Here is a 56401-nt window from a genome sequence, read left to right on the forward strand (position 1 = left end):
AAACGCCCGGTTACATTCCGAACCCGGAAGCTAAGCCTTACAGCGCCGATGGTACTGCAGGGGGGACCCTGTGGGAGAGTAGGACACCGCCGAACAATCATTGGGAAAGGCCCACACCGTATGGTGTGGGCCTTTCCGCGTTTCCGGGGTCCTGCTGCATTTATGCTCGATGTCATGCGCTACGACCTGGTCATCTTCGACAACGACGGCGTCCTCGTGGACAGCGAACCGATCTCCAACCGGCTTCTCGCCGCCTATCTGACCGAGTTGGGGCATCCGACCTCCTACGAGGACTCCATACGGGACTACATGGGGTCCGCGATGCACCGCGTTCACGACCTCGTCGAGGCGCGCACCGGGCAGCGGCTGCCCGATGACTTCGACGACGTCTTCCACGCACGGGTGTTCGCCGCCTTCGAAAGGGAGTTGAAGCCCGTCGCCGGCGTCGCGGAGGTCCTGGAGCGGCTGACGGCGGACGGAGTGCCGTACTGCGTGGCATCGTCCGGGAGCCATGAACGGATCCGGGTGGGCCACCGCGCTACCGGGCTGGACCGCTGGTTCGACGCGTCACGGGTGTTCAGTTCGCAGGACGTGGGCCGCGGGAAGCCCGCGCCGGACCTCTTCCTCTACGCGGCCGAGCGGATGGGCGTCGCGCCGGGGCGGTGTGCCGTCGTCGAGGACAGTCCGCTCGGGGTCCAGGCCGCCGTGGCCGCCGGGATGGACGTGTACGGCTTCACCGCCATGACACCCGCCGACCGACTCCAGGGCGCCACCCGACTCTTCACCGACCCGGGGCAGTTGGCCGACCTGCTGGAATGACCGCCGACATCGCGGCGACGCTGACAATTGTCATGCCGAGCTCCGGACGATCGTTTCTACTGGGAGACCCCGTCCGGACGCGAAGCTGAGGGCATGACGAGGACGACGAACACCGGGTCCCAGAGCAAGCAGCAGGCCGGCATGCTGGAGAACCTCCGGCCGCTGATCGTGGATGTGGCGGTACCCCTCGGGTCGTACTACTTCTTCAAGGGGGCCTTCGGGATGAGCACCTTCGCGGCGCTCGCCTGGAGCAGCGTGGTGCCGGCCGCGCGCACCGTCTGGAGCGTGGCGAAGGAACGCCGGGTCAACGGGTTCGCGGCGCTCATCCTGGTCGTGAACGTGGTCGGGCTGGGGCTCAGCTTCGTCGCCGGTGACCCGCGGCTGATGCTCGCCAAGGACGGCGCGGTCAGCAGCACCATCGGCATCGGGATCCTGGTGTCGGTGGCGATGGGCCGGCCGATGATGACGGCCGGCCTCAAGCCCTTCCTGGTCAAGGGCGACGCGGCCAGGGAAGCCGCCTGGGAGCGGCTGGCCGCCGGAGGCGCGGCGGGGTCGGCCGAGTTCCAGCGCAAGGAGCGGCTGTTCTCGGTGATCTGGGGCACGGTGCTCCTGGTGGAGTGCGTCGTCCGGGTCGTCGGCGCCTACACGGTCCCCGTGGACACCATGGTCTGGCTGAGCACGGTCCTCCTGGTCGCGGCGATCACCCTCGGGATGATGGTCTGCGGCGGGGCGGCGGCCGAGCCGATGGCCCACCTGGTCACCGACGAGGTGCGGCGCCAGGACGCCGAGCAGGTGCGGCGGCTCGCGGTCGCCGTCTGAGCGCCACCGAAGTAAAGCTGAAGGAGATTCATCTTTGGCTGGATCTACCCACGAGTACGCCGGGGCCCTACGCTCGCCGCCATGACAGATGTGCTGCGGCGCGGTAGGGCCTCGCTGGCGTTCAGCTTCTTCACGCAGGGTGCCACCTTTGCGCTGCTCGTGACGCGCATCCCCGCCATCCAGGACCGGTACGGCGTCTCCGACGCGCTGTTGCCGGTCTTCCTCGCCGCCGTGCCGATCCTGGCCGGTGTCGGCAGCGTCACCACCGAGCAGCTGGTGAAGCGCGTACGGCCCAGTAGGCTGCTGCGCTGGTCCCAGCCGGTGGTGATGCTGGCGCTGCTCGGGGTCGGGGCCGGCGGGCAGGTGGCCGAGCTGGCGGTGGCGCTGGCCGCGTTCGGCCTGGCGGTCGGGGCGCTGGACGCCTCGATGAACATGCTCGGGGTGAGTCTGCAGCGGACGTACGGGCGCAGCATCATGCTCAGTTTCCACGCGGCCTACAGTCTGGGCGGGATCCTGGGGGCGTCGCTGGCATGGGTGGGCGCGCACTGGCATCTGGCGCTGTGGGTGTCGTACCTGCCGGTCGTGGCGGTTCTGCTGCCGGCGGCGCTGGTGGGGAGCCGGTGGTACGTGGACAGCGAACCGGCGCCGGCGGAGGACACCGAGGGCGCGGCGGGTGCGGGCGGCGGTGTGGTGTTCAAGCTGCTGCTGCCGCTGTGCCTGGTGATGACGTTCGCGTACATCGGCGACTCGACCGTCTCCAACTGGAGCGCGAAGTACCTGAAGGACGTGCTGGGCAGCAGTGAGCAGCTGGCCACGGTGCCGTACAACGTGTACATGGTGACCACGCTGGTCGGGCGGGCCATCGGGGACTTCGGGGTGCGGCGGTTCGGGGCCGCGGCGGTCGTCCGGCTGGGTGCGCTGGTGGCGGCCGCCGGGTTCGCGGTGGTGGCGGGGGCGTCCGGGGCGTGGGTGGGGATGGCCGGGTTCACGCTGCTGGGGCTCGGGTTGTGCGTGCTGGTGCCGCAGACCTTCGCGGCGGCGGGCCGGCTGTTCCCGGGGGCCTCGGACGCGGCCATCGCGCGGCTGAACATCTTCAACTACGTCGGCTTCCTGATCGGTTCGCCGCTGGTGGGTGCGCTGGGCGACGCGTGGAGCTATCGCGGGGCGATGCTGGTGCCGATGGTGTTGGTGCTGGTGACGTTGGTGTACGCCCGTTCGTTCGCGGTGCGGACGGACCGATACGGTGGCGGGCATGAGCGGCCGCGCACAGCTGATGTGGGACGAGGCAGTAACGGGCTATGACTTCGGTCCGGACCATCCGATGGATCCGGTCCGGCTGGCGCTGACCCGGAAGCTCGTCGACGCCTTCGAGCTCGACCGGGCGGTGAAGGTCGTCGCGGCGAAGCCGGCCGGGGAGTCGACGCTGCGGCTGGTGCACCGGGAGGACTACGTCGAGGCGGTCAAGGCGGCTTCGGCGGATCCCGCGGCGGCCGACGCGTCGTACGGGCTCGGGACCCTGGACGATCCGGCGTTCGCCGGGATGCACGAGGTGTCCGCGCTGATCGCCGGGCAGTCGGTGGGCGCGGCCGAGGCGGTGTGGCGCGGGGACGTCGAGCACGCGGTGAACTTCGCGGGCGGGCTGCACCACGCGATGCCGGGGGCGGCCTCCGGGTTCTGCGTGTACAACGACGCCTCGCTCGCCATCGCACGGCTGCTCGAACTGGGCGCCGAGCGGGTCGCCTACGTGGACGTCGACGTGCACCACGGGGACGGCGTGCAGGCGGCGTTCTGGGAGGACCCGCGGGTTCTGACGATCTCGCTGCACGAGCATCCCGCCACGCTGTTCCCGCAGACCGGCTGGCCGCAGGAGGTCGGCGCGGGCGCCGGGGAGGGTGCCGCGGTGAACGTGGCGCTGCCGGCGGGGACCGGGGACGCGGGGTGGCTGCGGGCGTTCCACGCGGTCGTGCCCGAACTGGTCGCGGACTTCCGGCCGCAGGTGCTGGTGACCCAGCACGGCGCCGACACGCATTTCGAGGACCCGCTGGCGCATCTCGCCGTCTCGCTGGACGCGCAGCGGGCCGTGCAGGTGGCCTGCCACGGACTGGCGCACGAGCACGCGGGCGGGAAGTGGGTCGCGCTCGGCGGCGGGGGGTACGAGGTGGTGGACGTCGTACCGCGGTCCTGGACGCATCTGGTGGCGATCGCCGCGGGCCGGGAGATCGCGCCGGAGACGCTGGTTCCCGAGGTGTGGCGGCAGGAGGTGTACGCCCGGACGCGGCAGCTGGGGCCGGGGAGGATGACGGACGGGCGCTGGCCGGTGGGCTGGGCGGACTGGGAGGCGGGTTACGACCCCGCCGACCGCCTGGACCAAGCGGTGCTGGCCACCCGGCGGGCCGTTTTCCCGCTCCGCGGGCTGCTGGCGTAGGGACGGTCTCGGGTGCCTCGGGCCGTGGTCCGGGGCGGGGCGGCCGTTAGGCCAACCGTGGGGTGTTCGTCTGTTTCCGGAGTCTTCGGCGGCTTGGTCCGTCACCATCTCTGAGGTGTCGAGTGGTGCTGCGCTTCGGGATTACCTGGTGTCCGTGGGGCTGGCGGGGGTGGTGGCTTCCGCCCGGGAGCGGAGTCTTGGGCGGTACCGGCTGTTCGCGGCCCGGGATCCACGGGTGTTGATCGGTATTGACCCGCAAGGAGCCTGGAGCGAGCGGGATTTGGTTCGCTTGATGGCGGGCAAGTGTGGGGTTTCGGACGATCCCCGATGCGTTTCAGGGCATGATGTGATCGATCCCGAGCTGACGGTGGCCGCGCTGGATGCCTTCGCGGCCCGGGTGCGGGACGTCGCCCGGCGGCGGGCGCCCGTGCTGTTCGGGACCGGCCACCCGCACCGGCTGATCGGCTTCTACGCCGGTCTCGCGCACGCGTTGTCGGCGGCGGGATGTGAGGTTCTCACCCCCGCGCAGGGTCGCTGTGTCGACATAACGACCCGGTTCGGTCTACGCACGCGCAGCCTCGATTACGTACAAGGTGTCGGGTTGGTGCGGGAATCGGGAGGTGAACGCCCCGGTTGTGCGCCGGGTGCCCACACGCACTCACCCCTGCCGGTTCGGCTGGCCCTGGACGCGGCGGCGGGCGGCGGCGGCCCGTTGCCCGAGCTGGTGGTGGGGGACCACGGGTGGGTCTGCGGCGCTGGTCAGCTCGGGTTTGAGGCCATTGGTCTGGCGGATACGGATGACCCCGCGCTCTTCGTGGGTGAGGCCGAGGGGGTCGTGTCCGTCGCCGTTCCGGTTGATGACGGCGTGCGGTCCGATTACTACACGCCGCTTACCCGCTACGTACTCAATCGAGCGTGTCTGTCACAGTAGCCGCCGATGGGTGCACCTCTTCCCCACTCGCATCACCCGCCCCTACATTGGGGAGTGAGCACGCAACGACGAAGAGTCACCGGAAGGGGAAGCCGGTGGCCCGTCGAGTGCGGAAGGTTCAGGTGTGTCATGGCAGCTGGCGAGAGGCCTCTCAACGAGGTCGTGTTCCTTACCGTGGCGGAGGTCGCCGCGGTGATGCGAGTGTCGAAGATGACCGTGTACCGGCTGGTGCACAGCGGTCATCTGCCCGCGATCCGGGTGGGGCGGTCCTTCCGCGTCCCCGAACAAGCGGTACACGAGTACCTTCGCGAGAGCTATGTGGGGGTGGAGACCGCCTGACGGCCGTTCCGGGAATCGTCCCGGAGCACCTCGATTACGACCTCAGCGCTCGGGCGGGTAGGCTAGCCCCTCGTAGGTCGTATGGGCCCATGGCGCCCAGCACCGAGTGATGAGAAGTGAGCGAGGGTAGTCGTGGGCTCTGTTATCAAGAAGCGGCGCAAGCGGATGGCCAAGAAGAAGCACCGCAAGCTGCTCAAGCGCACGCGCGTTCAGCGCCGTAACAAGAAGTAATTACGGCGCCGAGCCGCGAGAGCTTGTGTGTGGCCCCCCACCAGTACGGTGGGGGGCCACACGCATTTCCGGCCGCTACGGCGCACCCCGGCCCGCTCGGGGTCATGCCTGCGCGACGTCAACCCGCTAAGTTGGCCCGCATACGGGAACACGGAAGAAAGGCGCTGATCTTGGCGAAGGTCGTGCTCGTGACCGGAGTGGCCCGTCAACTCGGCGGCCGATTCGTACGACGGATCCAGCGTGACCCCGAAGTGGAGCGGGTCGTCGCCGTGGACGCGGTCCAGCCCGAGCACCCTCTCGGCGGCGCCGACTTCATCCGGACCGACATCCGGCAGCCGACCATCGCCCGCATCCTCGCCGAGAGCGGCGCCGACACCATCGTCCACATGGACGTGACCGGTACACCGCTCGGCAGCGGGAGCCGGACCACCGTCAAAGAGACGAACGTCATCGGGACCATGCAGCTGCTCGGCGCCTGCCAGAAGTCGCCGCACGTCAAGCGGCTGGTGATCAAGTCCAGTACGAACGTGTACGGGTCCGCGCCGAAGGATCCCGCCGTCTTCACCGAGACCACCCCGCCGAAGTCCCTGCCGAGCGGAGGGTTCGCCAAGGACACGGTGGAGGTCGAGGGATACGTGCGGGGGTTCGCCCGCAGGCGGCCCGACGTGGCGGTGTGCGTCCTGCGGTTCGCGAACATCCTCGGGCCCACCGCCGACACCCCGCTCGCCTCCTACTTCTCCCTGCCCGTGCTGCCCACGGTCCTCGGGTACGACCCGCGGCTGCAGTTCGTGCACGAGGACGACGTGATCGAGGTCCTGCGGATCGCCTCGCGGGAGCCGGCGCGGGGAACGCTGAACAGCGGCACCTTCAACATCGCGGGCGACGGTGTGCTGTTGCTCTCGCAGTGTTCGCGGCGGCTGGGCCGGCCCACCGTGCCGCTGCTGCTGCCGGCGGTCACCTGGGCCGGGTCCCTGGTGCGGACGCTCGGCATGAGCGACTTCTCGCCCGAGCAGATCAGGCTGCTCACGCACGGCCGGGTGGTCGCCACCGGGCAGATGCGCGAGACGCTGGGATTCCAGCCGAAGTACACGACGGCGGAGACGTTCGCGGACTTCGTGCGCGCCCAGGCCACGGGGCTGCTGCCGCCGCAGGCGGTGGCCGCCGCCGTCGACCGGCTCGCCGCCCTGCCCGTCCTGAGCGGCGGGAAGACACCGACGCAGAGCGCCAACTGAGGAGCGCAACACGATGGCGGACGCCAAGGTCATTCCGTTCGACGACGACCGGTCCCGCGGGGCTGCCGTGCAGCGGCCGGCCCGGCGCCGGGGTCCGGGGAGCCGGCGCAAGGGCGGCGGCGAACAGGCGGCGGTGCGCGAGTCCGGCGCGGTGCGCGAGGTGGGGCCTCTCGCCCGGCGGATCCCCGCGCAGGATGATGTGCACGTGAACCGGGAGAACGCTGAGACGGACGTGACGGCGCCGGGTGACGACGCGAGCCTGGAGCGGCGCGTCGCACGCGGTCTGGCGTTCCTGCGCCGCCGGCTGACCGGGGACTACGAGGTCGACGACTTCGGGTACGACGAGGAGCTGACCGACCAGGTCCTGATGTCGATGCTCCGGCCGGTGTACGAGAAGTACTTCCGTGTCGAGGTGAAGGGCATCGAGAACATCCCGGCCGAGGGCGGTGCGCTGATCGTCGCCAACCACTCCGGGACGCTGCCGATGGACGGCCTGATGATGCAGGTCGCCGTGCACGACCATCATCAGGCGAATCGTCACCTCAGGCTGCTGGCGGCCGATCTGGTCTTCGTGCTGCCGGTCGTGAACGAGCTGGCGCGCAAGCTCGGCCACACCCTGGCGTGCGCGGAGGACGCCGAGCGGCTGCTGGAGCAGGGCGAGCTGGTCGGGGTGATGCCGGAGGGGTTCAAGGGCATCGGGAAGCCGTTCAGCGAGCGGTACAAGCTCCAGCGGTTCGGGCGGGGCGGGTTCGTGTCGACCGCGCTGCGGCAGGGCGTGCCGATCATTCCCTGCTCGGTCGTGGGGGCCGAGGAGATCTACCCGATGCTCGGCAACGCGAAGACGCTGGCCCGGGTGCTGGGGATCCCGTACTTCCCGCTGACGCCGACGTTTCCGTGGCTCGGGCCGCTCGGCGCGGTTCCGCTGCCGACGAAGTGGACGATCCAGTTCGGGGAGCCGATCCCCACGGACGGCTATCCGCCGGAGGCGGCCGAGGACCCGATGCTGATGTTCAACCTGACCGATCAGGTGCGGGAGCAGATCCAGCACACGCTGTACAAGCTGCTGGTGCAGCGGCGGTCGGTGTTCTTCTAGCCGTACGGCCGTACGGCCGAACGGCCGTACCGCAGTTCCGCCGTGCGGCCGTGCGGTGCTGCGGGCCGGTGGGGGCCGGTCGCGCCCATCGGCCCGCAGCACGGCCGGATACAGCGCCGCGCCCCCAGGAGGCGGCTGTGCCGCCCTGGGAGCGCGGGGAAGGGACGGTCTAGCCGTTCGCGTCCTCGCTGTCGATGCCCAGGCCCGGGAGCAGGCCGGGCAGGAGCGGGGGCAGGGTGACGTTCGGTTCGCTGGTCGGGCTCTTGGACGGCGCGGTGCTGCCGCCCGAACTCCCGCTCTTCGGCGGGTCCAGGAGGCCGCCCGTGGTGCCGCCGATCAGGTCGTCGGTGGCACTGCCGGAGGCCGATCCGCTGGGGCTGCCGGTGCCGGACTCGTGGCCCGAGGCCGAACTGCCCGAGGACGACGGAGCCGTCGACCGGTGGCCGCCGGAGGATCCGGTGGACGCCGTGCCGCTGCCCTGCCTGCCGGTGCCGCCCGTGTTCTGGGACGGCTGGGGGAGCCGGGACTGCAGCGGCGCGACCTCTTGGTCTATGGCGTCGAAGACCGACGACACCTGCTGGCTGACGTCTCCGAGCTGGACCGGGAGCTTGTCGCGCAGCGCGCCCCAGGCCTCGCGGTGGGATCTGGCGAAGGCGGACAGCGCCTGCATGGGGCCCAGCGAGTTCGGATCGCGCTCGTAGGCCTCGTGCAGCAGTCGGTGGCCCTCGGTGACGTCGTGCTGCATCCCGGACAGGGTGCGGCGGATCTCGCCGATGGACTCGTGGTCGAGGTGGCCGCCGCGGTCCCGGTCCATCAGCCGGCGGGCCTCCATCAGCCGGGTGGAGGCCTGGTCGAGGTAGGTCTGGCCGCGCTGGTCGTCGCCGTCGGACAGATAGTTGAGCTTGAAGTCCTCGATGCCGCGCTTGAGGCCGTAGAGCGAGTCGCCGGGCAGCGCGTCGGAACTCGCGGCGGCGACCCCGCCGAAGGCTCCGGCGGCCACGCCGACGCTCAGCCCGCCCGCGGCCAGCCCCTTGGTGAGCCGGGAACGCGGTCGTAGTTTGCCCAGCGGGCCGGCCCGGTGTGCGCCCTTGGACCGGTGGGAGCGCTGCTCGGGAACCGACGTGTCCGCCGCCCCGCCCAGGGTGCCCTCCGCCAGCATGGCCTCCATCGCGGCCACCAGCTGGGCCCGTTGGACGACCTTGACCTCGGGGTCGAGCACTGGCCTGGGCAGCGCGGCGAGCTCGGTCGCCAGGGCCAACAGCTCGCCCTGCTCGGTCCGTTCGGCCCGATCCGCGGTCTCCAGCGGATCGCCCGCCGGTCCCTCGGGCCGCTCGGCCGCCGGGTCCCGGTCGGGCTGCTCCTCCAGGGCCTGGGCGAAGGCGTTCGCCCGCCGGTGTGCCGATACGTTCGCGATCACTGGCGGCACCTCCTCTCGTCATGACGGTCGACTCCCCAGGGGGTCCTGAGGGGTGCACGCCCGCGACCGGACCACACGATCGTGTGATCGGGGTCTTGCTGGACGTGACCACAGGGAGCCTGTATCCCGCACAACGAGCGGCTCGGCACTTGGGTTACGGACGTTCGACGATCGGCTGAGAAAGACAACGGGCCTTCACCAAGCGTGAGTTGACTGTCGCCGAGCGTGCCCGGCTCAGCGCGCGTCGTCCGGGAGGAGCCGGGCGAGGGTGCGCACGGCCCGGTACTGCAGGGTCTTGATGGCCCCCTCGTTCTTGCCCATCACCCGGGCGGTCTCGGCGACCGAGAGACCCTGGAGGAAGCGGAGCGTCACGCACTCCTGCTGCTGGGGGTTGAGCCGCCGTACGGCGTCCAGCAGGGCGGCGTTCGACAGGGACTCCAGGACGGAGTCCTCCGGGGAGCGCTCGACCTCGTTGGCGTCGAGCATCTCACCCGTGGTGACCTCCAGCCGGAACCGGCTCGACTTGAAGTGGTCGGCGACCAGGTTGCGGGCGATGGTGACCAGCCAGGCGCCGAAGTCGCGGCCCTGCCAGGTGAAGGTGCCGATCCTTCTCAGGGCGCGCAGGAACGTCTCACTGGTGAGGTCCTCGGCGGTCGCCTTGCCGCCCACCCGGTAGTAGATGTAGCGGTACACGGTGTCGCTGTACTGGTCGTAGAGGCGTCCGAAGGCGTCGGACTCGCCCGCCTGGGCGCGCTCCACGAGATCCATCATCCGGGCGCTGTCGCTGTCCGCGGCCGGACGGCGGGCGGTGGTCGCGGCGGTGCCGGCGCCACGGCCGCGTCTGCCCACGGCCGCGCTGCCGTCGGCCAGCGCGTAACACGGACCGATCGGTGCGGTGGTGGCGAGGGCGGGGACGGCGTACGCGGTCGGGACAAGGCCGCGCAGCGTCTCTTTGACCGTTGCGACAGTTGCGCGCAGCGTAGCCAGGCCCGAGGCGTCAACCCCGACGTGTGGGTACACGGGACTCCCAGAGGCAGAGCTTCCATCACGTGCAGTACGGAACCTTTCACCCGTCGTAGCGACGGAGGGGTACCGGTGTGCGTCTGAGGAGAATAACGCTTCGTGCAGGCACTGCTACACCGAGTTGCTCAAATCATCGATTGCGTCGCTTCTGTAACCGTTTTGGGGTGGTTCAAGTGCCGCAGCGTGATCGCTTCGTGATCAGAAAGGTGCGTGTTGAGGCGGACTCGGGGCCATGTCGGGAAGGCGCCGCGATAATTCGGGCGCGCGAGGTTTGGGCCGCCGCCGGGGATCGCCGGGGATCGCCGGAGTGCCCCCGGCCGAGGGCCGGGGGCGGGATCGCGCGTGGGGTCGCAGGTAAACCGCGGCCGGCCCGTGGCCGTCGCCCGCGGTGGTGCGGTGCCTGTCCCGCGCTAGCGGCGCCGTCGGCTCAGCGCGATCGCCGCCGCCGTACCGCCGGCGACCGCTCCGACTCCGGCGGCGGCCGGGATGCCCACCTTCGCCGCCTTGCGTCCGGTGCGGTAGTCGCGCAGCCGCCAGTCCATCTCGCGGGCGTGCTTGCGCAGCTTGGTGTCCGGGTTGATGGCGTACGGGTGGCCGACCAGGGACAGCATCGGGATGTCGTTGTGGGAGTCGCTGTAGGCCGCACAGCGGGACAGGTCCAGGCCCTCGGCGGCGGCGAGGGCGCGCACCGCCTCGGCCTTCGCCGGGCCGTGCAGGGGCTCGCCGACCAGCTTGCCCGTGTAGATGCCGCCCACCGACTCGGCGACCGTGCCGAGCGCCCCGGTCAGGCCCAGGCGCCGGGCGATCACGCCGGCGATCTCCACCGGCGCCGCCGTGACGAGCCACACCTTCTGGCCCGCGTCCAGGTGGGCCTGGGCGAGGGCGCGGGTGCCGGGCCAGATCCGCTCGGCCATGTACTCGTCGTAGATCTCCTCGCCGATGGTCTGCAGCTCGGCGACCCGGTGGCCCTTGACGATGGACAGGGCGGAGTCCCGCGCGTCCTGGATGTGCTGCGGGTCCTCGACGCCGGCCAGCCGGAACCACGCCTGCTGCCAGGCGAACCTGGCCAGGTCGCGGGTCTCGAAGAACTTCCGCTTGTACAGGCCCCGCCCGAAGTGGAAGATCGCGGCGCCCTGCATGACCGTGTTGTCGAGGTCGAAGAACGCGGCGGCCTTGGTGTCGCCGAGCACCGGGAAGTCCGGTTCGGCGGCGTCCTTGGGGGCGGCGGACGCAGCGTCGTCTGCCAGGAGGACTTCCTGGCTCTTGCGGGCGGCCTCCGCCGAGGCCTCGCCTGCCAACACGCTCCGCGCCGTGGCGGAGCGCCTACGGGGAGTGAGCCATCCGAGAGCGGCCATGTCGTGAGCATAGCCAGTTTGTTCGGTGGTCCCGGGGTCGCGGGAGTTGGGCGGGCGTGAACTCTCTGCGACCGGTCCGTTAAACAAGGCGGCGAGCAGGGCGTGGCGGGGCGGGAGAATGGACCGCATGAGTCCTCTCTTCGGCCGCAAGGCACCTGCGTCTCGTGCGCGTTTGGTCACTCTGATCCGTAAGCCGGGTTGTCATCTGTGCGATGACGCACAGGTCGTGGTCGAGAAGGTCTGCGGCGAGCTGGGGGTGCCCTTCGAGGAGAGGGACATCACCCGGGATTCGCATCTGCACGATCTGTACTGGGAGCAGATTCCGGTCGTACTCGTCGACGGTGAACAGCACACCTTCTGGCGTGTGAACGAAGAGCGCCTCCGCAAGGCACTGACCGACTAGTCCAAACGGGCCGGAAAGTCGCCTAGGATCGACGGCGGCTTGGTCTCGGGGGCGGGATGAGTGAGGAGTGTGTACTGTTTTGCCCCCATCCGAGATGGAGCGCGAGCGCCTGTACGCCGGTTCCCCGCGACCGCGCCGAAGGTGCGTGACCCCGGTCACGTTGGCCGGACAAATCGGACACCATCTTTGTGCACGCGTTCACAAAGACATAGCCTGCTGTCGACGGGGCGGTCTGGGAACGTGTGACCGTCCGCAGCCCCGCTCTACCCGCAGGAGCACCGTGGCAACTGGCCGAACTCACCGACCGGCGACCCGCAGCCGAGGGATCCCCGAGGCCACCGTCGCCAGGCTTCCGCTGTACCTCCGGGCGCTGACCGCACTGTCGGAGCGCTCGGTCCCCACGGTCTCCTCCGAAGAACTGGCGGCCGCCGCGGGGGTCAACTCCGCGAAGCTGCGCAAGGACTTCTCCTACCTGGGCTCGTACGGAACGCGCGGTGTCGGCTACGACGTCGAGTATCTCGTCTACCAGATCTCCCGCGAACTGGGCCTGACCCAGGACTGGCCGGTCGTGATCGTCGGTATCGGCAACCTCGGCGCGGCCCTGGCCAACTACGGCGGCTTCGCCTCCCGCGGCTTCCGGGTCGCGGCGCTCATCGACGCCGACCCGGCGATGGCCGGAAAGCCCGTCGCGGGCATCCCGGTGCAGCACACCGACGAGCTCGAGAAGATCATCAGCGACAACGGTGTGTCGATCGGGGTCATCGCCACGCCCGCAGGCGCCGCCCAGCAGGTCTGCGACCGGCTGGTGGCCGCCGGGGTCACCTCCATCCTCAACTTCGCGCCGACCGTGCTGACCGTCCCGGACGGCGTCGACGTGCGCAAGGTCGACCTCTCCATCGAGCTGCAGATCCTCGCCTTCCACGAGCAGCGCAAGGCCGGCGAGGAGCACGAGGGCACGGCCGCGCCGGCCCCCGCCGCCCACCAGGAGTCCACCGATCAGGGACCCGACGGGGACGTACCCGCCGTGATGCCGGCATGAGTCTCCTCGTCGTCGGGCTGAGCCACCGCAGCGCCCCGGTCAGCGTCCTGGAACGGGCCGCGCTCACCACGGACGCCCAGGTCAAGCTGGTCCAGGACACGGTCGCCGCGGAACCGGCCACGGAGGCCGCGGTCCTCGCCACCTGCAACCGCATCGAGCTCTACGCCGACGTGGACAAGTTCCACGCCGGGGTCGCCGAGCTGTCCACGCTGCTCGCCCAGCACAGCGGGGTCGGCCTGGAGGAGCTCACTCCTTATCTCTACGTGCACTACGAGGACCGGGCCGTCCACCACCTGTTCTCGGTGGCCTGCGGGCTGGACTCGATGGTCGTCGGCGAGGGACAGATCCTCGGCCAGCTCAAGGACTCGCTGGCCCTGGCGCAGGACCTGCACAGCGCCGGCCGGCTCATGAACGACCTCTTCCAGCAGGGACTGCGGGTCGGCAAGCGGGCCCACTCCGAGACCGGGATCGACCGGGCCGGACAGTCCCTGGTCACCTTCGGCCTGGCCCAGCTCGCCGCCGGCACCGACGTCGAGACCTGGGCCAAGGGCCGCAAGGCGCTGGTCATCGGCGCCGGCTCGATGTCCTCGCTGGCCGCCGCCACGCTGGCCCGGGCCGGCGTCGCCGAGATCGTCGTGGCGAACCGGACGTACGACCGCGCCGCGCGCCTGGCGCAGATCCTGAACGAGAGCGACGACACGGACGTGGTGGCCCGCGCGGTACCGATGGACTCGGTGCCGGGCGAGCTGACACGTGCCGACATCGCCGTCTCGTGCACGGGCGCGACCGGACTGGTGCTGACGGCCGACGTGATCGCCGACGCGGTCGAGGGCCGGACCGGCGCGCCGGTCGCCGAGATCTCCGACGACCGGCCCGCGCACGGCACCCCGAAGCCCGCCGTCGGCACCGTCGGCAACGACGAGAACTGCCCGCTCGACCTCACGGCCGAGCAGAGCGGTTTCTCCGTCATGGGCGAGGCCGCCGTCGCCGGGATGGGCGCCGCCGAGCTGGAGCAGCACGCGGCCTGGGTGGACAACGGCACCGTGGACATCCGCGAGGCCGGGCGCCGTACGCCCGAGGCCGACGCGGAGCTGATCGACGCGCTCGCCGCGACCGCCGCCCGGATCGGACGCATCCCCGAACTGCGCAGGCCCGAGCCGGTCGCCGGCCTCGTGCGGCCCGCGCCCGAACTCTTCCTGCTCGACCTCGCCATGCCCCGCGACATCGACGCGGCCGCGCACCGGCTCTCCGGGGTCCGGCTGGTGGACATCGAGTCGCTCGCCGAGGCGTCCGCGGACGCCCCGATGGCGGCCGACGTGGACCAGGTACGGCGGATCGTCGCCGACGAGGTGACGGCCTTCGGGGCGGCGCAGCGGGCCGCGCACATCACGCCGACCGTGGTCGCGCTGCGCACCATGGCCGCCGACGTGATGGCCGGGGAGATCGCACGGCTCGACGGGCGCCTGCCCGACCTGGACGAACGCCAGCGCGGGGAGATCCGCCAGGCCGTGCACCGGGTCGTCGACAAGCTCCTGCACGCGCCGACCGTACGGGTCAAGCAGCTGGCGGCGGAGCCCGGCGGCGCCGGGTACGCGGACGCGCTGCGGACCCTGTTCGACCTCGACCCCGAGACGGTCGCCTCCGTCTCCCGGGCCGTGGACAGCACAGACACGAAGGACCGACCGGAATGAGTGACAACCCACTGCGACTGGGGACCAGGCGGTCCAGACTCGCCATGGCCCAGTCCGGGCAAGTGGCGGAAGCCGTGAGCCGGGTGACCGGACGGCCCGTCGAGCTCGTCGAGATCACCACCTACGGCGACACCTCCCGCGAGCACCTCGCGCAGATCGGCGGCACGGGCGTCTTCGTGACCGCGCTGCGGGACGCGCTGCTGCGCGGTGAGGTCGACTTCGCCGTTCACTCGCTCAAGGACCTGCCGACCACGCAGCCCGAGGACCTGGTCCTGGCCGCCGTACCGGTACGCGAGGACCCGCGTGACGTGATCGTCGCCCGGGACGCGCGGAAGCTCACCGACCTGCCGCGCGGAGCGCGCGTGGGCACCGGTTCGCCGCGCCGCATGGCGCAGCTGAACGCGTACGCCCGCGGCCACGGGCTCGACATCGAGACCGTGCCGATCCGGGGCAACGTCGACACCCGGATCGGATACGTGCACGACGGCGAGCTGGATGCCGTCGTACTGGCCGCGGCCGGACTCAGCCGCATAGGCCGGCTCGACGAGGTGACCGACTTCCTGTCGGTCGACACGGTTCTGCCCGCCCCCGGCCAGGGGGCACTGGCGGTCGAATGCGCCGCGGACAACGCGTCGCTGATCGCCGCGCTCGGGGAACTCGACGACCCGTTCACCCGGGCCGCCGCGACCGCCGAGCGGTCACTGCTCGCCGCCCTGGAGGCCGGCTGCTCCGCCCCTGTGGGCGCGCTGGCCGACCTTCTGGCCGACGGGCAGATTGTCAAGGAAATGCGCCTGCGCGGCGTCGTCGGCACGACCGACGGCTCGCGGATGGTGCAGTTGTCCACCACCGGTCCCGTGCCCGAGACAAACGACCAGGCGACGGCGCTCGGTCGCGAACTCGCCACCGAGATGCTTGCCCAGGGCGCGGCCGGTCTGATGGGGGAGCGAGCACAATGAGCCCCACCAACCTTCCCGCCGGTCTTGAACACGGGCACGTCACCTTCCTGGGTGCCGGACCCGGGGATCCGGGACTGCTGACCTTGCGTGCCGTGGAGGCACTGTCCAGCGCGGACGTTCTGGTCGCCGAGCACGAGGTGCTCGACGTGATCAGAGCCCACGCCAGGCAGGGCGTCTCCGTCGTGCCGATGAATCCGGGTTCTTCCTCGGACCCGTATCAGGGCACAGGCACGCCTCAACTGACGGTTGTTGACGGAGCGTCAACAACCGCTGCGCTCCCGCCCGCGCGGGATGCCGCTCATCTTGTCATGGAGGCCGCACGGGGCGGCAGGCGGGTCGTCCGTGCGGTGTCCGGGGACCCGGGCCTTGATACGTACGCGACCGAGGAAATGCTCGCCTGCGTCGCCGCCGGTGTGCCGTTCGAGGTCGTGCCCGGTGTCGCGGCCGTGGTCGGAGTGCCGGCGTACGCCGGTGTGCCGCTGCGGGACGCGCAGGGCGCGGACGTCCGTTTCGTGGACGCCCGGACCGCCTCCGACCGGTGCTGGACCGAGGTCGGCGCCTCCGACGGCACGGTCGTGGTCTCGACGACCCTCGACTCGGTGGCCGCGGCCGCCGGGGAACTGGTCGCCGCCGGCCGCAAGCCGGACACCCCGATGACGGTCACCGTCGCCGGTACCACCACCCGGCAGCGGACCTGGACCGCCACCCTCGGCACGGTCGCCCAGACCCTGAAGCAGGCGAAGGTGCTGCCCTCCCCGGAGGGCGGCCGCCCCGTGATAGCCGTGGTCGGTGAGCGGTCCGCCGCCGCCCAGCGCGACCAGCTGTCGTGGTTCGAGTCCAAGCCGCTGTTCGGCTGGAAGGTGCTCGTGCCGCGCACGAAGGAGCAGGCGGCGTCCCTCTCCGACCAGCTGCGCTCGTACGGCGCCGTGCCGCACGAGGTGCCGACGATCGCCGTCGAGCCGCCGCGCACGCCCCAGCAGATGGAGCGCGCGGTCAAGGGCCTGGTCACCGGGCGGTACGAGTGGATCGCCTTCACCTCGGTGAACGCGGTCAAGGCCGTGCGGGAGAAGTTCGAGGAGTACGGGCTCGACGCGCGCGCCTTCGCGGGCATCAAGGTCGCGGCGGTCGGCGAGCAGACCGCGAAGGCGCTCGTCGCCTTCGGTGTGAAGCCGGACCTGGTGCCGAGCGGCGAGCAGTCCGCCGCCGGTCTCCTGGAGGACTGGCCGCCCTACGACCCGGTCTTCGACCCGATCGACCGGGTGTTCCTGCCGCGTGCCGACATCGCCACGGAGACGCTGGTCGCCGGGCTGATCGAGCTGGGCTGGGAGGTCGACGACGTCACGGCCTACCGGACCGTGCGCGCCTCGCCGCCGCCGGCCGACACCCGCGAGGCGATCAAGGGCGGCGGCTTCGACGCGGTGCTCTTCACGTCGTCGTCCACCGTGCGGAACCTCGTCGGCATCGCCGGCAAGCCGCACAACGTGACCGTCATCGCCTGCATCGGCCCGGCCACGGCCAAGACGGCCGAGGAGCACGGGCTGCGGGTCGACGTGATGGCGCCCGAGCCGTCGGCGAGCAAGCTCGCGGAGGCGCTGGCGGAGTTCGGCCTGCGGCGGCGCGCCGCCGCGCTGGAGGCCGGGGACCCGGTGACGCGGCCGAGCGAGCGGCGGCCGGGAGCCCGGCGCCGGCGCAGCACCACGTGAGGTAGCCGCGAGGGGTCCGAGGGGCTGTGCCCCTCGGACCCCTTCCGCCTGGGCCGCGGGTCCGGCGGGGGCTGCCGCCTGGTTCCTCCCCCAGCCCTCGGCCGGGGTGCCCCAGCGGCCGCCCCTGACGGGTGCTCCGCTCACGGTCCGGCCTTCGAGGGCGCCACCGGACGCACCGCCCCGGCGCGGGCGGGGCGCCGACGCCACGTCGGCAAGGGCGCCCCGGTGACGGGCGTAGCGTAGAGCGCATGACGAAGTACGGCTCCTTCCCCGGCTCGCGGCCGCGTCGGCTGCGGACCACCCCCGTCATGCGGCGCATGGTCGCCGAGACCCGGCTGCATCCCGCGGACTTCATCCTCCCGGCGTTCGTGCGCGAGGGCGTCACCGAACCGGTGCCGATCGCCGCCATGCCCGGCGTCGTCCAACACACCCGGGACACCCTGAAGAAGGCGGCCCTCGAGGCCGTCGAGGCGGGCATCTCCGGGATCATGCTGTTCGGCGTGCCGGAGGAGGGCAAGAAGGACGCCCTCGGCACGGCCGGCACCGACCCGGACGGCATCCTCCAGGTCGCGCTGCGCGACGTACGGGCCGAGGTCGGCGACGACCTGCTCGTGATGTCCGACCTCTGTCTCGACGAGACCACCGACCACGGCCACTGCGGAGTCCTGGACGCCGAAGGGCGCGTCGACAACGACGCCACCCTGGAGCGGTACGCCGAGATGGCCCAGGTGCAGGCCGACGCGGGCGCCCACGTGGTCGGGCCCAGCGGGATGATGGACGGGCAGATCGGCGTCGTCCGTGACGCCCTCGACCAGATCGGGCGGGAGGACGTCGCCGTCCTCGCCTACACCGCCAAGTACGCCTCCGCCTTCTACGGGCCCTTCCGGGAGGCCGTCGGGTCCTCCCTGCAGGGCGACCGGAAGACCTACCAGCAGGACCCGGCCAACGCGCGGGAGTCGCTGCGGGAGCTGGCCCTGGACCTGGAGGAGGGCGCCGACATGGTGATGGTCAAGCCGGCCGGGCCCTACCTCGACATCCTCGCCCGGGTCGCCGACAGCGTGGACGTACCGGTCGCCGCCTACCAGATCTCCGGCGAGTACTCGATGATCGAGGCCGCCGCCGAGAAGGGCTGGATCGACCGGGAGCGGGCCATCCTGGAGACCCTGACCGGCATCAGGCGCGCCGGTGCCCGGAACATCCTCACCTACTGGGCCGTCGAGGCCGCCCGGATGCTCGGCTGAGTCCCGGACGGCGGCACCGCGGGCCGCGGCTCACCGGTCGAGGGCGTCGCCGCGGTCCTGCTGCCCGTAGGTGACCCGCGGCGAGCTGTCGCAGTACCTCCCCTTCGCCGGCAGGGACGGCGTCGCCGAGGCCGACGCCGTCCCTGTTCCGGCCTCGGGGAACAGCGGTACAGCGGTGAACGCCAAGCCGGTGATCATGGTCCGGGGGTGAGAGTGCCGACAGGCAGGTCGGGGTGGTGCGGGCGTCATCCGTCGTGGAGTTCGGCTTGGACGCGGCGGGAGGGGCGGAAGGTGTAGAGGTCGAGGATGCCGGGCGGGTCGGTGATGCCGGGGCCTCCGCTCTCGACCCAGGCGGCGATGTCGGTGGTGGCGTCGGGGTCGTTGACCAGGCCGAGCCAGACGGGCCGTCCGCCGGCCTTGCGGCCTTCGGCGGAGGGCTGGACGACGATGACGTTGGCGCGCTCGCAGGCGTCGAGGCAGTCGGTGACGCGGATGGTCGCGGTTTTGTCGAGGGCGTGGCGCAGGTCGCTGAGCTGGGCGGTGTGGTCGAGGCCGGGGACCTTGGAGGTGCCGCAGCAGCAGCCCCGGCAGACGGTGACGGTGGGCCGTGCCGCCCCCGTGGTGGTGGGGGCGGCACGTCGGGTGCGTTTGCTCACGGGGTGTCCTTGGTGAGGCGGGGCCAGGCGGCTTCGCGCAGCAGGCGCAGGCCGTTGAGGCCGACGATGACGGTGGATCCTTCGTGGCCGGCGACGCCGAGCGGGAGGGGGAGGGTGCCGATCAGGTCCCAGGCGACGAGGGTGGCGATGAACGTCCCGGCGATGGCCAGGTTCTGGACGACCAGGCGGCGGGCGGTGCGGGAGAGCTGCACGAGGGAGGGGATGGTGGCCAGTTCGTCGCGGACCACGACGGCGTCGGCGGTCTCCAGGGCGAGGTCGGAGCCGGCCCGTCCCATGGCGATGCCGGAGTGAGCGGCGGCGAGGGCGGGGGCGTCGTTGACGCCGTCGCCGACGACCAGCACCTTGCGGCCCTGAGCCTCCCACTCCTTGACGGCGGCGGCCTTGTCCTGGGGCAGCAGGCCGGCGCGGACCTCGGTGATGCCGACCTCGGCGGCCAGGTGCCGGGCGGCGCGTTCGTTGTCGCCGGTGAGCAGGACGGGGGTGCGGCCGGTCAGGCGGGTGAGGGCGGCGACGGTGGCCGCCGCGTCCGGGCGCAGCCGGTCTCCGATGCCGAGCACCCCGACCGGGGTGCCGTCGGACAGGACGGTCACCGCGGTGCGTCCGTCCTCCTCCAGTTCGCTCACGGTCGTGCGGTGCGGGGTGTCGGGGGTGTCGGTGAGGAGCCGGTCGGGGGCGCCGACGGTGACGGTGCGGCCGCCGACAACCGCGGTGACGCCCTGGCCGGGGGCGGAGGTGAATTCCTCGGCGCCGGTCAGGGCCAGGCCGCGGTCGCGGGCGGCGGTGACGATCGCGCGGGCCAGGGGGTGTTCGCTGGGGTGCTCGGCGGAGGCGGCCAGGGCCAGCAGCGCGGTGTCGTCGAGGCTGCTGCCGGGCAGTGGGCGGATGTCGGTGACGTAGGGGGTGCCTTCGGTCAGGGTGCCGGTCTTGTCCAGGGCAACGGTGTCGATCTCGCCGAGGCGTTCCATCACGACGGCGGACTTCGCCAGCACGCCCCGGCGCCCGGCGTTGGCGATGGCGGACAGCAGCGGCGGCATGGTGGAGAGCACCACCGCGCACGGCGAGGCCACGATCATGAACGTCATCGCCCGCAGCAGTGCCGCATCGAGGGCGTCGCCGAAGGCGAGCGGAATGCCGAAGACGGCGAGGGTCGCGATGACCATGCCGATCGAGTACCGCTGCTCGATCCTCTCGATGAACAACTGGGTGGGGGCCTTGGTCTCGGAGGCTTCCTCGACCATCTTCACGATCCGGGCGATCACCGAGTCCGACGGCTCCCGCTCGACGCGCACCCGCAGGGCGCCGGTGCCGTTGACGGTGCCGGCGAACACCTCGTCGCCCGTCCGCTTGGCCACCGGCAGCGGTTCGCCGGTGATGGTGGCCTGGTCCACGTCGCCGGCCCCGTCGATGACCTGTCCGTCGGCGCCGACGCGCTCGCCGGGGCGGATCAGGATCAGGTCGCCGACCGCAAGGTGCTCGGTGTCCACCGTCTCCTCGCCGCCATCGGGCAGCAGGCGGGTCGCGGTGGTGGGGGCGAGGTCGAGCAGGCCGCGCACGGAGTCCGCGGTCCGCGCGGTGGCGAGGGCCTCCAGGGCGCCGGAGGTGGCGAAGATGACGATCAGCAGAGCGCCGTCGAGGACCTGGCCGATCGCGGCGGCCCCGAGCGCGGCCACCACCATCAACAGGTCGACGTCCAGCGTCTTGTCCTTCAGGGCCTTCAGCCCTTCCCGGCCCGGTTCCCACCCGCCGGTGAGGTACGTCGCGGCGAACAGTGCCCCCCACAGCCGGCCGGGGCCGTCCAGCAGGTAGACGGGCAGGGCGACCAGGAACAGCACCAGGGAGGCGAGCGCCCACCGGGCCTCCGGCAGCGTGAGCAGACGGGTGCGGCGCCGGGGCGGGGCCGGGCGGGGGCCGCCGGCGGGCGGCGCGGACCGCTGGGCCAGGACAGAAGACATGACAAAACAACCCTTCACGGGCGGGACGGGGGCAACCATCCCACCGTACAGGAACATGTGAATAGGTCTTCAAATGTCGCGGGTATGATGAGGGCCATGGGCCACGGACGCGACACCACCAGCAGCTCCAGCACCCGCGAGCGCCTCGACGCGGTCGGCACCGCCGACGTCGCCGCCACCCTCCAGGCCCTGGCCACGCCCTCCCGGCTCTACATCCTCGCCCGCCTCCAGGAGGGCCCCTGCTCGGTCGGTGACCTCGCCGAAGCCGTCGGCATGGAGAACTCGGCCTGCTCCCACCAGTTGCGCCTGCTGCGCAACCTGGGCCTGGTGACCGGCGAGCGCCAGGGCCGCAGCATCGTCTACTCCCTCTACGACAACCACGTGGCCGAACTCCTCGACCAGGCCCTCTACCACGTCGAGCACCTGCGCCTCGGCCTGCACGACACCCCGGCCCGCGAACCCGCCTCCGCCACCGTCGGCCGCTGAACCGAAGCCCCGCCCGTCGGCGCCTCAGCTCTGTCCGCCGTCGGCAGCGGCGGCTTCACCCCGACCTTCCGCCGGGCCGACGCCGGAAGCCCGCGCACCCCGGCCGGGACCCGCTTCCCGGCGCTCGCCGCCTCCAGCGCCTTCAACCGCCCGGCAGCGCGAGGAACGGGCGGACCGTGGCATACCGGGGCGGCAGGAGGTCAGGTGGCAGGTCCTGCTGCCGGTGTTCCGCACCGTGATCAGCACGTGGTTTTCGGCGGGCGGGACAGCGGCTGGACCGTGACGGCGGTGTTCGAGCCGTGGCACAGCACCTCGGAGGAGCCGCTGCCGTTGCCGTTGCCCTTCGGCGTCTTCGCGGCCGGGCCGCCCGCGGGAGCGGCGGACGACCCACCGCCGCCCGTGCCGGTGCCGGCGTCGCCGCCGGGCGTCCGTGAGGGCTTGGCGGTCGAGGCCGTTGCGGCCGCCGGCGGCCGGGACGCTCCCTCGTCCCGGATGCCGGTGCCGTTCTCACAGGCCGTCAGGGCGAGGGCGGCGACGGCGGCTCCGGCGGCGGCGAGACGGACACGGCGGGCGGGACGCATGTCGAATCCTCTTTCGAGTGGTGGCGTGCTTGGATGGCAGCAGCCTGCGGGCCGCTCCGTCCCGTCCGCCACAGTTGCCGGACGATCAGGGACGCCGGAACGGCCGCACCGGCTCTGAACTGGGAGAACATTCCTTCCCTGGAACGAGGGACCGGGATGCGGGGGACGGAGGAACCGTGTCGGACGGCGCTGCGGGAAGCGACTTCGCGGAGCTGTTGAGGGAGTTGAAGGACCGCTCGGGACTGAGTTACGGCACGCTCGCGAAGCGGCTGCACATGAGCACCTCGACCCTGCACCGCTACTGCAACGGCGCCGCCGTACCGGCGGACTACGCCCCCGTGGAGCGTCTCGCCCGGCTCTGCAAGGCCGGTCCGGAGGAACTCGTCGAGCTGCACCGGCGGTGGGTGCTGGCGGACGCCCTGCGGGGGCGCAGGGCGGACGCACCGCAGAAGCGGGCCGCGGCGGCCGGCACGGCCACGCAACCCGGACCGGACCCGAAGCCCGTACGAGAGCCGGAGCCGCGACCGCGGGCGGAACCGAAGGCGGAGCCGGTCCGGGACGCGGAGCCCGGGGCCGGCCCGGACGCCCTGCCGGTGCCCGAGGCGGTCGCCGGGACGGGCGCCACCCGGCGGCGGGTCCCGCGGCCCGCGCTGCTGGGCGGCATCACGGTCCTCGCCCTGCTCGGCGCCGCCGCCCTGGCCGTCCCGCTGCCCTCCGGCGGGACGGACGACAAGCACACCGGCACCACGGCCGCCGCCGGCGGGACCGCACCGCACCACACACCGCGCGACTCGGCGCCGCCGAAGACCGGTTCGTCCGCGGCGCCACCGTCCTCGTCCGCGTCCTCCACACCGGCGGCCCCGACCGGCCCTTCCGCAGACGGCGCCGCCCCGGACGGCTCCTCGCGCCCCGCAGACGGCGGCACGGCCACAGCCCCGCTCACCGTCGACACCCGGCCCTACAGCTGGGAGAGCCCCTGCTCCCAGCACTACCTGATCAACCGGGGCCCGGCCGACGTGGCACCGCCGCCGCTGGAGACCGACGCGACCGCGTGGGTGAGCGCGCACCAGGCGGTCTCCTCGGGCGAGCAGTACGTCACGCTCACCGTGCAGGGCAGCGGGCGGCAGACCGTGGTGCTGGAAGGCCTCACGGTCCGTACGGTCCAACGGAGTTCGCCGCTCGCCTGGAACGACTACGCGATGGGGTACCCGGGCGTCGGCTGCGGCGGTGACGTGCCCACCCGTTCCTTCACCGTCGCCCTGGACGCGATGCGGCCCGCGGTCGTGCCGGAGGCGGGGCACCGGGACTTCCCCTTCAAGGTGAGCGGCTCCGACCCCGAGGTGTTCTACATCACGGCCGACGCCTCGGCGTACTCGGTCGGCTGGTACCTGGAGCTGTCCTGGTCCAGCGGGTCACGGCACGGGACGCTGCGGATCGACGACAGGGGGCGGCCGTTCCGCACGAGCGGCGACAACGGGCGGCCCGCCTACGAGTTCCCGCTGGGCGGCGAGGCCTGGCGGCCCGCGTCGTCGCCGTCGGCGGGGTGAGACAGCGAAGCGGCCGAGGGACCCTCGTCGCGTACGCCCTCGCCGTCCCGGCAGCCGCTCAGGGCGGTCGCGGCGACCAGCGCCAGGACCGCCGCCGCCAGGAGACGGCGGCGGGCGGCCGGTGCGGTGTGCTGGGCGGACATGCGAGGGCTCCCTTGACGTCGTCGGCGTGCTCGGCACGATCGGCGTGACCGGCTCGGCCCTCGGGGCCGGCGATCTCGGTGTGCCCCCAGCCTGTGCGCCGCGGCGCCCGGATCGCCAGACCTGCCGGACGATCCGGGACGACCGAACCCGGTCCACCACCGTGACCTGCGCGGATCCCGGGCCGTGGGACGCCGGGACGGGACGCGCGGGTGACCCGAACGGGCGACCTGGTGCCGTTCGTCCGCATCGCGGAATCACCGGTGTAGACGGCATCCATCTCTCTGGGCTCCGGCCAAGACGAGGATCGGCCCGAGGAGCCGTCCATCACCGTCACCGGTGCCCCCGCCGCCCCGCCGCCGCTCGCGGCCCGTGCCCGCGCCGTCGGCGGTTCGCCGGTACGGGAGATCCTCGCGGTCACCGCACGCCCCGAGGTGATCAACTTCGCGGGCGGGCTGCCCGCCCCCGAACTCTTCGACCGGGACGGCATCGCGGCCGCCCTGTGCTTCGTGACCCGGACCCCCGAGGAGATCGCGGAGGGACTGCGCAGGCCGGCCGCGGGGCTCAGGGGCTGAGTCGGCTCAGTCCCACCAGAAGTGCCACAGCCGCTCCCCGACCAGCTGCTCCGCGTACGACGACAGCGTGTCGTCGGGGCCGGGCAGCACGCTGTACGGGCAGAACGCGAAGTGCTCGGCGGCCACCGCCTCCGCCTCGTCGAGGCCGGCGGGCGGCGCGGCCACGGAGACGGCGAGGTGGTCCAGGCCGAGGGCCACCACCCGTATCCCGAAGCGGTCCTCCCAGGAACGCAGCACCGCGCACAGCCGGGCCACGTCCTCCTCGTGGTTCACGGGCCCGCTCCAGCCGATGGCCGCCGGTATGTCCGCGCTGCGCCGGGCCGGTACCAGCGCGAGGTGCGGCTCCTTCAGCCAGGGCCGGCCCTGGCTGAGCGCGTCGGCGACGTCGGCGGCCCGCGTGTCCGGGTCGGCGACCAGCTTCGGGGCGGGGGCCAACCCCGGCCACTCCTCGTCGTCCGGCGGGTCCTCCTCCCAGTAGTCCTCCAGCACCTCGTCGGCGTCGTGGTCGCCGGGGTACGAGGTGTCCTCGGGCGCGAACTCCCAGTCGTCGACCTCCGAGACGTCGATCAGCACCGGCAGCAGTCCCGCGCGGCCGGCCGGCGCGCCCAGCGCCGTCCAGGTCCCGGGACCGGCGGGCTGCCCCGCGTACCACAGCAACGGCTGGTGCCACGGACCGTCCAGGGTCTCGTCCAGCAGTGTCCCGGGCGGGAGTTGGAGCCCCAGGGACCGGCCGCTCGGGTCGGTCGCCAGCTTGGGCAGCGGGTTGGGAAGAGTCGCCATGGCGATGACTGTAGGGGCGCCCACTGACAACGGCACGGCGGCCCGCCCCCTCGACGGAGGGGACGGGCCGCCGTGCCGTGCCGTGCCGTCAGAGCCGCTCGGGCGTCCTGATGCCCAGCAGGGCCATGCCCTGGTGCAGGGTGCGGGCCGTCATGTCGCAGAGCAGAAGACGGTTCTCCGCCACCTCCTTCGGCGGCTGCGGCTTGATCACCGGGCACTTGTCGTAGAACGACGTGTACAGCGACGCCAGCTGGTACAGGTACGCGGCCAGCTTGTGCGGGGCGTACTCGGCCGCGGCCTCGAAGACCGTGTCGCCGAACGCGTCCAGGTGCAGGCCCAACGCCCGCTCCGCCGCGTGCAGTTCCAGCTCCGGATGGGCGGCCGGGCGGACCTCGCCCGCCTTGCGGAGGATCGACTGGACACGGGCGTACGCGTACTGGAGGTAGACGCTCGTGTCGCCGTTGAGCGAGACCATCTGGTCCAGGTCGAACTTGTAGTCCCGGTTCGGCGAGGTCGACAGGTCCGCGTACTTCACGGCACCGATGCCGACCTGCGCGGCCCGCTCCTGGATCTCGGCCTCGGTGAGGTCCTTCGCCTTCTCCCGGACGACCTCGGCGGCCCGCTGCACCGCCTCGTCCAGCAGGTCCTCCAGCCGTACGGTCTCGCCCGCACGCGTCTTGAACGGCTTGCCGTCCGCGCCCAGCACCGTGCCGTAGCCCATGTTGTGCGCGGTGACGTCGTCGGTGAGCCAGCCGGCCCGCCGTGCCGTCTCGAAGACCATCTTGAAGTGCAGGGACTGCCGGACGTCCACGACGTAGATCAGCGACGTGGCGTCGAGGTCACGGACCCGGTTGCGGATCGCGGTGAGGTCGGAGGCCGCGTAGCCGAAGCCGCCGTCCGCCTTCTGCACGATCAGCGGGACCGGCTGGTCGTCCTTGCCGCGGATCTCGTCGAAGAAGACGACGAGCGCGCCCTCGGACCGGACCGCGACGCCCGTCTCCTCCAGGATCCTGGCGGTCTCGGGCATGCCGTCGTTGTACGCCGACTCACCGACGATCTCGTCGTCCCGGATCTCCATGTCGAGCTTCTCGAAGACCGAGTAGAAGTAGACCTTCGACTCGTCCACGAACCGCTGCCACAGGTCCAGGGTCTCCTTGTCGCCGGACTGCAGGGCGACCACCCGCTTGCGGGCCCGCTCCTTGAAGTCCTCGTCCGCGTCGAAGACGGCCCGGGACGCCTTGTAGACCCGGTTCAGGTTCGACATGGCCTGCTCGCCGTCCGTGTCGGTCTCCGCGGACAGCTGCTCCGGGTTCTCGATCAGGTACTGGATGAGCATGCCGAACTGGGTGCCCCAGTCGCCGATGTGGTGCCGGCCGATCGTCCGCTCGCCGGTGAAGTCGAGCATGCCGCGCAGCGCGTCGCCGATCACCGCGGACCGCAGGTGGCCGACGTGCATCTCCTTGGCCACGTTCGGCTGGGCGTAGTCGATGACCGTGATGCCCGGGTTCTCCTTGGCGGCCACGCCGAGCCGGTCGCCGTCCGCGTACCGGGCGGCCAGGTTCGCGGTGATCGCCCGGTCGGAGAGGGTGATGTTGAGGAAGCCGGGGCCGGAGACCTCGACGTCCTGGATCAGGTCCGCGCCGGTCACGACGTGGGAGACGGCCTGGGCCGCCAGCTCCCGCGGGTTGGCCTTGGCCTTCTTGGCGGCGGCGAGGATGCCGTTCGCCTGGAAGTCGGCCCGGTCGCTACGTCGCAGCAGGGGGTCCACGGAGGCCTCCGGCAGGATTGCCGAGAGGGCGTCGGTGAGCTGCTGGTTGACGGCGTCGCTGAGGGACGTGACCGGGGCCATGGGATGGGAGCCGTTCTCCTCGGGGGTTCTGACAGACGTCTCCAGTATTTCACGGGGGGTAAAGGGGTTTTCGCGGCCGCGAGCTCGGATCGGGAGCGGTGGGTCGCCGGGTGCGGGCGCGTCGTGGCTGGTCGCGCGGTTCCCCGCGCCCCCGGAGCGCGGCCGCGCCGCCTCTCAGGAGGCGCGCCGGTAACCCGTTTTCGTGGATGCGGGGTCGGCTGGGAGAATGGAGCGGTCAGCCGTGCGACCGTACCGGCTGTCCCGTGCCAGAAAGAAGGACGTGCCGATCGTGGCTCAGAGCACCGAGACCACCGACTGGGTCTCCCGTTTCGCGGATGAGGTCATCGAGGAGTCGGAGCGTCGGGCCCCGGGCAAACCGGTCGTCGTCGCGTCGGGCCTGTCGCCGTCGGGCCCGATCCACCTCGGCAACCTGCGCGAGGTCATGACCCCGCACCTGGTCGCCGACGAGGTCCGGCGGCGCGGCCACCAGGTCCGGCACCTCATCTCCTGGGACGACTACGACCGCTACCGCAAGGTCCCGGGCGGCGTCCCCGGGGTCGACGAGTCCTGGGCCGAGCACATCGGCAGGCCGCTCACCGCGGTGCCCGCCCCGCACGGCTCCGCCCACCCGAACTGGGCGGAGCACTTCAAGGCCGCGATGGTCGAAGCACTGGCCGAGCTGGGCGTGGAGTTCGACGGGATCAGCCAGACCGCCCAGTACACCTCCGGGGTGTACCGGGAGCAGATCCTGCACGCCATGAAGCACCGCGGTGACATCGACGCGATCCTCGACCAGTACCGCACCAAGAAGGCCCCGGCGAAGAAGCAGCAGCAGAAGGCCGTCGACGAGGCCGAGCTGGAGGCCGCGGAGGGTTCGGGCGCGGCGAGCGAGGACGACGGTTCCGCGGGCTCCGCCGGGTACTTCCCGTACAAGCCGTACTGCGGCGGCTGCGGCAAGGACCTGACGACCGTCACCGCGTACGACGACGACACCACCGAGCTGACCTACGTCTGCACCGCGTGCGCCTTCACCGAGACCGTCCGGCTGAGCGAGTTCAACCGGGGCAAGCTGGTCTGGAAGGTCGACTGGCCGATGCGCTGGGCCTACGAGGGCGTCGTCTTCGAGCCGAGCGGTGTCGACCACTCGTCGCCGGGGTCGAGCTTCCAGGTGGGCGGGCAGATCGTCGGGATCTTCGGCGGCGAGCAGCCCATCGGGCCGATGTACGCGTTCGTCGGCATCAGCGGGATGGCGAAGATGTCCTCCTCGCGCGGTGGCGTGCCCACGCCCGCCGACGCGCTGAAGATCATGGAGCCGCAGCTGCTGCGCTGGCTCTACGCCCGCCGCCGTCCCAACCAGTCCTTCAAGATCGCCTTCGACCAGGAGATCCAGCGGCTCTACGACGAGTGGGACAAGCTGGACGCGAAGGTGGCCGAGGGCGCCGCGCTGCCCGCCGACGTCGCCGCGCACGCCCGTGCGGTGGGCACGGCCGCCGGTGAGCTGCCGCGCACCGCGCGCCCGCTGCCGTACCGGACGCTGGCGTCGGTCGCCGACATCACCGCCGGCCACGAGGACCAGGCGCTGCGCATCCTCAGCGAGCTGGACCCCGCGAACCCGCTGACGTCGGTGGACGAGGCACGCCCCCGCTACGACAAGGCGGAGGCCTGGATCAACACCCAGGTGCCGGCCGACCAGCGCACCATCGTGCGGGACGAGCCGGACGCCGAGCTGCTGAAGTCCCTCGACGAGGCGTCCCAGCAGTCGGTACGGCTGCTGCTCGACGGGCTCGCCGAGCACTGGTCGCTGGACGGGCTGACGCACCTCGTGTACGGCGTGCCCAAGGTGCAGGCCGGGTTCTCCGCCGACGCCACGCCCAAGGAGCTGCCGGCCGAGATCAAGACGGCCCAGCGGACGTTCTTCGCGCTGCTCTACCACCTGCTGGTGGGCCGTGACACCGGGCCGCGGCTGCCCACGCTGCTGCTGGCCGTCGGTCAGGAGCGGGTGCGGGCGCTGCTCGGCGCGTAGACCGGCACGGCGAAGGGGCCCTCCGCCACGGAGGGCCCCTTCGTCATGTCCTGCCGTCGCGCGGCAGACAAGAATTGTCCAGACAGGCCCTAGGCGATGTGGTCCTCCGTCAGCTCCGCCGTGTGCCGGTTGGTGAAGCGGTTGACCATGCGCTCCGCGTCGCGCTGCGCGAGCGTGATGCCGTAGGTCGCCTCCACGTCACCCCTGAACTGGCCCGAACTCGGGTAGCCGCCGTCGATCGACTTCTTGAAGACCAGGTAGAAGTCCTCCTCGGCCGGCTCCGGCGGGCCGCCGCCCTCGCCCAGCTCACGGGTGCGGCCCGGGCCGGAGGGGATGGGGAAGCTGCCGGTCGTCTCCGACACGGACTCCACGGGCACGGGCTGCTGCTCCGGCGCGAACGGCTCCTGCGGGAACTCCTCCGGCGGGAACTGCTCCTGGGCGAACGGCTCCTGCGGGAACCGCCGGCGGAGCTGCTCCTCCTCGAAGGCCTGCTGCTGGAGCCGGCGCTGGTACTGCTCCTGCTGGTACTGCCAGGCCGCGTACTGCTCGTCGGTGTACTGCGGCTCGAACGTCGGGTCGTAGTCGCCGTGGTACTCGATCTGCTGGGGGTCCCGCGCGTGCAGCCACGGGTTCAGCTCCGGGTCGAGTTCCGGCGCCGGCCGGGCGGCGGCCGAAGGCCGCTCGGCCGCGGGGGCCGGCTCCGGGCGCTGCTCGGCTCCGGGCGCCGCCTGCTGCGGGACGGGAGCGGCGATGGCCGCCGGAGCGGGGTCGGCCACGGGCGCCGGTGCCGGCAGGAGCGCCGGCAGGTCGATGCCCGCCGCCGCCAGCCCCTCGGGAGCCGTCTGCGCCAGGGGCACGCCGTAGCGGGCCAGCCGCAGCGGCATCAGCGACTCCACCGGGGCCTTGCGGCGCCACGCCCGGCCGAACCGGGAGCGCAGTCGCGCCTGGTAGACGAGACGTTCCTGCTCCAGCTTGATGACCTGGTCGTAGGAGCGCAGCTCCCACAGCTTCATCCGGCGCCACAGCAGGAACGTCGGCACCGGCGAAAGCAGCCAGCGGGTGAGGCGGACCCCCTCCATGTGCTTGTCCGCCGTGATGTCCGCGATCCGGCCGATCGCGTGCCGGGCGGCCTCGACGGCGACCACGAACAGGATCGGGATCACCGCGTGCATGCCCACGCCCAGCGGGTCCGGCCAGGCGGCCGCGCCGTTGAAGGCGATCGTCGCGACGGTCAGCAGCCACGCCGTCTGCCGAAGCAGCGGGAAGGGGATGCGGATCCAGGTCAGCAGCAGGTCCAGGGCGAGCAGGACGCAGATGCCCGCGTCGATGCCGATCGGGAACACATAGGCGAAGTTCCCGAAGCCCTTCTTGATGGCCAGCTCACGGACGGCCGCGTACGAGCCGGCGAAGCCGATTCCGGCGATGATCATCGCGCCGGTCACGACCACACCGATGAGAACGCGGTGCATCCGAGTCAGCTGTATTGGCGCGGACACCCGTACTCCCCTCCCCTTGCATGTTGTTGCGCGCAACAGGGTGGCACATCAGTGCGGCCCGCGTGTGGCCGGTCAGCCCTTCTTGGCCGACGACTTGGAGGGCGAGGCACTCGCGGAGGGCGACGTGGACGCCTTCTTCGACGGCGTCGCCGCAGGTGAACTCGGAGCAGGAGCGGCGCCGTTGGCCGTCCCGACCGAGGCGGTCGCCTCCTTGGCGGCCTTCTCCGCGGACTTCGTCAGAGCGTCCGCCTCCGGCGTCTTCTCGCCGGCCAGACCCGCGCCGTTGTAGTCGAGGGTGACGACCACGTTCGCGGCCCGGACCACGACCGTCTGCTGCCGGAAGGCGCCTTCCTTCTTCTTCAGGTCGTAGTGCACGACGGTCGCCTGGTCGCCGGTCGCCGCCACCGGCTCCGACTTGGTGTTCTTGGCGCCGCTCACGTCCTGCGCGTCCTGCACCTGGCTCGCGTAGTACGCCTCGGCCTGCTTCTCGCCGGTGCCGCGGCCGGCGTCCGACTCGAAGCGCAGGAAGGAGATGTTGAGCCAGCGGAACTGCGAGCCCTTGACGCCGTTGTTGTCCAGGCTGCTCCAGGAGCAGCTGCCCCGCGTGGCGGCGTCGTCCGAAGAGCCCTTCTTGCCCGACTTCACACCCTTCGGTACGAGAGAGGTGAGCGTCTTCTTCGACAGCACCGCGCACGGCTCCGGCAGCTTCTGGTACTTGGCCGCCTGGACGGTCGGCGACGCGGCGGCGCCCGTGCCGTCCGCGGAGCCGGTGGGCGCGGCGGACGTGCCGGACCCGCCGCCCTTCTGCTGCGCGGTGTCGCCGGAGCCGGAGTCCGAGGAGCAGGCCGCCGCGAACAGCGCCACGGCGGGGACGACGGCCGCGCAGACCAGGCCGCGGCGCAGGCGCCCGGCCCGTCGCTGTGCGTTCCGCTCGTTCCGGTCGCGCCGGACGTCTTGCTGGACTGCTGCTCGCTGCATGGTTCCTTCCCTCACACGTTCAGGGTTCCTGCGGTCGGATCTGGTCCGAGGGGCCACGGTACGCGGTGAGGGAGCCGTGCTGTTCCGGTTCGCGGGCATCGCGGGCGGGGTGCCCGGGGTGTGCCCCGGCGGTCAGCTGTTGAGCGCCTCGGCCAGCTGCGCGGCCAGTTTCTGGGCCCTGTCCTGCAGTTCCTCGCTGTCCGGGACGGTTCCGGTGGCCATCGGCTGCTCCTCGTACTCGATGGTCACCACGACGTTGGACGTGCGGAACACCACAGTCACCGTGCGCTGTTCGGCCGTCGAACCGGAGCCGCTGGTCTGGTCGTCGATGTACGCCTCGTCGCCGAGGTCGGTGAGGGCGCGGGGCTGGAGGTCGGCCGACGGGGTCGAGGCGGACGCCGAGGCGGAGGGGCTGCCGGAACCCGAGGGCGAGGTGGACGTGGACCCGGAGGGGGAGGCCGGCGCGGACGGGGTCCCCGACGCCGGTCCGGACGGCGAGTCCGACTCGACGGGGCTCGCGGGCGCGGTCTCCGGGATGTCGGCCGCCGACTCGCGCTGCGTGTAGATCGTCCGCGCCTCGTTGTCGTCGCTGACCGCGTTGTCGTACGAGACCACGCGCTCGAAGTCGACGGACAGCCGGTCCGTGGCGTCGGTGGACTCGACCTTCCAGCGGCAGCCGACCTTGCGGTCCGTGTCGTAGGTGAGCGAGGCCTCGCCCGCGTAGGCCTTGTCGCGCTGCTCGCCCTCGGGGATCTGGGCGATGCCCGGGAGCAGGGTGGCGAGGGTGTCCTGGCCGACCGCGCCGCAGGGTTCCGGGAGGGTGCGGTACTTGCCGGGCTGGGCGGCGACGGTGGAGGTGCCGGTGTCCGCGTTCTTGTCGCTGATGTCGTCCCCGCCGCTGGACCCGCTCGTGCAGCCGGCCAGCAGGGCCGCGAGGAGGGCGGCGGTGCCGGTTACGTATGCCTTCCGCTGCACGGGCAGGCTCCTTTCCGTTCACTGGGTCGCTCGGTCCTGCTCCGGTGTCCCCGCTGGTTAATCGCTTGCCGCAGCGGGGCGCCCCCTGGAGACAATGTGTACCGCACGCACTGCCGTGAACGCCGGTCCCGAGTCTGATTTCAGAGTCCTTGGCGACGCATTTGCGTTATGACTTCGATAGGGCGTTTGTCCTTTCTGTTCAATGATCCGCGGGGGAATGAGGAAACCATGTCGTACGTGGAGATACCGGGCGCGAAGGTGCCGATCCGGATGTGGGCCGACCCGGCCACCGTCGAGGAGGGCGCGCTCCAGCAGCTGCGCAACGTCGCGACCCTGCCGTGGATCAAGGGCCTCGCGGTCATGCCGGACGTCCACTACGGCAAGGGCGCCACGGTCGGGTCCGTCATCGCCATGCAGGGTGCCGTGTGCCCGGCGGCGGTCGGCGTCGACATCGGCTGCGGCATGTCGGCGGTGAAGACCTCACTGTCCGCCAACGACCTGCCGGGCGACCTGTCCCGCCTGCGCTCCAAGATCGAGCAGGCGATCCCGGTGGGCCGCGGCATGCACACGGACCCGGTCGAGCCGGGCGACTTCCACGGGCTGGCGACGGCCGGGTGGGGCGAGTTCTGGAACCGGTTCGACGGAGTCGCCGACGCGGTCAAGTTCCGCCAGGAACGGGCACATCAGCAGATGGGAACGCTCGGATCCGGAAACCACATGATCGAAGTCTGCCTGGATCAGTCGGACTCCGTCTGGCTCATGCTCCATTCCGGGTCCCGGAACATCGGCAAGGAGCTGGCCGAGCACCACATCGGAGTGGCCCAGAAGCTTCCGCACAACCAGGGTCTGGTCGACCGTGATCTCGCCGTGTTCGTCTCGGACACTCCGCAGATGGCGGCGTACCGGAACGATCTCTACTGGGCTCAGGAGTACGCCAAGTACAACCGCACGCTCATGATGGCGCTGCTGAAGGACGTGATCCGCAAGGAGTTCAAGAAGGCGAAGCCCGTCTTCGAGTCGGAGATCTCGTGCCATCACAATTACGTGGCCGAGGAGCGGTACGAGGGGATGGACCTGCTCGTCACCCGGAAGGGCGCGATCCGGGCCGGCACCGGTGAGTTCGGGATCATTCCGGGTTCGATGGGCACCAGCTCGTACATCGTGCAGGGGCTCGGGAACACGAAGGCCTTCAACTCCGCGTCCCACGGGGCCGGTCGGCGTATGAGCCGCAGCGCGGCGAAGCGCCGCTTCACGACCAGGGATCTGGAGGAGCAGACCCGCGGGGTGGAGTGCCGCAAAGACTCCGGAGTGGTCGACGAGATTCCGGGCGCCTACAAGAACATCGACCAGGTGATGGAGCAGCAGCGTGACCTCGTCGAGGTCGTGGCGAAGCTGAAGCAGTTCATCTGCGTGAAGGGCTGACCGGCGCGGGCATCGGGGCCCGGCCGGTTCGCAGGCGCCACCGGCGCACGCAGCAGCTCTGCTCGGTGCGTCGCAGTTCCGCGGCGGCCGCGGCGTCATCGCCCAGGCGCAGGAGCACACGGTCCTCGTGTGCTGTCCAGCGGCGCCTGGCGGGGGCGACCCGCATGTCCGCCGGCCGGATCCATGCGCTGAGCGAGTCGGCGGCAGCCTGTTTGCGCTCCAGGGACAGGCAGCCGTCGTAGTAGAGATCGGCCGCCAGGAGCTGGGCGTTCTCCTTCGTGTAGAGAACGTTGTAGACGTCGTCGCGTGTGTTGCGCTTGAGCGTGCGTTCCGATCTCGTCACCGTCCCCGCGTAGAAGCACAGGTAGGCGGCGACGGCCGTGCTGGCGGTCGTCAGCGAGAGGAAGGGGAAGCCTTTGCCCGTGCGGCCCACGGAGCCGTCGGCGTCGACGACGCCACGCAGGTAGTCGCGGCGCGCGAACTCGACGGTCGGCGGGGCGACGGTCCTGGACTTGCGGCCGTACGGCAGGCCGAGGTCGTTCAGCGCGGTCCTGGCTTCGAGGGAGCACAGGGTCCAGACGGCCGACCGGTGGGCCTCGGAGAAGTTCGTGGCCCGGGTGCGCTCGGTGATGCTGCTGTAGTAGGGCGTCAACTGCTGGAACCTGCGCAGGAGGCCGACGTCCGCGGCGTTGATCTCGACGGTCAGGCGGCCCTTCCGGCCCACGCCCTGGGCCAGATGCCCGTCCGCCTGCAGGAAACCGAACATGTACGCGTACTCCGGGACCGTGAGGTCCATGAACCGAGGGGCGTCAGGCTCGCATTCAGCCACGGGAAGGCTCCACGTCAGGGGCAGGTCAGGCCCTCGGGGGAGCTGTGTCCCTGCCGAGGGCCGACGCGTTGATGGTGTGGTGCGAGCCTAGGCCGGGCGGTCGGGCGGCGTTCGGGCGATCGGTGACGTTCGCCCGGGCGAGTCACTTCGCGTGGCGGATCGCGTAGATCATCACGAAGGCGAGGACGTGGATGCCGAAGAGGAAGTAGGCCAGGAAGTACCAGACCTGGCGTTCGTTCCTGGTCTCCTGGGCGAGGCGGGATTTCTCCAGGTGCTGTTCCAGGGCCTTCGCGGGATCCTCGTCCGGCATCACAGGTCCCGGTGGACCTTGGAGTTGGAGGCCTGGGCGCGGGGGCGGACCACCAGCAGGTCGATGTTGACGTGGCTGGGGCGGGTCACCGTCCAGGTGATCGCGTCCGCCACGTCGTCGGCCGTCAGGGGCTCGGCGACGCCCTGGTAGACCTTCGCCGCCTTCTCCGCGTCGCCGCCGAAGCGGGTCAGCGCGAACTCGTCCGTCCTGACCATGCCGGGAGCGATCTCGATGACACGGACCGGCCTGCCGACGATCTCCAGGCGCAGCGTCTCGGCGAGGACGTGGGCGCCGTGCTTGGCGGCCACGTAGCCGCCGCCGCCCTCGTAGGTGCCGTGGCCGGCGGTGGAGGAGACGACGACCACCGTGCCGTCGCCGCTCGCCTCCAGCCGGGGGAGCAGGGCCTGGGTGAGGTTGAGGGTGCCGATGACGTTCGTCTCGTACATCGTGCGCCAGTCGGCCGGGTCGCCGGTGGCCACCGGGTCGGCGCCGAGGGCTCCGCCGGCGTTGTTCACGAGGACGGCGACCGTCTTGAAGGCCGTCGCGAACTCGTCCACGGCCGCGCGGTCCGTCACGTCCAGCGGGTAGGCGGTGGCCTGGTGCCCCGCTTCGTTGATCTCCTTGGCCAGCGCCTCGATGCGGTCCTCCCGGCGGGCGGTGAGGACCACGCGGTAGCCGGCCTCGGCGAGGCTGCGGGCGGTGGCGGCGCCGATGCCGCTGCTGGCGCCGGTGACGACCGCGATGGGGGAGGGGGCCATGGGTTGCTCCTCGGCGGGTTTCAGGTGCGGCTTGCTCCGCAGAGTCTAGGCGGCACGGCGGACGCGGGACCGGGCGCCCGGTGTCAGCTCCTGGGCGCCCACATGATCAGCGCCATGCCCGCCAGGCACACCGCCGCGCCGGTCAGGTCCCAGCGGTCCGGGCGGTAGCCGTCCGCCACCGCGCCCCAGAGCAGCGAGCCCGCCACGAAGATGCCGCCGTACGCCGCGAGGATGCGGCCGAAGTGGGCGTCGGGCTGGAAGGTGGCGACGAAGCCGTAGGCGCCGAGGGAGAGGATGCCGCCGGCCACCCAGAGCCAGCCCCGGTGTTCGCGGACGCCCTGCCACACCAGCCAGGCGCCGCCGATCTCGAAGAGCGCGGCGACGACGAAGAGGGCGGCGGAGCGGAGAATCAGCATGGGGGCAGCGTGTCACGTGGTCCGCGTGTCACCTGTTGGAGGGCGCCTGAGGCGCGGCCCGTGTGGCATACATCCGTGGGGATGCCGTATACGGACGGATAGGACGGGTGTCATGGCGATGCGTCGGTGTGGACTCGCGGTGGCCGCTGTGGCGGCCCTCGCGCTCGGTGTCGGGACCGCTGGGACGGCGTGGGCGGGTGACGCCGATCTGGAGGTGCACGGTTCGGTGGTGATGAACGGGGACGTGGTGGTGGTCCGGGTGACCCCGCGCAACCTCGGCCCGGACATCGTCCCCGGTGCGACGGTGCGGCTGACGTGGTCGGCGGCGCTGGCGGACACGCAGCAGCTGCCGCCCGCCTGCGCGCGCTCCGGCGACCGTGAGGTGGTGTGCGGCACCGGGCCGCTCGCCGTCGACCTGCCCGCCGAGCAGTTGGTGGTTCCGGTACGGCTGCGGGAGCGGCCGGCGGAGGTGACGCTGGAGGCCGACATGGCCTGGAGCGGCGGCGCGGTGGACCACGACCGGACGAACGACCGGCAGCGGGTGCTGGTGCTGGCGACCGGGGACCCGTACGCCTTCTGACCGGGCGTGACCGCCGCCGGGCGGGACCTGAGCGGAGCCGGGCTAGGTGGTTCCGAAGGTCACCCGGTAGTAGCAGGCGCCCTTGCAGGACATGGTCGCCGCGTCGTCGTAGGCGTACGAGTAGGCGTACGGCGCGGCCCGTTTGAAGACCCGGGTGTAGTCGACGGGCCACTTGGCGGGGACGCAGTGGTCGCGGCCGGCCCAGGCGCCGCGGCAGCAGTACGTGTCGCCGCCGAACGCCGCGCACGGCGGCTTGCAGCCGGTCTCCCGGCCGCCGGAGTACGCCCGCATGGCCTGGGGGCAGTCGATCTCCGTGGTGCAGGTGCCCCGGTAGCAGCCGGTGTCGCCGACCGGGTCGGCGGTCGTGGTGTGGGAGATGTTGATGTACATGGGCAGGTTGGCGCCGTCGACCATGCTGACGTCGTAGAAGTCCAGGCCGGCGTACGCGTCGAAGGTGAACTCGCCGAGGGTGGTGGGCGGGTTGGGTCCGGTGCAGACGCTGGTGCAGTCGCCGGAGGCGCAGGGTCCGGCCGCGCTGCCGGTGCATCCGGTGCGGCCCCAGACGCGGCCGCCCCAGTCGCCCGCCACGGTCAGGGAGAAGGCCTGGCCGGGGGCGAGGCGCCGGCCCGCGGGGTAGGCGGAGGTGCCGGTGACGACCGCCCAGACCGGTTGCGCGGTGCGGTTGACGACCGTGATCAGCCGCCGTCCGCCCGGGACGGCCGCCGGGGTCTGCCGGTGCGGCGCGGTGGCGGTCTCGCGGGCGGTCGTGGGCCCCGGCCCGGCCGGCCGGGACGCGGCCGCTGTGGCGGCGGAGGCGGACGGGGTCGGGGTCGGGGTGGTGCGGTGGCCGGGGGACGGCGTGGGGGAGGCGGTCCGCGGTGCGGAGGAGGCGGTGGCCGCGGAGGCCGGGCGGTCCGCCGTGCGCGCGGTGCCGGACGCGGGTGACGGGGTGCACGCGCCGTAGGTGATCAGTACGGTGGCCGCCGTCGCGAGGGCGGCGGCCCCGGCGGCGTACCACCGGCCGCGTCGCGCCGGTCTCGTGCGGTGTCTGCTGCGTCCTCGTGCCATCCCCGGACCTTCCTCGGGCTGTGCCGGATGTGTGCCTGCCCCTCGGAGACCTCGTGCGCGGCGGCCGCACAACATAAATTGCGGACCCGAACAGGTTTCGACGACGACCCGCCGGTTTTCTGTTGTCCCAGGACGCCTCGGGGGGTCTCCGTTCCAAGAGCCGGATCCCTGCGCGGAGGAACCACATGATCGAGAACCACCGGAGGGGCCCCGCCCCCGGCCTGGTGACGGCCGCGTGCGCGGGTGACGGGCGGGCGCTGGAGCAGCTGGTGGCCCACTGTCTGCCGCTGGTCTACAACATCGTCGGCCGGGCCCTGAACGGTCACGCCGACGTCGACGACGTCGTACAGGAGACGCTGTTGCGCATGGTGCGCGGGCTGCCGAAGCTGCGGGATCCGTCGGCGCTGCGGTCCTGGCTGGTGGCGATCACGATCCGGCAGGTGCGGAACCGGGAGGCGCTGCGGGCCACCGACCGCGACCGCAGGGCCCGCCTGGACGACGCCGAGACGATCACCGACCCCGCGCTCGACTTCGCCGGGCTGACGATCCTGCGGCTGGGTCTGACCGAGCAACGCCGGGAGATCGCCGAGGCGACCCGCTGGCTCGACCCGGACGACCAGGAGCTGCTGTCCCTGTGGTGGCTGGAGGAGACCGGTGAGCTGGAGCGCGCCGATCTGGCCGGTGCGCTGGGGCTGTCCGACCGGCACGCGGCCGTGCGGGTGCAGCGCATGAAGAAGCAGATGGAGGTCTCGCGGTGTGTGGTGCGCGGGCTGGGCGCCGGTCCGCGCTGTGCCCGCCTGGACGAGATCGCGGCGCCGTGGGACGGCGTGCCCAGTCCGCTGTGGCGCAAGCGGTTCGGCCGTCACATACGGGGCTGCCGGGAGTGCGCCGGCCTGGAGCGCGGGCTGCTGCCGATGGACCGGCTGCTGAGCGGGCTGCCGCTGGTGGCGGTGCCGGCCGGTCTGGATCCGGCGCGGGTGCTCGCCCAGGCCGGTGCCTCGTCCGCGAACCCCGGATCTCCGCAGACTCCGGGATCCGGGCAGACTCCGGGATCTGTCCAGACTTCGGGCACTCCCGGATCTCCTCGTGGGCGGCACGGGCGGCCGGGCCGGGGCGTCCGGCGGGCCGGGCGGGCGGTGAGCAGGCACGTCGTGGTCGGCGGTGCGGCGGGTGTGGTGTTCGTCGTGGTGGCCGCTCTGGTCGCGGCCCGGCTGTCGGCGGGGCCCGAGGCGCCGGTGGCGCGGACGGCCGCGCCGCCGACGCCGGTGGCGGCCGCCTCGCCGAGCCCGGTGCGCTCGACGTCCGCGGCGCCCTCGCCGTCGGCCTCCCGGTCCTCGGCCGCGCCGAGCGCGTCGCCGAGCCGGTCCGCGCGGCCCACGCCGTCCCCGCACACCGCGGCCCCCGTGCAGGTCGCCTCCAGTGCCCGCAAGGGCGTCGGCGTGTGGTCGTTCGGCGGGGTGAGCCAGGCGCTGGCCGCCAGCGGGGCGGGCTGGTACTACACGTGGAGCACCGGGCATCAGGGCGTGACCACGCCCGGCTCGGCCTCCTTCGTGCCGATGATCTGGGGCGCCGCGTCCGTCACCGACGCGTCGCTGGCGCAGGCGCGGGCGGCGGGGCCGTATCTGCTGGGGTTCAACGAGCCCGACATGGCGCAGCAGTCGAACATGTCGGTCGACCAGGCGCTGGAGCTGTGGCCGCGGCTGATGGCCGCGGGCAAGGTGCTGGGCAGTCCGGCGGTGGCGTACGGCGCGGACACGGCCGGCGGCTGGCTGGACCGGTTCATGTCCGGGGCGCGGGCGAAGGGGTATCGGGTCGACTTCGTCGCGCTGCACTGGTACGGCGGCGACTTCCGCACCCCGCAGGCCGTGCAGCAGCTGACGTCGTACCTGGCGGCGGTGTACGCGCGCTACCACAAGCCGATCTGGCTCACCGAGTACGCGCTGATCGACTTCTCGCAGGGGACGCGTTTCCCCTCGGCGCAGCAGCAGGCGGACTTCGTCACCGCGTCCACGAAGGCGCTGGACGGGCTGCCGTACCTGCGGCGGTACGCGTGGTTCGGGCTGGGCGCGGACCCGTCGAAGCCGAGCAGCGGGCTGTTCACGGACGGTACGACGGCGACGGCGGCGGGCCGCGCCTTCCGGGCGGCCCGCTGAGCGGGCCCGGCGGCCTCGGCCGTCCGGGCGGGTTCGGCCGGCCCGGCGGCCGGCCGTGTGGGCGGTCGGAGGTGGTCCGGCCGTGGCCTTGACGGCGTGGATCCGGCGGGCCTGGTCGGCGTGGCCGAGTTCGGCGACCGGGGCGCCCCGGTCCGCGGCTCCGCCCCGGCCCGCGCGTTCGTGTGCCTCGTGGGCGGGATCCGGGCTGGAGGCGCGAGGACGCGGGCGGCCGGGGTGCCGGGAATAGCGGCGGGCAGGGTCTCGTTCTGCAGGTATAGTTGAACCGTCAACAACCTGGAGGGTGAGCGAGCATGCAGTTCGGGATCTTCACGGTCGGCGATGTCACGCCGGACCCCACCACGGGCCGCACGCCGAGCGAGCGGGAGCGCATCAAGGCGATGGTCGCGATCGCGCTGAAGGCCGAGGAGGTGGGCCTGGACGTCTTCGCGACCGGCGAGCACCACAACCCGCCGTTCGTGCCGTCGTCGCCGACCACCATGCTCGGCTACGTCGCCGCGCGCACGGAGAAGCTGATCCTCTCCACCTCCACCACACTGATCACCACGAACGACCCGGTGAAGATCGCCGAGGACTTCGCGATGCTCCAGCACCTGGCCGACGGCAGGGTGGACCTGATGATGGGCCGCGGCAACACCGGGCCGGTCTACCCCTGGTTCGGCCAGGACATCCGGCAGGGCATCAACCTCGCCGTCGAGAACTACGCCCTGCTGCACCGGCTGTGGCGCGAGGACGTCGTCGACTGGGAGGGCAAGTTCCGCACCCCGTTGCAGGGCTTCACCTCCACCCCGAGGCCGCTGGACGGGATCGCCCCGTTCGTCTGGCACGGCTCGATCCGCTCGCCGGAGATAGCCGAGCAGGCCGCGTACTACGGTGACGGCTTCTTCCACAACAACATCTTCTGGCCCGCCGACCACACCAAGCGGATGGTCGAGCTGTACCGGGCCCGGTACGCCCACTACGGGCACGGCACGCCCGAGCAGGCGATCGTCGGCCTGGGCGGCCAGGTGTTCATGCGGCACAACTCGCAGGACGCGGTGCGCGAGTTCCGGCCCTACTTCGACAACGCGCCGGTCTACGGCCACGGGCCCTCCCTGGAGGACTTCACCGACCAGACCCCGCTGACCGTCGGCACGCCCGAGCAGGTCATCGAGAAGACCCTGGCCTTCCGGGAGTACGCCGGTGACTACCAGCGCCAGCTGTTCCTGCTCGACCACGCGGGGCTGCCGCTGAAGACCGTCCTGGAGCAGCTCGACATGCTCGGCGAGGAGGTCGTACCGGTGCTCCGCAAGGAGTTCGCGAACGGCCGCCCGGCGGACGTCCCGGAGGCGCCGACCCACGCGTCGCTGCTGGCCGCCGCGGAGAAGAAGGAGGTCCAGGCATGAAACTCGTCGTCGTCTCGGCGGGACTGAGCGTGCCGTCGTCCACCCGGCTGCTGGCCGACCGGCTGGCCGCCGCGGTGGGCCGGCAGGCCGCCGACGCCGAGATCGAGGTGGTCGAGCTGCGCGACCTCGCGGTCGAGATCGCGCACAACTTCACCAACGGCTTCCCCGGGCGCCGGCTCGCCGCCGCGCTGGAGGCGGTGGCCGAGGCGGACGGCGTCATCGCGGTCACGCCGGTGTTCACCGCCTCGTACAGCGGTCTGTTCAAGTCGTTCTTCGACGTCCTGGACCGGGAGGCGCTGGTCGGCAAGCCGGTGCTGATCGCGGCGACCGGCGGCACGGCCCGGCACTCCCTGGTGCTGGACCACGCGCTGCGGCCGCTCTTCGCCTACCTGCGGGCGGTGGTCGTACCGACCGGCGTGTTCGCGGCGTCGGAGGACTGGGGCGCGGAGGGCCTGGAGGGCCGTGTCGAACGCGCCGCGGGCGAGCTCGCGGCCCTGATGACGGGGCTCGGCGGCACGAAGCGGGAGGCGCCGCCCGCGGTGGTGCCCTTCGAGGAACAGCTGGCACGGCTGGCGGCGAGCTGAGCGGCCCGGGGCGGCCGCGGGCGACAGCCGCGGCCCGGCGCCCGTTGCCTCCGTGACGGTGAGAGCCCGGTAAAAAGGGTGATCGTAGGCCCGCTCACCCCGGCCCGGGCCCCGCGGCCTTGGCAGACTGGATCCGTGTCCCAGACTGTGCTGCTCGCCGAAGACGACCGCGCCATCCGCCACGCCCTGGAGCGGGCCCTCTCCCTGGAGGGTTATGAGGTGACGGCGGTCGCGGACGGGGTGGAAGCCCTGGCGCACGCCCACCGCCTCCGGCCCGACGTCCTCGTCCTCGACGTGATGATGCCGGGCATCGACGGCCTCCAGGTCTGCCGCGTCCTGCGTGCCGAGGGCGACCGCACCCCCATCCTCATGCTGACCGCGCTGGTCGAGACCGCCGACCGGATCGCGGGACTGGACGCCGGCGCCGACGACTACGTGGTCAAGCCCTTCGACGTCGAAGAGGTCTTCGCACGGCTGCGCGCCCTGCTGCGCCGCACCTCGCCGGTGACCACCGGCGGCGGCCAGGGCGGCGCCGTCGCCGACTCCGGCCGGGAACCGCAGATCTCCGACCGGCAGGTCGAGGCGGCCGGCCTGCGCATGGACCTCCAGGCCCGCCGCGCCTGGCGGGGCGGCCGCGAGCTGGAACTGACCCGCACCGAGTTCGAACTCCTGGAACTGCTCGCCCGCAACGCCGGGATCGTCCTGGACCACTCCACGATCTACGACCGGATCTGGGGCTACGACTTCGGCCCCGGCTCCAAGAACCTCGCCGTCTACGTCGGCTACCTGCGCCGCAAGCTCGACGAGCCGGGCGCTCCGCAGCTGATCCACACCGTCCGGGGCGTGGGTTACGTGCTGCGGGAGGACTGAGTGAGCCGTCTGCGGCGGCTCAGGCGGGCGCTGCTCAGGCGCCGGCCACGGCTCGTCTCCCTGCGCACCACCTTCGTCGTCTCCTTCGCGGCCGTCACCGCCGCCGTCACCGTCGTGGTCGGCATCCTGTCGTACAACGCGGCCGCGCGGCTGGTCCGCGTCGACGAGCAGTCGGTGTTCACACAGGTCGTCTCCGACGTCCAGGACGAGGTCAAGCAGGACCGGATGACGCCGGAGGACTTCTTCTCCTCCTCCCGGCCCGGACACGACCTGGTCCGGCCGGTCCGTACCGACGTCCAGGTGCTCGGCGCGCGCGGCGAGGTCGTCGACCGCGGCAGCCCGGCGCTCCCCGTCACCGACGCGGACCGTGCGGCCGCCATGGCCCGGGGCGCCGGGACGACGGCCCAGCACAAGGACGTCCGGGTCGGCGAAGACCTGTTCCGGATCGCCACGGTGGCCCTCGGCGACGGCCGTGGCGCGGTGCAGGTGGCGCAGGAGTTCAGCGACACGGAGGACCTGCTGCAGGCGCTCCAGCAGCGGACGCTGGCCCTCATGGCGGCGGTGGTGGTGGCCGCGGGACTGTTCGGCTGGTGGCTGGCCCGCCGGATCACCCGCCGGCTGGTGATCCTCACCTCGGCCGCGGAGGACGTGGCCCGCACCCGGCAGCTCGGCATCCAGGTCCCGGTGACCGGCCTCGACGAGGTGGGCCGGCTGGGCCGGGCCTTCGACCGCATGCTGGGCCGCCTCGCCCAGTCGGAGGAGGACCAGCGCCGCCTGGTCCAGGACGCCGGCCACGAACTGCGCACCCCGCTGACCTCGCTGCGCACCAACATCTCCCTGCTCCGCCGGATCGACGAGCTGCCGCCGGACACCCGCGACGAACTCGTGGCCGACCTCGGGCAGGAGGCGCGCGAGCTGACCGACCTGGTCAACGAGCTGGTCGACCTCGCGGCCGGGCAGTCCGACATGGAGCCGCCGCAGCGCGTGGACCTGGCCGACATCGCGGAGGACGTCGCCGGGCTGGCCCGCCGCCGTACCGGCCGCGAGATCCTGCTGCGGACCGCCGGTGACACCACCACCGACGGGCGTCCCGGCATGCTGCAGCGCGCCGTGTCCAACCTGGTGGAGAACGCGGCCAAGTTCGACCGGGCCGGCAGGGGGCCCATCGAGATCAGCGTCACCGGGCCCGCCCGGCCAGGCACGGTCCGCGTCGAGGTCCTCGACCGCGGTCCCGGGATCGCCGAGGGAGACCTGATCCGGATCTTCGACCGCTTCTACCGCGCCGCCGACGCCCGCTCCCTGCCCGGCTCCGGCCTCGGTCTCTCCATCGTCCGCGAGGTGGCGATGGCCCACGGCGGCGCCCCCTTCGCCTTCCGCCGGGCAGGCGGCGGCGCGGTGATCGGCTTCACTGTGGGCGGGGGACTGGCGGGGGGCGGAGCGGAGCGGTCCTGAACCGCGCGCGGGGAACGGCCCGTCGTGCCTGGACGGGTGCCGTCACGGCCCTTCGCCGCGGTGCCGGCCACCGACGCGCCCTCGCCGGCCGACGGCCCGGTGGCCGCGGCCGTCCGTCGCTCAACTCCCCTTCTCCGGCTGCAACCCGACTCCCGCCGCACCCCGGCGCGGCCTCGGCACCCGCCCCCTGGCCGGCCCCGCCCGGCCCGCCCGCCCCGCGCACCCCCTCGCAGGCACCTTCGCCCGTGGCCGTCCACGTGTTCACACCCCCGCACCACCCGGCAGGGGGCGCCTGCGCCGGCCCACCCGCACACGCGCGCCCACAACTCCCCCACTCAAACGGCATGAACAGTTCACCTGTCCTCCACATGTGACGCGCTGGTGCGCAAGGAACCGGCCATTGACTCTGTCCGCGCGGTACCCCGCTCGGGGCCGTGCGGGGAGAATCGTTTCGTATAGGGGGGACACAGTGGTGTCCACACTCGAGGGTTCCGCCGGGGCGGAATCCGAAAGACCCGTGCCCAGGCGGCTGACCGCCGCCCGGGGGCTCGGGGACCGGATGTTCCGGTACCAGTTGACGGCCACGGGCGGCATCGTCCTCGCCATCATGGCCGCGGTGGGCCTGTTCCTGCTGCTCCGCGCCGGACAGGCACTGCGGGCGAGAGGAGTCTGGGCCTTCCTCACGACAGCCCAATGGCAGCCGGACGTCCACCGCTTCGGCATCGCGGCCGTGCTCACCGGCACGCTGCTCATCGCCGCCGTCGCCGTCACCATCAGCGTGCCGCTGGCCATCGGGACCGCCCTGTTCATCTCGGACGTGGCACCCCGGTCCCTGCGCCGCACCCTGGTCACGATGGTGGACCTGATGGCCGCCGTACCGTCCGTGGTCTACGGCCTGTGGGGGCTGTTCTTCCTCCAGCAGCACGTGATCGGGCTGTCGCGCTGGCTGTCGGACTGGTTCGGGTGGATCCCGTTCCTGCACGTCGACGGCGTCCAGGCCGGTGAACCCCTGGCCTCCCAGAGCGTCTACACCGCCTCCACCTTCGTCGCCGGGATCGTCGTCGCCCTGATGGTCGCGCCGATCCAGTGCTCGGTGATGCGCGAGGTGTTCGCCCAGGCGCCGGCCGGAGAACGCGAGGGCGCCTACGCGCTCGGCGCCACCCGATGGGGCATGATCCGCTCGGTCGTGCTGCCGTACGGCATGGGCGGGATCATCGGCGGCACCATGCTGGGCCTGGGCCGCGCGCTCGGCGAGACCATCGCCGTCTACCTGATCATCTCGCCGGTCTTCGCGATCCAGCCGCACATCCTGCAGACCGGCTCGAACTCGGTCTCCTCCCTGATCGCCCTGCACTACGGCGACGCCTCCACCTTCGGCATGTCGGCGCTGATGGCCGCGGGCCTGGCGCTGTTCCTGCTCACCCTGGCGGTCAACTTCACCGCCTCCTCGATCGTGGCGCGGTCACGGTCCGGCGCGCAGAGCGAGGCCTGACGATGACCGTCGTGGACCTTGAGAAGAACACCGCTCGGGACACCGCCCGGGACGTCCCCGTGAACGGCACCGTGGTCGTGGCCGCGGCCGACCCCGCCCCCGAACTCCCCGACGTGCCGCGCCGGATCGGCGGGTTCACCCGCTCCGGCGTGCTGTCGCTGCTCGGCGCCGCCGCCTCCGGGCTGTGCACCGCGATCCTGCTCTTCGGCGAACTCGCGCCGTTCTCCGGCGCCTTGGGCTTCTTCGTCACCGCGTACCTCTCGTTCCTCGGCATCTACGCGCTGTTGACAGGCCTCGACGAGGACGGCCAGGCGGTACGGGACCGGGTGATGACCATCGTCCTGTGGACCGCGGGCGGGCTGATGTTCCTCGCGCTCACGATGGTGGTCGGCTTCACCGCCTGGCGTGGCCGGGAGGCCCTGCCGCACGGCAACTTCTTCACCCAGGACATGCAGGCGGCCGGCCCGCTCGACCCGCTGACCCACGGCGGCATCGCGCACGCCATGCTCGGCACGCTCATCATGATCACGATCGCGCTGGCGATCACGGTCCCGCTGGGCCTGGCCTGCGCGGTGTACCTCAACCAGATCCGCGGCCGGTTCTCCCGGTTCGTCCGCACGATCGTCGAGGCGATGACCGCGCTGCCGTCGATCGTGGCCGGCCTGATGGTGTACGCGGTCTGGATCCTCGGCCTCGGCATGCAGAAGTCGGGTCTGGCGGCGGGCTTCGCGATCAGCGTGATGATGCTGCCGATCGTGATCCGCGCCTCGGACGTGGTGCTGCGGCTGGTGCCGGGCACGCTGACGGAGGCGTCCGAGGCGCTCGGCGCACCGCGCTGGCGGACGGTGTGGCACGTGGTGCTGCCGACGGCCCGCTCGGGCCTCGCCACCGCCGTCATCCTCGGCACCGCCCGCGGCATCGGCGAGACCTCGCCGGTCCTGCTGACGGCGGGCTTCACGGCCGCGCTCAACGCCGACCCGACGAGCGGCCCGATGGTCTCCCTCCCGCTCGCCGTCTTCAACTTCGTCAAGTCTCCCGAACCGACGATGATCGCCCGCGGTTTCGGCTCGGCGGCGGTCCTGATGGCCCTGGTCCTGATCCTCTTCGCCATCGCCCGGGTGATCGGCGGCCGCGGCCCCGGCCACCAGAACAAGCGCCAGGCGAAGCGGGCGGCACGGGCGTCCCGCCGGGACGCCCAGAGGTTCACGGAACCGCACACGCCGGGACCGGAGTCGTTCGAGCCCGCTCCCTCGGAAGACGCCGGTACCGAGCGCCCCGAAGGGGGCGCGGGGAACGGCGCGACCAGCCCCCACCCACCCGCACCCGACAACGAGGCCGGACACGGCCCCTCGGACGGAGACAGCCACTGATGGCCAGCCAGCTCCTCAACGCCCTGAGACGGCTGGGCGTCCTCGCCGCGCTGCTCAGCATCCTGACCCCCCTGACCGTCGTCGGCCTCACGCAGAGCGCGTCCGCCGACAGCTACACGCCCATCGCCGGCGCCGGTTCCACCTGGGCCGAGAACGCCGTCGACGAGTGGCGCCGCGCCGTCAACCAGTACGGCATGCGCATCAGCTACGCCGGTACCGGTTCCTCCGACGGCCGCCGCCAGTTCCTCTCCGGCACCGTCGACTTCGCGGTCTCCGACATCCCGTTCCAGACGAACCCCACCGACGGCAGCGCGGCCGAGCGTCCGGGCTCCGGGTCGTACGCCTACATGCCGATCGTGGCCGGCGGCACGGTGTTCATGTACCACCTCACCGTCAACGGCCGGCGGGTCACCAACCTGCGTCTCTCCGGCGACGTGGTCACCAAGATCTTCACCGGGGCCATCAAGACCTGGGACGACCCGACGATCAAGGCCGACAACCCCGGCCTCCAGCTGCCGCACCGCACCATCGTCCCGGTGGTCCGCTCGGACGGCTCCGGCTCCACCGCCCAGTTCACGATGTGGATGGCGAACCAGCACAAGGCGCTGTGGAACGCGTACTGCGCGAAGGTCGGCCGGTCCGGCTCCTGCGGGCAGACCTCGTACTACCCCACCGTCTCCGGCATGATCGCCCAGTCCGGTGACCTCGGCGTCGCCGGTTACGTCGCCCAGAACTACGGCGAGGGCGCGATCGGGTACGTCAACTACTCCTACGCGCTCAACGCGCACTACCCGGTTGCCAAGGTCCTGAACCACGCGGGCTACTACACCGAGCCGACCCCTTCCAATGTCGCCGTCTCGCTCCTCAAGGCGAAGATCAACACCAACAAGAGCTCCGCGGACTACCTCACCCAGCAGCTCGACGGCGTCTACAACGACACCGACAAGCGCAACTACCCGCTGTCCAGCTACTCGTACATGATCCTGCCGCTGAAGGTGCAGGGCACCTTCACCGAGGAGAAGGGCAAGACGCTCGGCGCCTTCTCCTACTACTTCATGTGCCAGGGACAGCAACAGGCGCCCAAGCTCGGCTACTCGCCACTCCCGATCAACCTGGTCCAGGCCGGGTTCGACCAGATCCGCCGGATTCCCGGTGTGAAGGCGCAGAACATCGACATCAAGAACTGCAACAACCCGACCTTCACGGCCGGCGGCCAGAACCGGCTCGCCCAGACCGCGCCCTACCCGGCCTCCTGCGACAGGAAGGGCGCCGCGCCCTGCACCACGGGCACCGGCGGCACCAAGTCCAACTCCTCCAGCGGCGGCTCCTCCAGCGGCGGTTCCACCACCTCCGGCGGCGCGACCGGTACCGGCTCCGGCGGCGGCGGCTCCGCGGGGGGCAGCAGCGCCACGCCCTCCGTCGACCCCGACACCGGCCAGACCCTCTCCCCGGACGGCACCGGCTCCGGCGGCACCTCCTCGGCCGGCGGGACGACCGCCGGCGGCACCGTCGCTCTGGCCCAGCCGGTCGCGGTGGCCACCGGGCACGGCTGGACCGCCACCCAGACGCTGATGCTGCTCGCCGCGGTCCTGGTCTTCGGCCTGCTCCTGCTGCCCTCGCTGGTGTCGCGCCTGGTCGGCACCAGGAGCAACGGCAGCTCCGAGGACGGGAGTTCGCGATGAGACGCACGCGGATGGGCAACGCGCTGGTACGACTCCTCGCCGGCGCCACGGTCGGTGCCCTCGCGGGACTGGCGATCGCCCAGACCGCACCCACCGCCACCGCGTCCACCGGCTCGGCCGTGACCGTCGACGGGCGCGGCGAGTTCAAGGACATGAAGTTCACGGTCAGCCAGACCAAGAACCTCACCAGCCAGGCCGTCACGGTGAGCTGGACCGGCGGTACGCCGACCAGCTTCGCGGGCACGCAGTTCAACACGGACTTCGTGCAGATCATGCAGTGCTGGGGCGACGACGACGGGACGGTCCCGTCGAATCCTGGTCCGTCGCGGACGCAGTGCCAGTACGGCGCCTCGCCGACCACGGGGCGCGGCAGCTGGCCCGGCAACGACTACGACGACACCCGCCGGGTGTTCTACAGCGCCGATCCCACCAACTACGGGCAGGACGACCGGTTCGGCTCGGGCAATCCCAACGCCCCCGGCGAGGTCCCCTTCAAGCCGGTCAGCGGCGACACCGTCACCAACAACACCCAGAACAACCCCTACTTCAACTACAACACCACCAACGAGGTCGACTTCGCTCGCACCAGCGCCGCCGGCACCGGGCAGGAGTTCTTCGAGGTCCAGACCGCCAACGAGGCGCCGCATCTGGGCTGTGGACTGCCCGTGACGACCAACGGCGTCACCAAACCGCGCAGCTGCTGGCTGGTGATCGTCCCGCAGGGCCACCTCGACCTCGACGGCAAGCCGTACGCCGACCAGAGCCAGGTCAACGCCGGCTCCCCGGTCTCCTCCACCAACTGGAAGAATCGGATCGCCGTCAAACTGGACTTCAACAGCGTGGGCACCAACTGCGCCCTGGGCTCCGAGGAGCGTCCCACCGCCGGCAGCGAACTCGCCGCCGACGCCATGACCAGCTGGCAGGGTGCGATGTGCCCGGCGGGCAAGGTCTACGGCTACACGGAGATGGGCGAACCCGACGCCCGCACCCGGCTCGGCACCGACGGTTCCTTCGGCCTCGCCTTCACCACCCGCAAGCTCGGCGCCGACCTGGGCGCGACACCGCCCTCGGGTACGACGTCGTACGCGCCGGTCGCGCTCTCCGGAACCGTGATCGCCTTCACGATCGAGCGGAGACCCAGGTCCGACGCTCCGGAGTCGGAGAAGAGACTCGCCGGGACCAAGGTCGAGTCGATCGACATCACTCCGCGGCTGGCCGCCAAGCTGCTCACCGAGTCGTACCGCAACTCGACCTGGCAGGCGGTGATCAACGGCACCGCCGCCAAGGGGTACGGCTGGGCGAAGAACAACCCGGCCGGTCTCGCCACCGACCCCGAGTTCATCTCGCTCAACCCGGAGTTCGCCGATCTCTCGGTCGCCGAGACCCCCGCCACCGACACCGACCTGCTCACCTCGCTGGGCCACTCCGACTCGGCCCGCGCGCTGTGGCAGTGGATCCTGTCCGACAAGGACGCCCGGCAGTTCCTCGCGGGTGTCCCGGACGACTGGGGCATGCGGGTCAACCCGTACTACGCCACCAACACGGACCTGAACCCCACCGGCACGGCCTTCGACCCGTCCCACACGGACGACTACCCGAAGAGCGACCCCTGGTGCACTGTCCCGTCGGGCAGCGGTGCCACCCAGAAGCAGTGCATGATCGACTTCCATCCGTACGTGGACGACATGCACGCCGGCGCTCTGCACACGCGGCGCGCCGACGGCCTCTGGAAGTCGACCTGGGACCCGCTGGCCGTGCCGCCCGCGTACAAGAGCCCCGGCCCGCAGACCGTGGGCTCCCGGTTCCTCATCACCGTCACCGACGCGGCGTCCGCCACCCGGTACGGCCTGCAGACCGCCCGCCTGCGCAACGCGGCGGGAGCGTTCGCGGGGCCGACGCAGAGCGCCCTGACGTCCGCCGCCGCGAGCGCCTCCGGCAAGGACCTGGCCGAGATCACCCCGACCGGGGCGACGGCCAAGACCGCCTACCCGCTGGCCCAGCTGGTCTACGCGGCGGTCCGCCCCGGCAAGGTGAGCAAGGCCGCCCGCCAGGACTACGCCTACCTGCTCAAGTACGCGGCGGGCAACGGCCAGATCACCGGTGCCGACCCGGGCCGGCTGCCCGCCGGCTACGCCCCGCTGCCGAAGAAGCTGCGCGGCCTGACCGAGAAGGCGGCCGACGCCCTGATCCGCTACACCGGCCCGAGCCCCGCCGACAGCGGTGGTCCGGCCGACGGCGGCGGCACCGACACCTCGGGCGGTGACCCCTCCGGCACCGCCGGGGTCGACGGCGGCACGTCCGGCGGCGCCGGCACGGGTGTACCGGCCGCCGGTTCCTCGGCCACACCGGGCCCCAAGGCGTCGTTCGACGGCGGCGAGGCGCTGCAGACCACCGCGGCCGGCAACACGCCCGCCGACCCCGCCAACCCGCTGCGGTACGCCGTCCCGGTCGGGGCCGCGCTCGGCGCGGTCGCCGGAGCCGGCGCCCCCTTCGCGGGCGGCGGCCGGCTCAGGTTGCCACTGCGCGTCCCGCTGCCCGGCGGCCGCACGGCGACGGTCCTGCCCGACCTTCCGCAGCGACTGCGGAGGCTGCTGCGGCCCTGAGGCCGCCCCACGGACGGCCGCCCGCCCCGAAGGACAGTCGGGGCGGACGGCCCGCACCACCCTGCCAGATCCCTTTGCACCTCGCTCCTTCACACATCACGGAGACATTCGATGCGCAGAACGCGCTCCACGGCGGCCCTGGTCGCCGCCGCAGTGGTGGCCGGTGGCCTGGCTCTGGCGAGCCCGGCCTACGCCGACCCCACCCCCGCCGGCACCTTCCGCCAGCTCGTCGGCGTGGGCTCCGACACCACGCAGGACGTGATGAACGCGCTGGCCGGTGACACGGTCAACGGCAAGACCTACGCCGACAAGGCCGTGAAGTCGACCGCCGGCGCCGGCCTCGCCTCCTACGACGCGATCGGCTCCGCCACCATCCAGACCCGCTCCGGCGGCCCGTCCTTCAACCGGCCCAACGGCTCGGGCCCGGGTCGTACGGCGCTCAGCGACTCGCTGACCGGTGACAAGTTCAACGACACCACCGTGTCGGGTCAGGTGGACTTCGCCCGCTCCTCCGGCGGCCCGAGCAACCTGGTGGGCAACGCCCTGACCTACATCCCGTTCGCGCGGGACGCGGTCGGCGTCGCGGTCCGTGGCACCGGCCTGGACTCGCTGACCAAGGACCAGCTGTTCGACATCTACAAGGCGGGCGGCACGCGCACGCTGGGCGGCCAGACCCTGCACCCGGTTCTGCCGCAGAGCGGTTCCGGCACCCGCAAGTTCTTCCTCGCCGCGATCGGCCTGACCGAGGGCACGGTCGACACCACCCTGCCGACCGTCCAGGAGAACCAGGCCGACGCGGCCCTCACCCAGGACGGCGCCCTCGTCCCGTTCTCGGTGGGCAGCTGGATCGCGCAGAACAACCACATCGCCCCCGACTACAGCTCCGACGCGGTCGCCGCGGGTGCGCACCTGGCGAGCGTCCAGCTGCCGGGCGACACCGGCGGCGTCACCAGCCCGGTGACCACGGTGGACGGCCGGCTCGCCCCGGTCCCCCACTACTACGAGAACGCCACCTTCGGCCGTGACGTCTACAACGTCGTGCCGAGCCGGGCGATCGACCCGACCAGCATCTTCTTCGACAAGGACGTCTACGACGTCTTCGTCACCAGCGGCGACCACGAGGCCGCCATGGCCTCGGACGCCGCCGAGGGCGTCATCGCGGACTTCGGCTTCCTGAACGAGTCCTACAACGGCTCGATCAACCTGGCCAAGCACGCCAAGGTCGGCGGCCTGGAGTCGACCACGACGGGCAGCGCCCCCGCCAAGCCCACCCTGAAGGCCACGGTCGGCGACGCGAGCGTCAAGTTCAGCTGGACGCCCAGCACCATCAACCCGGCCCTGCCGGTGACGGACTACCGGGTCACCCTGAAGGACGCGGACGGCGTCGTCGTCGGCACGAAGGACCTGGCGAAGTCCTCGACGTCCTACACCTTCCCCAACCTCCCCACCGGCACCTACAGCGCCACCGTCACGGCCAACAACCTGGTCGGCACCGGTGAAGAGGCCAGCTGGACCGGCGCGGTCAAGTACGCCAGCGCCACCAAGGCCACCACCGCCACCACCGCCTACGGCAAGACCCCGAAGGTCTCCGTCGCGGTCACCGGCACGCACGGCGTCAAGCCGACCGGCAAGGTCACCGTCAAGGACGGCACCACGGTCGTCGGCACCGGCACCCTGGACTCGTCCGGCAAGGTCTCCATCGGCCTGTCGAACCACCTCAAGGTCGCCACGCACGCGCTGTCGGTGTCCTACCCGGGCACCTCCCGGCTCGGCGCGTCCTCCGCGCTGGTCTCCCTGAAGATCACGAAGGCGTCGGCGGCGGTCTCGGCCTCGCACCCGACCTCGGTGAGCCACACCGCCAAGGGCAAGGTCACCGTCAAGGTCACCGCGACCGGCACCACCCCGGGCGGCACCGTCCGCGTCTACCAGGGCTCCACGGTCATCGCGACCGGCACCCTGAGCGGCGGCCACGTCACCATCACGCTGCCGAAGCTGTCCAAGGGCAAGCACACCCTGCACGCGTTCTACGTCGGCTCCTCGACCGTGAACGCGAAGACCGGCAGCAACTTCAGCATCACCTCCAAGTAACCCCTGACGGGCCCGCCGGGAGCCTCCGCGCTCCCGGCGGCCCCGCACGCGTCTTGTGAAGGAGGCGGGCCCCGTGACCGTCGCCGTACCGACACCGAAAGCTGTGGCCGCGGCCGTGCCGCGCAGGCCCGTCCGCGGTGTCACCTTCGTCCGCCACCTCTCGCGCGGCGGACTGCTCAGCCTCGCCGCGCTGCTGCTCGGCATCACCGCGCAGCTGCTGGTGGTCAGCGGAGCCCAGCAACACGCGGCCCAGCACGCCGACTTCGACCAGCTGCGCGAGCAACTCGCGCTCGGCACCGCACCGGTGGCCCAGACCGGCCAGGACGGCAAGCTGCTGGCGCCGGGCACCCCGCTCGCGCTCGTCAGGATCCCGAAGCTCGGCCTGAGCCAGGTCGTCCTGGAGGGCACCGACTCCTCCGTGCTCACCGACGGGCCCGGACACCGCCGGGACACGCCGATGCCCGGCCAGGCCGGCACCAGCGTGGTGATGGGCCGGGCGGCCGCGTACGGCGGCCCGTTCGGCAGGCTCGCCGAGCTGACCAGCGGCGACACCTTCACCGTGATCACCGGCCAGGGCAAGGCGGACTACCAGGTCATCGACGTGCGACGGGCCGGCGACCCGGCGCCGACCGCGCTGGCCGCCGGCCGGGGCCGCCTCGTGCTGATCACGGCCACGGGCCCGCGGTTCGCGCCCTCGGGGATCCTGCGGGTCGACGCCGACCTGGTCTCCAAGGCCTTCCAGACCCCCCCGGCGGTGATCCGCGCCGGCACCCTGCCGGCCTCCGAGGAACCCCTCGCGCGCCCCTCCGGGGTGCCGTGGCCGCTGGTGATGTGGCTGCAGGCGCTGCTGCTCACCGCCGTGGCCGCCGTCTGGGCCTGGCACCGCTGGGGCCGCCACCAGACGTGGATCGCCTTCGCCCCGGTCGTCGCGGTGCTCGGCCTCCAGGTCGCGACGCGATCCACCGAACTGCTGCCGAATCTGCTGTGAACCAGGTGAATGAGATGACCGAGACCGCCACCACCCCCGTCGGGACGACCGACACCGTCGTGCTCCCCGCCGCCGTCCCGGCGGCCGACGGCCCCGCCCCCGCCACCCTCGAAGCCCGTGCCGTCTCCGCCTGGTTCGGCTCGCACCAGGTGCTCGGCCGGGTGTCGCTGACCATGCCCGCCGGTGAGGTCACCGCGCTCATCGGGCCGTCCGGCTGCGGCAAGTCCACGTTCCTGCGCACCCTCAACCGGATGCACGAGATGATCCCGTCGGCGCAGTTCGGCGGCGAGGTGCTCTTCGAGGGCGAGGACATCTACGACCCGTCGTGGCGGCTGACCGACGCGCGCCGCCGGATCGGCATGGTCTTCCAGAAGCCGAACCCGTTCCCGGCGATGTCGATCTACGACAACGTGGTGGCGGGCCTGAAGCTGACCGGCACCAGGGCGGGCCGCCGCGAGAAGGACGAGCTGGTCGAGGAGTCCCTGACCCGCGCGGGCCTGTGGAAGGAGGTCCGCGACCGGCTCCGGCAGCCCGGCGGCGCGCTCTCCGGCGGCCAGCAGCAGCGCCTGTGCATCGCGCGGGCCCTCGCGGTCCGCCCCCGGGTGCTGCTGATGGACGAGCCGTGCTCGGCCCTGGACCCGACCTCCACCCGGCGCGTGGAGGAGACCATCCAGGACCTGGCCGGCCAGGTCACGATCGTGATCGTCACCCACAACATGCAGCAGGCGGCGCGCGTCTCCCAGCAGTGCGCCTTCTTCCTCGCGGAGCAGGGCACCCCGGGCGGCATCGTCGAGCACGGCGCCACGGACGCGGTCTTCAACTCCCCGCAGGACCAGCGCACCGCCGACTACGTGGCGGGCCGGTTCGGCTGAGCCGCGCCGCGAGCGGGACGGTCCGCCGCCGGGTTCCGCACCGGGACCCGGCGGCGAGTCGTTGGGGGCGCGGAGTGTGAAGCCGTCCGGCGCCGTCAGCCCGCGTACGCCGGGCCGTCACCCGTGCGGAACACGAGGCGGGGACGGCTGTGACGGAGAACACCGAGGACACCGGCCCGGGGCCGCGCCGCCCCCGTGTCCGTGCCGAGGTGATGACGCTCGTCGTGAGGCCCTTCCGACCCTACGTATTGTAGGTTCCCCATCGGCCACGGCGGTTCGTCAGCTCATCGGGGGTACTCATGCAGGGCACGGACGCAACGGAGACGCGGCGCAGCCTCGCTCCCACGGTCGCGATGCTGGTGGCCAGCCTGCTGATCGCGGCGGTCGGCGTGTACGAGCTGTCCGGCTTCGGCCTGCACAGCCTCGACCGGCGCCCGCACCTGTTCAGCGACGGGCTGGCGACGGGCGGGGTGATCGTCGCGGCGGTGGCCGCGGGGGCGGCGATCGGGAACATCGCCTGGGTGCTGGCGGCCCGGCGGCGGGCCGAGCGGGAGTGTCCGTAAGAGGCTCCCGCGCCTTTCACACCGTATTCCGCACCACGGCGGGTCGCCCTGTCGTCTCCCGCCGTTACCCTACGGACCGTAGGGTCAGCTCCCTCCGCCATCGTCCCGTCCCCGTCCCCAA

General features: G+C 72.0%; 51 protein-coding genes, 1 rRNA gene and 1 pseudogene. 35 read left to right on the top strand and 18 right to left on the bottom strand.

What is annotated here, in order from left to right; all coding sequences use genetic code 11:
• The 10 genes from rrf to ACIRQ9_RS02895 form a co-directional block, all read left to right on the top strand.
• Positions 1–95, top strand: a 5S ribosomal RNA gene (gene rrf / locus ACIRQ9_RS02850); the annotation flags it as partial.
• Between the two features lie 79 nt (positions 96–174).
• Entirely contained in the window at positions 175–819 is a 645-nt protein-coding gene (locus ACIRQ9_RS02855) for an HAD family hydrolase (RefSeq protein WP_404166417.1), read from the top strand.
• Positions 820–912: 93 nt separating this feature from the next.
• Complete coding sequence (locus ACIRQ9_RS02860; protein WP_404166419.1) at positions 913–1638, top strand: VC0807 family protein; 726 nt, start codon at positions 913–915, stop codon at positions 1636–1638.
• Between the two features lie 81 nt (positions 1639–1719).
• Positions 1720–2940, top strand: coding sequence for an MFS transporter (locus ACIRQ9_RS02865; RefSeq protein WP_404166422.1), 1221 nt, complete (start codon positions 1720–1722; stop codon positions 2938–2940).
• Complete coding sequence (locus ACIRQ9_RS02870) at positions 2891–4063, top strand: acetoin utilization protein AcuC (RefSeq protein ID WP_404166425.1); 1173 nt, start codon at positions 2891–2893, stop codon at positions 4061–4063. The genes ACIRQ9_RS02865 and ACIRQ9_RS02870 overlap by 50 nt, the downstream gene beginning before the upstream one ends.
• Before the next feature lie 115 nt (positions 4064–4178).
• Positions 4179–4994, top strand: a complete 816-nt coding sequence (locus tag ACIRQ9_RS02875) for a phosphatase (RefSeq protein WP_404166428.1) — start codon at positions 4179–4181, stop codon at positions 4992–4994.
• 129 nt (positions 4995–5123) lie between these two features.
• Complete coding sequence (locus tag ACIRQ9_RS02880) at positions 5124–5333, top strand: helix-turn-helix domain-containing protein (protein ID WP_067299677.1); 210 nt, start codon at positions 5124–5126, stop codon at positions 5331–5333.
• A 132-nt stretch (positions 5334–5465) separates the two neighbouring features.
• Positions 5466–5564 (top strand): 30S ribosomal protein bS22, encoded by a 99-nt coding sequence (locus ACIRQ9_RS02885; protein WP_003948845.1) that lies wholly within the window; start codon positions 5466–5468, stop codon positions 5562–5564.
• A 170-nt stretch (positions 5565–5734) separates the two neighbouring features.
• Positions 5735–6796, top strand: a complete 1062-nt coding sequence (locus ACIRQ9_RS02890; RefSeq protein ID WP_404166431.1) for an NAD-dependent epimerase/dehydratase family protein — start codon at positions 5735–5737, stop codon at positions 6794–6796.
• A gap of 13 nt (positions 6797–6809) precedes the next feature.
• Positions 6810–7889, top strand: coding sequence for a lysophospholipid acyltransferase family protein (locus ACIRQ9_RS02895; protein WP_404166434.1), 1080 nt, complete (start codon positions 6810–6812; stop codon positions 7887–7889).
• 169 nt (positions 7890–8058) lie between these two features.
• Here ACIRQ9_RS02895 and ACIRQ9_RS02900 read toward each other — a convergent pair whose 3' ends face one another.
• The 3 genes from ACIRQ9_RS02900 to ACIRQ9_RS02910 form a co-directional block, all read right to left on the bottom strand.
• Positions 8059–9306 (bottom strand): DUF5667 domain-containing protein, encoded by a 1248-nt coding sequence (locus ACIRQ9_RS02900; protein ID WP_404166437.1) that lies wholly within the window; start codon positions 9304–9306, stop codon positions 8059–8061.
• Between the two features lie 234 nt (positions 9307–9540).
• Positions 9541–10326, bottom strand: coding sequence for an ECF subfamily RNA polymerase sigma factor, BldN family (locus ACIRQ9_RS02905; RefSeq protein WP_404166440.1), 786 nt, complete (start codon positions 10324–10326; stop codon positions 9541–9543).
• 413 nt (positions 10327–10739) lie between these two features.
• A complete protein-coding gene (locus tag ACIRQ9_RS02910; RefSeq protein WP_404166443.1) occupies positions 10740–11684 on the bottom strand; it encodes an HAD family hydrolase in 945 nt (314 codons plus the stop codon).
• A 127-nt stretch (positions 11685–11811) separates the two neighbouring features.
• Here ACIRQ9_RS02910 and ACIRQ9_RS02915 point away from each other — a divergent pair, with 127 nt between their 5' ends.
• The 6 genes from ACIRQ9_RS02915 to hemB all read left to right on the top strand — a co-directional run bounded on the left by ACIRQ9_RS02915 (position 11812) and on the right by hemB (position 18717).
• Entirely contained in the window at positions 11812–12087 is a 276-nt protein-coding gene (locus ACIRQ9_RS02915; protein ID WP_404166446.1) for a glutaredoxin family protein, read from the top strand.
• Positions 12088–12367: 280 nt separating this feature from the next.
• A complete protein-coding gene (locus tag ACIRQ9_RS02920; RefSeq protein ID WP_404166449.1) occupies positions 12368–13126 on the top strand; it encodes a redox-sensing transcriptional repressor Rex in 759 nt (252 codons plus the stop codon).
• Positions 13123–14817, top strand: a complete 1695-nt coding sequence (locus tag ACIRQ9_RS02925) for a glutamyl-tRNA reductase (RefSeq protein WP_404166452.1) — start codon at positions 13123–13125, stop codon at positions 14815–14817. Before ACIRQ9_RS02920 ends, ACIRQ9_RS02925 begins: the two co-directional genes overlap by 4 nt.
• Positions 14814–15773 carry a hydroxymethylbilane synthase gene (gene hemC / locus ACIRQ9_RS02930; protein ID WP_404166455.1) on the top strand — a complete coding sequence of 320 codons (960 nt, stop codon included), beginning with the start codon at positions 14814–14816 and terminating at the stop codon, positions 15771–15773. Before ACIRQ9_RS02925 ends, hemC begins: the two co-directional genes overlap by 4 nt.
• On the top strand, positions 15770–17476 hold the full coding sequence (locus ACIRQ9_RS02935) for a uroporphyrinogen-III synthase (protein WP_404166458.1): 1707 nt from the start codon (positions 15770–15772) through the stop codon (positions 17474–17476). Before hemC ends, ACIRQ9_RS02935 begins: the two co-directional genes overlap by 4 nt.
• A 248-nt stretch (positions 17477–17724) precedes the next feature.
• Positions 17725–18717, top strand: a complete 993-nt coding sequence (hemB, locus tag ACIRQ9_RS02940) for a porphobilinogen synthase (RefSeq protein WP_404166461.1) — start codon at positions 17725–17727, stop codon at positions 18715–18717.
• 30 nt (positions 18718–18747) lie between these two features.
• Here the strand turns inward: hemB and ACIRQ9_RS02945 are convergent, their stop codons facing one another.
• Genes ACIRQ9_RS02945 through ACIRQ9_RS02955 form a run of 3 tightly spaced genes read right to left on the bottom strand, consistent with a single transcriptional unit; the run spans position 18748 to position 21346 of the window.
• Complete coding sequence (locus ACIRQ9_RS02945; RefSeq protein ID WP_404166465.1) at positions 18748–18915, bottom strand: hypothetical protein; 168 nt, start codon at positions 18913–18915, stop codon at positions 18748–18750.
• A 47-nt stretch (positions 18916–18962) separates the two neighbouring features.
• Positions 18963–19373: a (2Fe-2S) ferredoxin domain-containing protein gene (locus ACIRQ9_RS02950; RefSeq protein ID WP_404166468.1), complete on the bottom strand. Its 411-nt coding sequence runs from the start codon at positions 19371–19373 to the stop codon at positions 18963–18965.
• Positions 19370–21346, bottom strand: a complete 1977-nt coding sequence (locus tag ACIRQ9_RS02955) for a heavy metal translocating P-type ATPase (RefSeq protein ID WP_404166471.1) — start codon at positions 21344–21346, stop codon at positions 19370–19372. Before ACIRQ9_RS02955 ends, ACIRQ9_RS02950 begins: the two co-directional genes overlap by 4 nt.
• Positions 21347–21442: 96 nt before the next feature.
• Between ACIRQ9_RS02955 and ACIRQ9_RS02960 the strand changes: the two genes are divergently transcribed.
• Complete coding sequence (locus ACIRQ9_RS02960; protein ID WP_404166474.1) at positions 21443–21832, top strand: ArsR/SmtB family transcription factor; 390 nt, start codon at positions 21443–21445, stop codon at positions 21830–21832.
• A gap of 239 nt (positions 21833–22071) precedes the next feature.
• Here the strand turns inward: ACIRQ9_RS02960 and ACIRQ9_RS02965 are convergent, their stop codons facing one another.
• Positions 22072–22413 carry a hypothetical protein gene (locus tag ACIRQ9_RS02965; protein WP_404167550.1) on the bottom strand — a complete coding sequence of 114 codons (342 nt, stop codon included), beginning with the start codon at positions 22411–22413 and terminating at the stop codon, positions 22072–22074.
• Between the two features lie 176 nt (positions 22414–22589).
• On the opposite strand from ACIRQ9_RS02965, the gene ACIRQ9_RS02970 reads away from it, so the two are divergent.
• Entirely contained in the window at positions 22590–23960 is a 1371-nt protein-coding gene (locus ACIRQ9_RS02970) for a helix-turn-helix domain-containing protein (RefSeq protein WP_404166477.1), read from the top strand.
• On the opposite strand, the gene ACIRQ9_RS02975 is transcribed toward ACIRQ9_RS02970, so the two are convergent.
• The gene (locus ACIRQ9_RS02975) at positions 23900–24103 is read right to left on the bottom strand and encodes a hypothetical protein (protein ID WP_404166480.1); all 204 of its coding nucleotides are present in this window, start codon (positions 24101–24103) and stop codon (positions 23900–23902) included. The two genes, ACIRQ9_RS02970 and ACIRQ9_RS02975, sit on opposite strands and share 61 nt — an antisense overlap.
• 324 nt (positions 24104–24427) lie before the next feature.
• Between ACIRQ9_RS02975 and ACIRQ9_RS02980 the strand changes: the two are divergent.
• Positions 24428–24601 (top strand): annotated as a pseudogene (locus ACIRQ9_RS02980) (PLP-dependent aminotransferase family protein); the annotation flags it as partial.
• 81 nt (positions 24602–24682) lie between these two features.
• Here the strand turns inward: ACIRQ9_RS02980 and ACIRQ9_RS02985 are convergent.
• Positions 24683–25456: a DUF4253 domain-containing protein gene (locus ACIRQ9_RS02985; RefSeq protein WP_404166483.1), complete on the bottom strand. Its 774-nt coding sequence runs from the start codon at positions 25454–25456 to the stop codon at positions 24683–24685.
• 88 nt (positions 25457–25544) lie between these two features.
• Positions 25545–27305 carry an arginine--tRNA ligase gene (gene argS, locus ACIRQ9_RS02990; RefSeq protein ID WP_404166486.1) on the bottom strand — a complete coding sequence of 587 codons (1761 nt, stop codon included), beginning with the start codon at positions 27303–27305 and terminating at the stop codon, positions 25545–25547.
• Positions 27306–27585: 280 nt separating this feature from the next.
• Here argS and lysS point away from each other — a divergent pair, with 280 nt between their 5' ends.
• Positions 27586–29328 (top strand): lysine--tRNA ligase, encoded by a 1743-nt coding sequence (gene lysS / locus ACIRQ9_RS02995; protein WP_404166489.1) that lies wholly within the window; start codon positions 27586–27588, stop codon positions 29326–29328.
• A gap of 89 nt (positions 29329–29417) precedes the next feature.
• On the opposite strand, the gene ACIRQ9_RS03000 is transcribed toward lysS, so the two are convergent.
• The 3 genes from ACIRQ9_RS03000 to ACIRQ9_RS03010 all read right to left on the bottom strand — a co-directional run bounded on the left by ACIRQ9_RS03000 (position 29418) and on the right by ACIRQ9_RS03010 (position 32777).
• Positions 29418–30797: a DUF2637 domain-containing protein gene (locus ACIRQ9_RS03000; RefSeq protein WP_404166492.1), complete on the bottom strand. Its 1380-nt coding sequence runs from the start codon at positions 30795–30797 to the stop codon at positions 29418–29420.
• 99 nt (positions 30798–30896) lie between these two features.
• The gene (locus ACIRQ9_RS03005; protein WP_404166495.1) at positions 30897–31802 is read right to left on the bottom strand and encodes a DUF3558 domain-containing protein; all 906 of its coding nucleotides are present in this window, start codon (positions 31800–31802) and stop codon (positions 30897–30899) included.
• Positions 31803–31934: 132 nt separating this feature from the next.
• Entirely contained in the window at positions 31935–32777 is an 843-nt protein-coding gene (locus ACIRQ9_RS03010; RefSeq protein WP_404166498.1) for a DUF3558 domain-containing protein, read from the bottom strand.
• Positions 32778–33005: 228 nt separating this feature from the next.
• Between ACIRQ9_RS03010 and ACIRQ9_RS03015 the strand changes: the two genes are divergently transcribed.
• Positions 33006–34199: an RtcB family protein gene (locus ACIRQ9_RS03015; RefSeq protein WP_404166501.1), complete on the top strand. Its 1194-nt coding sequence runs from the start codon at positions 33006–33008 to the stop codon at positions 34197–34199.
• Here the strand turns inward: ACIRQ9_RS03015 and ACIRQ9_RS03020 are convergent.
• The 4 genes from ACIRQ9_RS03020 to ACIRQ9_RS03035 all read right to left on the bottom strand — a co-directional run bounded on the left by ACIRQ9_RS03020 (position 34180) and on the right by ACIRQ9_RS03035 (position 36512).
• Entirely contained in the window at positions 34180–34995 is an 816-nt protein-coding gene (locus ACIRQ9_RS03020) for an LAGLIDADG family homing endonuclease (RefSeq protein ID WP_404166504.1), read from the bottom strand. The genes ACIRQ9_RS03015 and ACIRQ9_RS03020 overlap by 20 nt on opposite strands.
• Positions 34996–35170: 175 nt before the next feature.
• On the bottom strand, positions 35171–35338 hold the full coding sequence (locus ACIRQ9_RS03025) for a hypothetical protein (RefSeq protein ID WP_404166507.1): 168 nt from the start codon (positions 35336–35338) through the stop codon (positions 35171–35173).
• A complete protein-coding gene (locus tag ACIRQ9_RS03030; protein WP_404166510.1) occupies positions 35338–36096 on the bottom strand; it encodes an SDR family NAD(P)-dependent oxidoreductase in 759 nt (252 codons plus the stop codon). Before ACIRQ9_RS03030 ends, ACIRQ9_RS03025 begins: the two co-directional genes overlap by 1 nt.
• A gap of 83 nt (positions 36097–36179) precedes the next feature.
• Complete coding sequence (locus ACIRQ9_RS03035) at positions 36180–36512, bottom strand: YnfA family protein (RefSeq protein WP_362647615.1); 333 nt, start codon at positions 36510–36512, stop codon at positions 36180–36182.
• Positions 36513–36624: 112 nt separating this feature from the next.
• On the opposite strand from ACIRQ9_RS03035, the gene ACIRQ9_RS03040 reads away from it, so the two are divergent.
• Entirely contained in the window at positions 36625–37092 is a 468-nt protein-coding gene (locus tag ACIRQ9_RS03040) for a hypothetical protein (RefSeq protein WP_404166514.1), read from the top strand.
• Positions 37093–37134: 42 nt separating this feature from the next.
• On the opposite strand, the gene ACIRQ9_RS03045 is transcribed toward ACIRQ9_RS03040, so the two are convergent.
• Complete coding sequence (locus ACIRQ9_RS03045; RefSeq protein ID WP_404166517.1) at positions 37135–38160, bottom strand: thaumatin family protein; 1026 nt, start codon at positions 38158–38160, stop codon at positions 37135–37137.
• A gap of 185 nt (positions 38161–38345) precedes the next feature.
• Here ACIRQ9_RS03045 and ACIRQ9_RS03050 point away from each other — a divergent pair, with 185 nt between their 5' ends.
• The 13 genes from ACIRQ9_RS03050 (at position 38346) to ACIRQ9_RS03110 (ending at position 56280) form a co-directional block, all read left to right on the top strand.
• Complete coding sequence (locus ACIRQ9_RS03050; RefSeq protein ID WP_404166520.1) at positions 38346–40313, top strand: sigma-70 family RNA polymerase sigma factor; 1968 nt, start codon at positions 38346–38348, stop codon at positions 40311–40313.
• A gap of 311 nt (positions 40314–40624) precedes the next feature.
• A complete protein-coding gene (locus ACIRQ9_RS03055) occupies positions 40625–41716 on the top strand; it encodes an LLM class flavin-dependent oxidoreductase (protein WP_404166523.1) in 1092 nt (363 codons plus the stop codon).
• Positions 41713–42300 (top strand): FMN reductase, encoded by a 588-nt coding sequence (locus ACIRQ9_RS03060; protein ID WP_404166526.1) that lies wholly within the window; start codon positions 41713–41715, stop codon positions 42298–42300. The genes ACIRQ9_RS03055 and ACIRQ9_RS03060 overlap by 4 nt, the downstream gene beginning before the upstream one ends.
• A gap of 135 nt (positions 42301–42435) precedes the next feature.
• On the top strand, positions 42436–43170 hold the full coding sequence (locus tag ACIRQ9_RS03065) for a response regulator transcription factor (RefSeq protein ID WP_404166529.1): 735 nt from the start codon (positions 42436–42438) through the stop codon (positions 43168–43170).
• 9 nt (positions 43171–43179) lie between these two features.
• Positions 43180–44622, top strand: a complete 1443-nt coding sequence (locus tag ACIRQ9_RS03070) for an ATP-binding protein (protein WP_404167498.1) — start codon at positions 43180–43182, stop codon at positions 44620–44622.
• A 517-nt stretch (positions 44623–45139) separates the two neighbouring features.
• Positions 45140–46114 (top strand): phosphate ABC transporter permease subunit PstC, encoded by a 975-nt coding sequence (gene pstC, locus ACIRQ9_RS03075; protein WP_404166532.1) that lies wholly within the window; start codon positions 45140–45142, stop codon positions 46112–46114.
• An 11-nt stretch (positions 46115–46125) separates the two neighbouring features.
• Positions 46126–47484, top strand: a complete 1359-nt coding sequence (gene pstA, locus ACIRQ9_RS03080; protein ID WP_404166535.1) for a phosphate ABC transporter permease PstA — start codon at positions 46126–46128, stop codon at positions 47482–47484.
• Positions 47484–49166 (top strand): phosphate ABC transporter substrate-binding protein PstS, encoded by a 1683-nt coding sequence (pstS, locus tag ACIRQ9_RS03085; protein ID WP_404166537.1) that lies wholly within the window; start codon positions 47484–47486, stop codon positions 49164–49166. Before pstA ends, pstS begins: the two co-directional genes overlap by 1 nt.
• A complete protein-coding gene (locus tag ACIRQ9_RS03090) occupies positions 49163–51769 on the top strand; it encodes a hypothetical protein (RefSeq protein ID WP_404166540.1) in 2607 nt (868 codons plus the stop codon). The genes pstS and ACIRQ9_RS03090 overlap by 4 nt, the downstream gene beginning before the upstream one ends.
• Before the next feature lie 111 nt (positions 51770–51880).
• Positions 51881–53857, top strand: a complete 1977-nt coding sequence (locus ACIRQ9_RS03095) for an Ig-like domain repeat protein (protein ID WP_404166543.1) — start codon at positions 51881–51883, stop codon at positions 53855–53857.
• 73 nt (positions 53858–53930) lie between these two features.
• Positions 53931–54845 (top strand): sortase, encoded by a 915-nt coding sequence (locus ACIRQ9_RS03100; RefSeq protein WP_404166546.1) that lies wholly within the window; start codon positions 53931–53933, stop codon positions 54843–54845.
• A gap of 14 nt (positions 54846–54859) precedes the next feature.
• Entirely contained in the window at positions 54860–55717 is an 858-nt protein-coding gene (pstB, locus tag ACIRQ9_RS03105; protein ID WP_404166549.1) for a phosphate ABC transporter ATP-binding protein PstB, read from the top strand.
• 299 nt (positions 55718–56016) lie between these two features.
• Entirely contained in the window at positions 56017–56280 is a 264-nt protein-coding gene (locus ACIRQ9_RS03110; protein ID WP_351327979.1) for a hypothetical protein, read from the top strand.
• Positions 56281–56401: the final 121 nt, after the last annotated feature.

Source organism: Streptomyces sp. NPDC101237 (assembly GCF_044767465.1).
Lineage (GTDB): Bacteria > Actinomycetota > Actinomycetes > Streptomycetales > Streptomycetaceae > Streptomyces > Streptomyces gramineus.

What these genes read in the sequence shown, in the direction of transcription:
- ACIRQ9_RS02855 (WP_404166417.1), top strand. Translation starts at nt 175, where the DNA reads ATGCGCTACGACCTGGTCATCTTCGACAACGACGGCGTCCTCGTGGAC.
- ACIRQ9_RS02860 (WP_404166419.1), top strand. Translation starts at nt 913, where the DNA reads ATGACGAGGACGACGAACACCGGGTCCCAGAGCAAGCAGCAGGCCGGC.
- ACIRQ9_RS02865 (WP_404166422.1), top strand. Translation starts at nt 1,720, where the DNA reads ATGACAGATGTGCTGCGGCGCGGTAGGGCCTCGCTGGCGTTCAGCTTC.
- ACIRQ9_RS02870 (WP_404166425.1), top strand. Translation starts at nt 2,891, where the DNA reads ATGAGCGGCCGCGCACAGCTGATGTGGGACGAGGCAGTAACGGGCTAT.
- ACIRQ9_RS02880 (WP_067299677.1), top strand. Translation starts at nt 5,124, where the DNA reads ATGGCAGCTGGCGAGAGGCCTCTCAACGAGGTCGTGTTCCTTACCGTG.
- ACIRQ9_RS02895 (WP_404166434.1), top strand. Translation starts at nt 6,810, where the DNA reads ATGGCGGACGCCAAGGTCATTCCGTTCGACGACGACCGGTCCCGCGGG.
- ACIRQ9_RS02910 (WP_404166443.1), bottom strand. Translation starts at nt 11,684, where the DNA reads ATGGCCGCTCTCGGATGGCTCACTCCCCGTAGGCGCTCCGCCACGGCG.
- ACIRQ9_RS02915 (WP_404166446.1), top strand. Translation starts at nt 11,812, where the DNA reads ATGAGTCCTCTCTTCGGCCGCAAGGCACCTGCGTCTCGTGCGCGTTTG.
- ACIRQ9_RS02925 (WP_404166452.1), top strand. Translation starts at nt 13,123, where the DNA reads ATGAGTCTCCTCGTCGTCGGGCTGAGCCACCGCAGCGCCCCGGTCAGC.
- hemC (WP_404166455.1), top strand. Translation starts at nt 14,814, where the DNA reads ATGAGTGACAACCCACTGCGACTGGGGACCAGGCGGTCCAGACTCGCC.
- ACIRQ9_RS02935 (WP_404166458.1), top strand. Translation starts at nt 15,770, where the DNA reads ATGAGCCCCACCAACCTTCCCGCCGGTCTTGAACACGGGCACGTCACC.
- hemB (WP_404166461.1), top strand. Translation starts at nt 17,725, where the DNA reads ATGACGAAGTACGGCTCCTTCCCCGGCTCGCGGCCGCGTCGGCTGCGG.
- ACIRQ9_RS02945 (WP_404166465.1), bottom strand. Translation starts at nt 18,915, where the DNA reads ATGATCACCGGCTTGGCGTTCACCGCTGTACCGCTGTTCCCCGAGGCC.
- ACIRQ9_RS02955 (WP_404166471.1), bottom strand. Translation starts at nt 21,346, where the DNA reads ATGTCTTCTGTCCTGGCCCAGCGGTCCGCGCCGCCCGCCGGCGGCCCC.
- ACIRQ9_RS02960 (WP_404166474.1), top strand. Translation starts at nt 21,443, where the DNA reads ATGGGCCACGGACGCGACACCACCAGCAGCTCCAGCACCCGCGAGCGC.
- ACIRQ9_RS02965 (WP_404167550.1), bottom strand. Translation starts at nt 22,413, where the DNA reads ATGCGTCCCGCCCGCCGTGTCCGTCTCGCCGCCGCCGGAGCCGCCGTC.
- ACIRQ9_RS02975 (WP_404166480.1), bottom strand. Translation starts at nt 24,103, where the DNA reads ATGTCCGCCCAGCACACCGCACCGGCCGCCCGCCGCCGTCTCCTGGCG.
- ACIRQ9_RS02985 (WP_404166483.1), bottom strand. Translation starts at nt 25,456, where the DNA reads ATGGCGACTCTTCCCAACCCGCTGCCCAAGCTGGCGACCGACCCGAGC.
- argS (WP_404166486.1), bottom strand. Translation starts at nt 27,305, where the DNA reads ATGGCCCCGGTCACGTCCCTCAGCGACGCCGTCAACCAGCAGCTCACC.
- ACIRQ9_RS03000 (WP_404166492.1), bottom strand. Translation starts at nt 30,797, where the DNA reads ATGCACCGCGTTCTCATCGGTGTGGTCGTGACCGGCGCGATGATCATC.
- ACIRQ9_RS03005 (WP_404166495.1), bottom strand. Translation starts at nt 31,802, where the DNA reads ATGCAGCGAGCAGCAGTCCAGCAAGACGTCCGGCGCGACCGGAACGAG.
- ACIRQ9_RS03015 (WP_404166501.1), top strand. Translation starts at nt 33,006, where the DNA reads ATGTCGTACGTGGAGATACCGGGCGCGAAGGTGCCGATCCGGATGTGG.
- ACIRQ9_RS03020 (WP_404166504.1), bottom strand. Translation starts at nt 34,995, where the DNA reads ATGGACCTCACGGTCCCGGAGTACGCGTACATGTTCGGTTTCCTGCAG.
- ACIRQ9_RS03025 (WP_404166507.1), bottom strand. Translation starts at nt 35,338, where the DNA reads ATGCCGGACGAGGATCCCGCGAAGGCCCTGGAACAGCACCTGGAGAAA.
- ACIRQ9_RS03030 (WP_404166510.1), bottom strand. Translation starts at nt 36,096, where the DNA reads ATGGCCCCCTCCCCCATCGCGGTCGTCACCGGCGCCAGCAGCGGCATC.
- ACIRQ9_RS03035 (WP_362647615.1), bottom strand. Translation starts at nt 36,512, where the DNA reads ATGCTGATTCTCCGCTCCGCCGCCCTCTTCGTCGTCGCCGCGCTCTTC.
- ACIRQ9_RS03040 (WP_404166514.1), top strand. Translation starts at nt 36,625, where the DNA reads ATGGCGATGCGTCGGTGTGGACTCGCGGTGGCCGCTGTGGCGGCCCTC.
- ACIRQ9_RS03045 (WP_404166517.1), bottom strand. Translation starts at nt 38,160, where the DNA reads ATGGCACGAGGACGCAGCAGACACCGCACGAGACCGGCGCGACGCGGC.
- ACIRQ9_RS03050 (WP_404166520.1), top strand. Translation starts at nt 38,346, where the DNA reads ATGATCGAGAACCACCGGAGGGGCCCCGCCCCCGGCCTGGTGACGGCC.
- ACIRQ9_RS03055 (WP_404166523.1), top strand. Translation starts at nt 40,625, where the DNA reads ATGCAGTTCGGGATCTTCACGGTCGGCGATGTCACGCCGGACCCCACC.
- ACIRQ9_RS03060 (WP_404166526.1), top strand. Translation starts at nt 41,713, where the DNA reads ATGAAACTCGTCGTCGTCTCGGCGGGACTGAGCGTGCCGTCGTCCACC.
- pstS (WP_404166537.1), top strand. Translation starts at nt 47,484, where the DNA reads ATGGCCAGCCAGCTCCTCAACGCCCTGAGACGGCTGGGCGTCCTCGCC.
- ACIRQ9_RS03090 (WP_404166540.1), top strand. Translation starts at nt 49,163, where the DNA reads ATGAGACGCACGCGGATGGGCAACGCGCTGGTACGACTCCTCGCCGGC.
- ACIRQ9_RS03095 (WP_404166543.1), top strand. Translation starts at nt 51,881, where the DNA reads ATGCGCAGAACGCGCTCCACGGCGGCCCTGGTCGCCGCCGCAGTGGTG.
- pstB (WP_404166549.1), top strand. Translation starts at nt 54,860, where the DNA reads ATGACCGAGACCGCCACCACCCCCGTCGGGACGACCGACACCGTCGTG.
- ACIRQ9_RS03110 (WP_351327979.1), top strand. Translation starts at nt 56,017, where the DNA reads ATGCAGGGCACGGACGCAACGGAGACGCGGCGCAGCCTCGCTCCCACG.